Raw genomic sequence first — 57,671 nt, 5'->3', positions numbered from 1 at the left:
GCTCGATGACCTGCACGACCCGTTTGACCTCGGCCTCCAACGTCGTGCCATTGAGCGCAGCCGCCTCAAAGCCCAGCACGCAAGCGCCCATGCGGTCGATCAGCTGGCGCGCCGGGTGTTCGGTGTCGTTGAAGAACGCCGGCTCGGCCAGCGCCACGCGCAGCACCGGCACCTGCAGGCGCGCAAACCAGATGCGGATACCGGCCGGAATGCGGTCCTCGTTCAGAATGCTCTGGAACATCAAGGCGATGATCTCGATGATCGCCTTTTCCTCGTCGGACGAGGCCACGCTCTTGAGCGCCGAGGACTGCTGGCGCACCGCCAACGCCACCGGTGCCACCACCTGGACGGCGTCCATATCGTCATCGGCCGGCGCGGTATGGAACCAGGCCGACTGGATCGCCGTGGGCGGCGACACCAGTGCGTGCTGCAGCGCCGGCGAGATCACATAGCCACCCGCTGCCCCCAGCGATGCGCGCACCGAGGTGGGACCACCATTGGAGCGGCTACCGGCAACGCCCTGCAAGAACCCGCGCAGCTGCGCGAGCACGCCCTGGCTCTTTTGGCGCGCTGCGCCGATCGCGGCCCAACCGGCACCGCCTGCCGGCATCAAGCCCGAGGGCATGCTGGCGACACCGGAGACCGCACCCGCTTGTGCTGCCGCCATACCCGCCAACTGCTGGGCAGCAGCGGCAGCCATGGCGGCGGCAGCGGCTGCGGGGCGTTCGGTTTCCGTGCGTTTGATGCGGTAGCTGCGCAGCTCGTCTTCGGTGGCAGCGCCTTGCTCGTCGTAGAAGCGCCGGACCGCCGTGTAGACGCTGATGCCCAGCGGTGCCAGGATTTCCAGCATCGGCGCCCACAGCAGGTCCAGTGTCTTGCGGCTGAGGCCTGCCGCCTCCCAGGCCTCGATCAGGCGCAGGCACCAGGTCTCGGGCCGCAGGGCGTCGGCGGGGCCCAGCTCCTGGTCTTCCAGAAACTGGGTCACACGGCGCACGCTGTTGAGCTCGGCTGCGACCAGCTCCAGCAGCTGGGCTGCCAGGCGCGAGGCGATGATGCGCCCCTCGATGGCTTCGTTGCTGACCAGCTCCAAGCTGGTGATGGTCGGGGGCGCAGCCACCGGCTCGGGGGCCGGCTCGCCAGCCAGCAGGCTCTGGCGCAGCAGCTTGTTGGCGCTGTCCAGCCAGGCTTGCTGGCGGCTGTCAAACTCGGCAATCGCGGCAGACAGCGCCACATGCGAGCGGGAGGGATCGGTGCTGGGCCGCGCGATGATCTGGAGCAGCTCGGCGCGCAAGCGCGCCGCCACCCCGGGCAGACCCGCGCACAAACCACCGACAAATCTCAGCCGCGCTTCACGGGCGAGCTTTTTTTGCCAGCTGCGATGGTGCGAAGGTGCAACAGCCACAGAAATCCCATCCCTTTATCGATCTTTATACCGTGGCCCCGGCATTGGGGTCGTTCGGGTCCAGGTCCTTCTGGCTGACCTTGACCAGGTCTTCCCGCTTGACGCCCAGCCACATCGCGATGGCCGCGGCCACGAATACCGACGAGTAGATACCAAAAAGAATACCAATGGTCAGCGCCAATGCAAAGTAATGCAAGCTGGCGCCGCCAAAAAGAAACATCGACAGTACCATCGCCTCGGTCGAAGCGTGGGTGATGATGGTGCGGCTCATCGTCGAGGTGATGGCGTGGTCGATCACTTCGGGCGTGCTGAGCTTGCGGAACTTGCGGAACGCTTCGCGGATCCGGTCAAAAATCACCACCGATTCATTGACCGAGTACCCCAGCACCGCCAGTACACCGGCAAGCACGGCCAGCGAGAACTCCCACTGGAAGAAGGCGAAGAAGCCCAGGATGATCACCACGTCATGCAAGTTGGCAATGGCCGCGGCGACACCGAACTTCCACTCGAAGCGCATCGCCAGGTAGATCACGATGCCCAGCACCACCGCAGCCAGCGCCATCAGGCCGCCGTGCACCAGCTCCTCACCCACAGAGGGGCCGACGAACTCGCTGCGAAGCAAGGTCACGCCGGGGTCGGCCGCCTTCAGCGCGCCCATGACCTTCTCGCCCTGCTGGGCCGTGGTCACGCCTTTTTCAATCGGCAGGCGAATCATCACGCGGTCGGCGCTGCCCACGTTCTGCACCAGGATGTCCTGGTAGCCGAGCGAGGCGACCTGTTCGCGGATCTTGCCCACATCGGCAGGCTGCTCGTAGGCCACCTGCATGACGGTACCGCCGGTGAACTCCACCGACAGGTGCAGGCCACGGGTGGTCAGGAAGAACACCGCCAGCACGAAGGTGATGACCGAAATCGCGTTGAGCACCAACGCATATTTCATGAAAGGGATGTCTTTTTTGATACGGAAGAATTCCATGGTCTTCCTCCTTAACGTTTAGCAGATGCCACGGAGCGGTGGTCTTCGCCCTCGGGCTTCCACACCTGGCCGATCGACACGCTCTTGAGCTTCTTGCGGCGGCCATACCAGAGGTTGACCAGGCCACGCGAGAAGAACACGGCCGAGAACATGCTGGTCAAAATGCCGATGCAGTGCACCACGGCAAAGCCGCGCACCGGGCCGGAGCCAAAGGCCAGCAGCGCCAGGCCCACGATCAGGGTGGTGACATTGGAGTCGAGAATCGTGTGCCAGGCATGTTCATAACCGGCATGGATGGCCGCCTGGGGTGACGCACCGGCGCGCAGTTCTTCGCGCACCCGTTCATTGATCAGCACGTTCGAGTCAATGGCCACACCGATGGCCAGCGCCATGGCGGCAATGCCCGGCAGGGTCAACGTAGCCTGCAGCATCGACAGGATGGCCAGCAGCAGCAACACGTTCACGCCCAGCGCAATGGTCGAGACCACGCCAAAGACCATGTAGTAGATGCACATGAAGACGGCAATCGCGATGAAGCCCCCCACGATGCTCTTGATACCGGCTTCCACGTTCTCTTTACCCATGCTCGGGCCGATCGTGTATTCCTCGATGATTTCCATCGGCGCGGCCAGCGAGCCGGCGCGCAGCAGCAGCGAGGTATCGCTGGCTTCCTTGGTCGACATGCTGCCCGAGATCTGCACGCGGCCGCCACCGATTTCGGAGCGGATCACCGGGGCGGTCACCACTTGGCCCTTGCCCTTTTCAAACAGCAGGATGGCCATGCGCTTGCCAATGTTCTCGCGCGTGACGTCCTTGAAGATGTTCGCGCCCTTGCCATCCAGGGTCAGGTTGACGGTCGCTTCATGGGTCTGGCTGTCAAAGCCGGGCTGCGCGTCGTTCAGGTTCTCGCCGGTCAGGATGACCTGCTTTTTCACGACGATGGACTGGCCATGCGGGTCGCTGTATTTTTCAGAGCCAAATGGCACGGGGCCGGTGCCCATTTCGGCGGCGCGCGCGTCCGAGCTGTCGTCGACCATGCGCACTTCCAAGGTAGCGGTACGGCCCAGGATGTCCTTGGCCTGTGCCGGATCCTGCACACCGGGCAGCTGCACCACGATGCGGTCGGAGCCTTGCTGCTGGATCACCGGCTCGGCCACGCCCAGCTCATTGATACGGTTGTGCAAGGTCGTGATGTTCTGCTTGAGCGCTTGCTCTTGCACGCTGCGCAGCGATTCAGGCTTGATGTTGGCCCGCACCACATAGGCGCCGCCGGTGCTGACCACATTGGCCTGCAGGTCCGGCATGGTGTCCACAATCAGGTTGCGCACCGTCGTGGCCGTGGCCTCGTCTTGCAGGCGCACCTCCAGCGACTGGCCTTCGCGGTTCACACCGCCGTGGCGAATCTTCTTGTCGCGCAGCGCCAGACGCACATCGCTGGTCAGCGCTTCGGTGCGCTTGGTCAGCGCCGCCTGCATGTCCACCTGCAAGGTGAAGTGCACGCCACCGCGCAAGTCCAGACCCAGGTACATGGGCTTGGCATGCAGGGCGGTAAGCCAGGCGGGCGAGCGGGAGATCAGGTTCAGCGCCACCACATAGGAGGGGTCGCTGCTGTCCGGGATCAGCACGCGCTCGAGCACGCCCTTGGCCTTGAGCTGCTCGTCTTCCTTGTCGAAGCGGGCGCGGATCGAACCGTTTTCCAGCGCGATACTCAGCGGCTTGACGTCGGCATCGGCCAGCGCCGATTCCACGCGCTGCTGCAATGCAGAATCCACGGTGACAGTGGCCTTGACCGAGGCCACCTGGACAGCAGGCGCCTCACCAAAAAAGTTGGGCAGGGTGTAAACAACCCCTACCAGAAGCGCGATCACAATGATCGCGTACTTCCAGACCGGATAACGGTTCATGATCGCGCTCTTACCTTACGCAAAATAGAAGGCGCAGCCATGCTGCGCCAATTGCTGTTTCAACGATGGATTACTTCAGCGTACCCTTGGGCAGCACCTGCACCACAGCACCACGCTGCAGTTGCACGACGACGCCCTGGGCCAACTCTACTTGCAGGAACTGTTCGTCCAGGCCCACCACGCGGCCCACGAGGCCCCCAGTGGTGGCCACTTCGTCGCCCTTGACCAGCGCATCGATCATGGCACGGGCTTCCTTTTGGCGCTTCATCTGAGGACGGATCATCAGGAAATACAGCACCACAAACATCAGCACCAAGGGCAGCATGCTGGTGAGGGTGGAGGTCATGCCGCCGGAGGCAGCAGCAGCCGGTGCGGTCTGGGCAAAAGCAGAAGAGATAAACAAATGAAGCTCCCAACGTGGATGCAGGCCTTGCCTGGATGACCAAAACCAAGACCCAAAGAGAAGCATTGTATGCGTGCCCCTCTGCGAACACCCAGGCAATACCTTGGATGCCTCTGGTTTTTCCGGTTGTTTTCATGGAATTAAGCAGCTTTCATGCCAGCGCATTGGTAGAAGCCACTATGGCAGATACTGCCGCTTAAGTGGTATTTGCACGCCAAAGTCGCCGCGAGCACCGCCCTGCCCCAGGCGCTGTGACAAATTTGTCACGCCCGTTGGCTGCAGCCGCTGACAAAAAAGCCGCCTGGCTTGGCGCGCAGGCGGCTCGATCCACTCGCTTTCACCCGTCAACCGGGCTTCAGACCTGTGCCGGTTCGGGCTTGGCAGCAGCCGCGGCTGCCGCTGCGTCATCGGCAGGCGCACGCCAGCGTGCCATCAGCTGCTGCCATTTGCTGCGGGCGGCGGCCAGGTGGCGTTCCTTGACATGGCCGTAACCACGGATGTCTTCGGGAATGCTGGCGATTTCCACGGCCAGCGCCAAGCGCTCGGCGCTCAGGCGCTGCAGCAGCTCCTCGATGCATGCGCGGTACTCCTGGATCAGCGCGCGCTCGGTGCGGCGCTCTTCGGTGCGGCCAAAGACATCGAGGGCGCCGCCGCGCAGGCCCTTGAGCCCCGCCAGCACACCAAAGGCCTTGCGCATCCAGCCGCCGTAGGCCTTCTTGACCAGCTCGCCCTTGTCATTGCGCTTCGCCGTGGTGGGCGGCGCCAGGTGGTGCACGATCTTGTAGTCGCCCTCGAACATGCTGGCAATCTTCTCGCTGAACTCGGCCGTGGTGTGCAGGCGCGCCACCTCGTACTCGTCCTTGTAGGCCATCAGCTTGAACAGGTAGCGCGCCACCGCTTGCGACAGGCGCGTGCTGCTGCCCAGCCTGGCTTCGGCCGCATGCACCTTGTTCACAAAGGCTTCGTAGTCGGCCGCGTAGGCGCTGTCCTGGTAATCGGTCAGGAAAGCCACGCGCTTGGCCACCAGCTCCTGCAACGAGGGCTTTTTGACCAGCTGGATCACCTGCTGGGCGGCAAACATGGCCTGCACCTGGGGCAGGTTGGCGGCGCACTGGCGGCCCCATTCAAACGCAGCCTTGTTGTTGTCCACCTGCACGCCGTTCAGCTCCATCGCCCGCATCAGCGCCGCATGGGACAGCGGCACCCGGCCCTTTTGCCAGGCATAGCCCAGGATCAGCGGGTTGGTGTAGATGCTGTCGCCCAGCGCCTGGGTCGCAATGTGCTCGGCATCGAACATGCCCACACCCTCTTGGCCCACGGCCGCCAGGATCGCCGATTCGCAACCCGCCTCGGGGAACTGCCAGTTCGGGTTGTGCACGAAGGCCGCCGTGGGCGCGCCATGGGTGTTGAGCGCGACAAAGGTACGGCCCTGCTGCATGGCAGCCAACGTGGTCTTGTTGGCCGCGACGATGGGGTCGCAGCCGATGACCAGGTCGGCCTTGGCGGTGTCCACCTTGGTGGTGTAGATCGCGTCGGGCGAGTTGGCGATCTGGATATGGCTCCAGGTCGAGCCGCCCTTTTGCGCCAGACCGGCCGCATCCTGCGTGACCACGCCCTTGCCTTCCAGGTGGGCGGCCATGCCCAGTAGCGAGCCAATGGTGATCACACCCGTGCCGCCCACACCCGCCACCACAATGCCCCAGGCCTGGGTGGCCACGGGCAGGACGGGATCGGGCAACGCAGGCAGCTTGGCCATATCACCCTTTTTCTCCTTCTTGGCCTTTTTGAGCTGGCCGCCTTCGATGGTGACAAAGCTCGGGCAGAAGCCCTTGACGCAGGAGAAATCCTTGTTGCAGGTGCTTTGGTTGATCTTGCGCTTGCGGCCAAAATCGGTCTCGACCGGCTCGACCGACAGGCAGTTGGACTGCACCGAGCAGTCGCCGCAGCCTTCGCAGACCGCCTCGTTGATGATGACGGTCTTGGCCGGGGTGGCCAGCGTGCCGCGTTTGCGGCGGCGGCGCTTTTCGGTCGCGCAGGTCTGGTCGTAGATGATGGCCGTCGTGCCCTTGAGCTCACGGAACTCGCGCTGGATGCGGTCGAGCTCGTCGCGGTGGTGCACGGTCACTCCGGCGCCCAGCTGCACGCCGTCATACTTTTCCGGCTCGTCGCTGACGATGACCAGCTTCTTGACCCCTTCGGACAACAGGCTGGTCATGATCTGCAGCACCGAGTGGCCCTCGGGGCGCTCGCCCACGCGCTGGCCACCGGTCATCGCCACCGCGTCGTTGTACAGCACCTTGTAGGTGATGTTCACGCCCGAGGCAATGCTCTGGCGGATGGCCAGCAAACCGCTGTGGAAGTAGGTGCCATCGCCCAGGTTCGAGAAAATATGCTGGTCGGTGGTGAACGGCGCCTGGCCGACCCAGGTCACGCCTTCGCCGCCCATCTGCGTGAAGGTGCTGGTGTGGCGGTCGGGCATCCAGTTGACCATGTAGTGGCAGCCGATGCCGGCTACCGCGCGGCTGCCTTCAGGCACGCGGGTGCTGGTGTTGTGCGGGCAGCCGCTGCAGAACCAGGGCAGGCGGTCCACCGACTCCTGCTTGCTGTCCTTCAGACCCTGTTCACGCGCGGCAATCACCTGCAGGCGCGCATCCATGCGGCGCACGATGTCGTCGGGCACGCCGAGCTTCTTCAGACGCTTGGCCAGCGCCTGCGCAATCAGCGCCGGGGTCAGGTCGGCCTTGGGGCGCAGCAACCAGTGGTTGCTGGGGTTGGGCACCGACCACTCGCCGCCCGAGTGGTCGCCCTCGATCTCGTCGAACTTGCCCAGCACATGGGGGCGCACATCGGAGCGCCAGTTGTACAGCTCTTCCTTGAGCTGGTACTCGATCATCTGGCGCTTTTCCTCGACCACCAGAATCTCCTGCAGACCCATCGCAAAGTCGCGGGTGATGGAGGCCTCCAGCGGCCAGACGACGTTGACCTTGTGCAGCCGGATGCCCAGCTGGCGGCAGGTGTCATCGTCCAGGCCCAGGTCGATCAACGCCTGGCGCGTGTCATTGAAGGCCTTGCCGCTGGCGATGATGCCAAAGCGGTCATTCGGCGTGGAGATCACGTTGTAGTTGAGCTTGTTGGCACGGATATACGCCAGTGCCGCATACCACTTGTAGTCCATCAGACGCGCTTCCTGCTCCAGCGGCGCATCGGGCCAGCGGATGTGCAGGCCGCCAGGCGGCATCACAAAGTCATCGGGGGTGATGATGTTGACCCGGTCCGGGTCCACCGAGATGCTGGCCGACGACTCCACGATCTCCTGGATCGTCTTCATGCCCGACCAGACGCCGGAGAAACGGCTCAGCGCAAAGGCATGCAGGCCCATGTCCAGGATGTCCTGCACGCTGGAGGGGAAGAACACCGGCGAGCCCACGGCCTTGAAGATGTGGTCACTCTGGTGCGCCGCCGTCGAGGACTTGCTGATGTGGTCATCGCCGGCCAGCGCAATCACGCCGCCGTGCTTGGCCGTGCCGGCCATGTTGGCATGCTTGAACACGTCCACGCTGCGGTCCACGCCCGGGCCCTTGCCGTACCAGATGCCGAAGACACCGTCGAACTTCTTGCTCTGCGGATACAGGTCGAGTTGCTGCGTGCCCCAGACGGCGGTGGCGCCCAGCTCTTCGTTGACGCCGGGCTGGAACTCGATGTTGTTGTCCTTGAGGTGCTTCTTGGCCGCCCACAGCGCCTGGTCGTAGCCGCCCAGAGGCGATCCACGGTAGCCGCTGATAAAGCCTGCGGTGTTGAGACCTTCCAATGCATCGCGCTGGCGCTGCAGCATCGGCAGGCGAACAAGGGCTTGCACCCCGCTCATGAAGGCACGGCCATGGGCCAGTGCGTATTTGTCGTCGAGCGTGACGGTTTCCAGCGCCTTGCGGATGTGGTCAGGCAGTGAAGCGTTCATCACACACCTCCTTGGCCAACAAGCTCGTCGCCAAATACGCCACGTGCGGCTGCGCCGCCCGCTGCATACTTGTATTGCAACCTGCGTTGCAGGTTGTCTTCAAGCGTTACCGTCTCCAGCGCTTTGCGGACGGACTCGGGGAGTGAGGCATTCATCGTCTTGTCTCCTGGGGAGAGCCCCCGGTGGCCGCTTGTGGCAGGTCCGGGATTGTGGGGCGTTATAAGAAGCTGGAACCAAGTCCAGCAGGCGGGGCAAAACACCCCAGCCTTCATCGCTGCAGTGTATGACGGGCAGCGAGAATAAAGTATTCTTTTCCTTGCCGGGGTTTACCTAGTATTTGAAAGAATCTTGCTCAATAATGGCAATGGATGAACCAAATTGACAAATTCGACTGGGCCATCCTCTACGAGCTGCAAAAAAACGCCCGTTTGACGAATGCCGAACTGGCCCAGCGTGTGGGCCTGTCGGCCGCGCCCTGCTGGCGCCGGGTGCGTGCGCTCGAAGAGGCCGGCTACATCACCGGCTACCACGCAACCCTGGACCGCCACAAGCTCGGCCTCGGTGTACTGGCCTTTGTGCGCGTCGATGCCGCGCAGAACACCGCCGACATCACCTTGCGCATGGAGGAATCGATCCGTCTGCTGCCCGAGGTCACGTCCTGCCACTACATCAGCGGCGCGGGCACTTTTGAGCTGCAGGTGGTCGCCAAGGACCTGGAGAGCTTCTCCAGCTTTATCCGCAACGTGCTGCTGCACCTGCCCAACGTGAAAGACGTGCACACCACCTTCTCGCTGGGCGAGGTCAAATCCAGCAGCGCCCTGCCGCTGCCGATGACGGCCAACCCCAAGGGCACGCCTTCGCGCTGATCCCCTTTCCTATCCGAGCCGCCACCATGCAAAAGGCCAGCCTGGGGCTGGCCTGGGTGGCACCATCTGCGGAGATCAGCGCTTGGCCACGCCCCTGGGCCACAGCACCCACAGCCGCAGCGGCTGCTTGACCCGGCCGGCAAAATCGCCCGCCTCGTGGCCCCAGCCGGCAAAGTAGTCGGCGCGCACGGCACCCAGGATGGCGCTGCCCGTGTCCTGCGCCATCACCAGGCGGTTGAGCTGCACGGTGGGCCCGGTGGACGACAGCCAGACAGGCGTGCCGTAGGGAATGCTGCCCCGGTCCACCGCAATCGACCGGCCCGGGGTCAGCGGCACACCCTGGGCGCCATTGGGGCCAAACTCGGCATCCAGTGGCGACAGCGGCTCTTCCCTGAAGAACACATAGCGCGGGTTGCTCCAGAGCAGCTCATTGACACGGGTCGGGTTGGCGGCAATCCAGGCCTTGATGCCCGGCCAGGTGGCATCGCGCACCAGGCCCTGGTCCAGCAGCCACTTGCCGATGCTCTTGTAGGGGTGGTCATTGGTGGCAGCATAGGCCACGCGGATCACGCGCACCGAGCCATCGGCTTCCTGGATGCGCACCCGCCCCGAGCCCTGGATGTGCAGCACCATCGCGTCGACCGGGTCGTTGACCCAGGCGATGACCTTGTCCTGCAGCTCGGCCTGCACCTGCGGCAGGGTCTCGATCTGCTGGCGGCTGAACCAGGGCTTGCGCGAGCCCAGCGTGGCCGGCGACCGGTACAACGGGATCGAATAGCCGTTGCCCGGCTGGCGCGTGCCATCGAGCATGGGCTCGAAATAGCTGGTCAGCATCCCGTCGGGGTTGCCGTCGAGCGATTCGACGCGGTAGGGCTGAAAGCGCGACACCATCCAGGCGCGCTGCTCCTCGGTCGAAGCCAGGCTCATGCGGCGCACCTCGGAGCAGAACTGCGCAAACGGCGCGGGCGGGCGGCTGCAGCTCTTGATCCAGGCATTCCAGGCATCGGCCAGGTTGTCCTGCTCCAGACCGGGCACCGACGACCAGTGCACCGGCACCCAGCGGCTCTTGGCTTGCTGGATCGCCGGGGGCAGCGCCTCATTCGCATCGGGTGGCAGCACCTCGATGCTGCCCGATACCGGCGGGCGGGTGGTCGGCGAAGACGGCTGGTCCAAAGGGACTTGGCTGGAGCAGGCGGCCAGAATTCCTACAATCGCAGCCATCGACAGCGTACGTAAGGAGCGGGTACCGATGGGACTGATATTGCTGGAAGCGCTATTGGCGTTGGTCATACTGGTGGCGATCGTCTGGTGGACGATGTTTGCCGGTCGCAAAAAAGGGGAAATCGTAAGCAAAGATGAGCAGCCTCCTCGCGACTAGCTTGCGCAAATCGTAGGACATGGCCGCTCATTGCCGTCATTTTTACCATTTTTGAACTTTGTCTCTGGCATTTGGCAGTTCTACTGCCCACAATTTGCATCCACGGCCGTCCCCATTTCCGGGGATGCCCTTGCATCAGAGGAGTTCAAGCATGCGTAAACAAATTCTAGTCTCTGCCGTTGCCAGCCTGGCCATTCTGAGCGGCTGCGCCAACATGTCCGACACGCAACGCCAGACGGCCACCGGCGCCGGCGTGGGCGCCCTGGGCGGCGCTGCCGTCGGTGCGATTGCTGGCGGCCATGCAGGCTCGGGCGCCGTCATCGGCGCGGGCATCGGCGCGCTGGGCACCTACATCTGGTCGCAGCACATGCAAAAGCAAAAGCAGGAGATGGAGCAGGCCACCCAGGGTACCGGTGTGGTGGTGACCCAGACGCCGGACAACCAGCTCAAGCTCGACATCCCCAGCGACATCTCGTTCCAGACCAACCGCTCGGACATCCAGGGCAACTTCGCCCCCATCCTGGACCGCTTTGCCGAAGGCCTGCGCAACAACCCCAACGCCCAGGTGCGCATCATCGGCCACACCGACAGCACCGGCAACGACGGCATCAACGACCCGCTGTCGCTGGCCCGTGCCGAGAGCGCACGCAACTACCTGACGCAGCGCGGCGTGAACGGCGCGCGTATCCAGGTACAGGGCATGGGCTCGCGCCAGCCCGTGGCCAGCAATGACACGCCGGCCGGCCGCGCGCATAACCGCCGCGTCGAGATCTATGTGGGTGAGGTGCAGCAAGGCCGCTAACACCAGGCTGTGCGGAATGCACAAAGGGCGCCAGTGGGACTGGCGCCCTTTTTTGCGGGCCTTGCGCTGGCGGCCGTCTCAGGCCAAGTCGCGCAGCAGGTTGGCCAGCTCCACCGCTGATTTGACCTGCATCTTGTCAAACACCCGGGCGCGGTGCACTTCGACCGTGCGCACGCTGATGGTCAATTCATCGGCGATCAGCTTGTTGGGCAGGCCATCGATCACCAGGCGCATGACCGCCTGCTCGCGGTCCGTCAGCTCGGCCACGCGCTCGCGCACGCCTTGCTGCGAGCGCAAGGTTTCCAGATAGGCGCTCGATGCCTGCAGCGCATGCTCGATGCGGTCGACCAGCACATTGTCGGAGAACGGCTTTTCGCAAAAATCAAAGGCTCCGCGCTTGACGGTGGCCACGGCTGTCGGCACATCCGCATGGCCGGTCAGGAAGATCACCGGCAACGCGGCAATCACATCCATCTCGACCAGGCGATCAAACAGCGCCAGCCCGCTCATGCCGGGCATGCGCACATCCAACAGAGCGCAGGCCGGGTCCACCTGCGGCGGGCGGCTGCGCAGCATGGCTTCAAAGGCCTCGGCCGACGCAAAGCTCTCGCTCAGCAAGCGGCGCGAGCGCAGCATCCAGGCCAGCGCATCGCGCACCTCGGCATCATCATCGACGATATACACGGTCGCATTCACTAGCGGCTGCATCTCTGAACTTTCAATCGTTGCGCCAGGTTGGCAGGGTAAAACTGAAGATGGTCCCACGGGGCTGGTTGGGCAGGTAGCGCAAATGGCTGCCGTGCTGCTCCACGACGGTGCGGCACAGGCTCAGGCCCAGCCCCATGCCCTCGTCCTTGGTAGTGAAGAACGGCGTATACAGACGCGCGGCCACCTCCTCGGTGATGCCCTCGCCCACATCGGCCACGACAAACTCCACCCAGGCCCGGCCATCGCCGCTGGGCGCCAGCCGTACCAGCATCTGCAGCACCCGCGGGTGCGTGCCGCCATAGTCCATGGCCTGCATGCCGTTGCGGCTGAGGTTGAGCAGCACCTGCTCGACCATGGTCCGGTCACAGAAGACGGCCGACAAGCCGGGCGCCAGCTCGGTGGCCACATCGACATAGAGTTTACGCGCCTGCAGCCGCACCAAGGGCAATACCGCATCCATCAGCTCGGAGGCCTGCACAAACTCGCGCGACTGGTCGCGCCGGCGCACGAAGCCGTGCACGCTCTTGATGACCTTGCCCGCGCGCTCGGCCTGGAAGGCCATGCGCTGCACGGCCATGCGTACATCGGGCAGGTGCTCCTGCACCTCATCGGGCGAAGCGCCCTCGGGCAGCAGGTTCATGATGCCCGTCGCATAGCTGGAGATGGCGGCCAGCGGCTGGTTGAGCTCGTGGCTCAGCAGCGAGGCCATCTCGCCCACCGTCGCCAGCCGCGCGGTGGCCTGCAGGCGCTCTTGCGAGGCACGCGAGAGTTCCTCGACCCGGCGCTGCTCGCTCATGTCGACAAAGGCGCTCATCCAGCCGGTATGCAGACCGGCGGCATTGATCAGCGGTGCCTCGAAAATCAGCACCGGAAAGCGCCGGCCATCCTTGTGCATGAAGGTGGACTCATAGCCCTCGCGCGGCGGTGGCAGATGGCCCGACAGGCGGATCTGCTGGCGGCGTGCGTATTCAGGCGCCATCTCGGGCGGCCAATAAGGCGTGGCCTTGCTCGGATCCAGAATCTCCTCGGCCGAGAACCCCACCATCTCGCAAAACGCCGGGTTCACATAGGTGACCTTGCCATGCAGATCGCGCGCGCGCAGCCCCGTTACCAGCGAGTCCTCCATCGCCTTGCGAAAAGCCAGCGCGTCGCCCAGGTCGCGCTCAGCCTTCAAGCGGCGGCGGTTGTCCCGCACCAGCACCACCAGCACGGTGATCAGCGCGATCGACATGCCGGTGACCAGCGCGGTGAGCACGTTCGGGAAGACGTTCGGCGCCGCATGCCAGCTGTCCACCCGCAGCATCAGCGCCACGCCGGGCAGATCGAGCAGCTGGTTGGAGGTGAACACCCGCGTGCCGCGCCGCGGGGTGCTGACGATCGCCAGGCGCGTGCCATCGGTCTCGGTGAAGGACAGCTCATGGTTGCGGCGCAGGCTCTCGTTGACCAGGTCCGACAGCACGTTCTGCAGGATGTAGGTGGCCACGGCAAAGCCGTGCAACTGGTCGCCGGTGATCACCGGCACGCACAGCTCGAGCAGCTCCAGCCCGGTGCCATTGCCCTGCGACAGGAAATAGCTGCCCGCATACGAGGCGGCGCCCGTATTGCGGGCGCGCAGGCAGGCGGTATGGCTCTCGGTGTTCATGCCGGTGCGGTCAATCGCCGACCATTGCAGGCTCAGATAAGGCGACTCCTCGCTGGCCTCGATCTGCAACTGCGGGTTGCGCCACTCGATATGGGCAAGATCGCGCTGGTTGCGCAGGATGGTCGCGGCCGCCGACTGCCAGGCCATCACATCGCTGTCATAGCGTGGCATGCTGCGCAGGCGGTTGACGTTGTCGTTGAACAGGCTGCGGATGTCGCTGACGGCATCCTGGGCCTCCCGGTCCAGGCGCTGCTGCACTTCGGAGATCTCATAGCGCCCCGCCAGCCAGACCTGGGTGACCAGGGTGCCTGCCACCAGCAGCACCAGTGCCGACCACAATGACCAGCGACGCCAGCTCTGGTGCCAGCGCTGCGCCAGTGCCTGCGCCCAATGCGCCATCAGCATACGCGGTGCTGCAAGGCCGGCAGTTGCTGGCGCCAGCGCTGCAGCTGCGCCCAATCCAGTTCGGCCAGCACCACGCCAGGCTCGCTGGCCTGCAGCGCCATCACCTCACCCCAAGGGTTGATGGCCATGCTGTGGCCCCAGGTGCGGCGGCCGTTCTCATGCTGGCCGCCTTGGGCTGCTGCCAGCACATAGGCCAGGTTTTCCACGGCCCGCGCACGCAGCAGCAGCTCCCAGTGGGCCTGGCCGGTGGTGTAGGTAAAGGCGCTGGGCACCAGCATCAGCTGGGCACCGGCCTGCGCATGCAGGCGGTACAGCTCGGGAAAGCGCAGGTCGTAGCAGATGCTCAAACCAATGCGCCAGCGCTGGCCATCGCGGCTGGGCAGGTCAAACTGCACCGGCGTGCTGCCCGGCGCGATGACCCGGTGCTCGTCATAGGACTCGCGCTCGTTGGCATAGCAAAACAAGTGCATCTTGTCGTAGCGCAGCACACAGTCGCCCTGCGGGTTGTAGACGCAGCTGCTGTTGTAGACATGGTCGGCATCGGGCCCCTGCAAAGGCAGGGTGCCGCCGACGATCCACAGGCCCAGGCTGCGGGCGCTGTCGGCCAGAAACTGCTGCATCGGGCCTTCGCCAAATGCCTCGGCCAGCGCCAGCTTGTCGGTATCGCGCTGGCCCATCAGACAGAAGTACTCGGGCAGCACCGCCAGCTCCGCGCCAGCGGCGGCGGCCTGCTGCAGCAACTGCCAGGCCTGTGCGCGGTTGTGCTCCCAGCGCGTGCTGGTCACCATTTGGAGTGCGGCTACTTTCATCGATGCGTCCTGCAAGAGAAACTGGCAGCTATTATCCGTAAGCTCCGACCTGGGGCGGCACTTGCGGATATCGAAGGTGACTCAGCGCAGCAGGGGCCGGGCGCTCAATGCGGCGTGCCGATGGCGTTGGGGTCGGCTTCCTGGCGGCGGTTGAGGCGCTTGACCTCGGGCTCCGACCAGGAGCCACTGACCTCGAACTCCTGAGTCACTGCCTGCGTCAGCGGCCCCTTGAACAGCGCCTGTGCCAAAAAGGTGCCGATGCCGATGACCGGATTGATGGCCGTCGTCACCAGCGCCATCGTCGTGGTGTTCAACTCGGGAATGAGGACCACATGCAGGTCCTGCGTCTCGTTGCGCAGATTGGCACGGCCTTCGAGCAGCACGGCGGCGGTGACGCCCTTCATCTGCAAGTTGGTGGTCGAGGCCACGCCGTCGCTCACCAGCACATCGCCGCGCACAAAGTCAAAGCCGAAACCGGCACTGAACACATCCTTGAAATCCAAGGTCAGGCGGCGCGGCAAGGCCTGCAGATTGAGCACGCCCAGCAGCTTGGCGGCACCAGGCTCCACCTTGAGGAACTGGCCCTGGCCCACATCGACATGCAGCTTGCCATCCATGCTGTTGTAGTCGGGGCTCACCGGGCTGCCTGTCCAGCCGATGCGGCCCTGTACCGCGCCCTTGCCCTGGCGCACCACGCCAGCCATGCCCAGGCGGGCCAGCAACGCGCCGGTGTCCTTCAGGTCCAGCCGCATTTCCAGCTCGGTGCGGCGCCCGCCGGCGCTGCTGCGCTTGGCGCCCCAATCACCGCTGGCCTGCAGGCTGGCGGCATCATTCGAGAGAACCATGTTTTTCAGCTGCCACCAGGAGCTGTCGGACTGGCGCTGGTTGACCGCCTGCACCTCCAGCCGCCCCACCGAATGCTGGCGCCAGCGCAAGTCCTCGACCACGACATCCAGCGCCGGCAACTGCCCCGGCTCCTGCTCGGGCGCGTCATCGTGGCTGGCACCGGGCTTGCTGTCGGCGCCGTCCTGGCCCACGCGCAACTGGCTCAGGCGCGCACGGATGGTACCCGGGCCTTTGGCCTCTTGCTCGTATTCCAGCTGGCCATCGAGCAGGCTGGAGCTGACCTGGCTGCGCCAGCGCTGCCCCGTGCGCGAGCCGCTCAGGTGCAGGTTATGGATGTCGATCCCGCGCACCTGCACGGTGCCCAGGCGAATATCCCAATGGTCTGGCAGGAAAGCCTGGTACGCGTCGCTGGCGGGCGGCGAGGCCGCAGCGCCCTCGGCAGCGGGGGCCCGCGCAGGCGGCGCCATGGCCTTGATGCGCTGAGCCAGCGCCTGCCATTCCCGCACATCGACCTGGGGCAGTTGCACTTCCGCAATCACCCCCTTGGCGGGCAAGGTCAGCGCACCGGCGCCCAGGCGCAGCACACCGCTGACGACCTTGTCAGGGATGTTGTCATCGGCACTGATATCCCGCACATAGCGCAGCTGCAGGCGGCCACCCACATCCAGCTGCATGTTCTGGCGCACCAGCGCGGCGCGCGGGGCATCGGGCACGGTGCTGGCAAACTGGGTCGGCCAGACCTCGTCGGCGGCTTTTTTCAGCGGTGGCGGCAGCGCCAGCGCCATGCCGGCCAGATCGCTGCGCACCTCCACCAGCGGCACTCCCTGGGCCATGCCGATGTCCAGCTGATAGGCGGCCTGGCCCTGGGCCCACTGCGCCAGCTGCACCACCGGCCCCAGCTCCTTGGCGCGCAGCAGGCCGTCCGCCGTAGCGACGCCCTGGGCCCGCACCTTGAGCCGGGGGCCATGGTCCGCACCTGCGGGCATGCCACTGACATCCATGCCGCCGGAAAACTTCACCGGCCCCCCAAAGGCCTGGCCCTGCAGATCCTGCAGCGCAAAGCCGTGCTCGGAAAACTGTACCGCGCCGGTGACCTTCTCCACTACCGGTGAGTCATCGTGGAACTGGATGCGGTTGCCCGGCAGCAGTACCTTGCCTTCGACCTTGGACTGCGCCATCTCATGCACCGGCAGGTCCAGCTTGAGCTGCAACTGGGAATCGCCATCGGCCTGGGTCTGCGCCAGCGCATGCTGGGTCAGCGCATCAATGGCACTGCCGCGCACGGTCGAGAGCATGTCCGCCAGCGGCCCACGGGCCTGCGCATTGACCAGCACGCGGGTCTCGTGGAAATTGGGAATCTGCGCGCTGGTCTGGTCGACGACGATGCGCGCGTTGCCGTCCAGAATGCCCTTGGCCTTGTTGACCTGCATGCCGTTGCCTTCAAACACCAGCTCGCCCGAAAGGCGATGGAGTTCGGGCCAGGGCTTGTCGCCCGGGTGCAGGTGCGAGTTGGGCACATAGGCATAGCGCACATCGCGCACCGGCGCGACGATACGGAACAGGCCATGGCGCGAATCGGGAAAAGGCACTTCCCAGAGGTCGCCCTGGATCTCGAACTGCACATTGCTGGCCTGGCCGGCCAGCACGGCATCGCGCACATAGTGGCGCGCATCGGGCGGAATATGCAGTGGCAGATATCGGTGCACCTGCGTGCCATCGGCCCGGTCAAGCACGCCCTTGAGTTCCAGAATGCCGGGAAAGCGCGATTGCGAGCCGGACTTCTGCGGGTCTGCCGTGTGCCAGCTCCAGCGCGCATGGCCCGCCGCATGCGGATTGGCAAATTCCAGCCGTTCGGACTGCATCTGGATGCGATCGCCCTGCACCGTCCACTGCAGCTCGGTGTTGGCCGAGGTGATTGGCAGCAACGGCTCTTCAAAGACCGAAGGCAGGTAGAGCGCGCCATCGGCAAAGCGCAGTTTGGCCTGCCCACCGCCAGCGCGCGCCTCGATGGCCAGATCCAGCCCGCGCAGGCCGACGTGCGGCTGCCCGGCGGCCAGCACCAGGCCGCCATGGCTGTCACGCGCTGCATTGGCCTTGGGTGCCGCAGCCGGCATGCCAAAGGCCAGCTGGCCCACATCGGCCTTGACCTGCCAGTCCTGCCAGCGGTCGATATCACCGCGCCAGTGGGCCGATGCACTGCGGATCAGACCGGCCGGCCGGTTGCTTTGCAGCCACTGGCGTGCGTTGTCGGGGATGGGCAGCAGCCGCGCCAGCTGGGCCAGGGAGGCGATATCGAGCGACTGGGCACTGGCCTCGGTCTCGCTGGGCTGCTTGCCCTGCGCATAGACGTGGTTGATGCGGGCGCTGCCGCCGGGCCATTGCTCGCCGTTGGCCGATTCGACCGCCAGGTTCTCCGTCAGCAAGCGAAAGCCGCTGTCATCGGCAGCGCCGCCGATGCGGCCCTGCACCGAGCGCAGCAGCAGCACCGAGCCCTGCGCCGCTTTGTCATCACCGGCAGCGGTGGCTGGGCGGCGCACGCCCACATCGCGCAAGGCGACATCGGCGGTGCCGTTCGCAAGCTTGCCACGCGTCACATCCAGCCACAGCCTTGCCGAGCCCTGGCCCTGCTGCAGACCCACTGCAGGCGGCAGATAGGGCGCCATCGCCGCAGCGTTGAGCTGGAGCGCTTCGAGGTAGACCTGACCGCTCCAGTGCTTCCAGTTGCCATCGTGCAGCGCCCACAGCGGCTGGTGCATGCGGCCGCGCAGCTCCAGCGTATCCCCCCAGTCTTCGGGAGGGCGCACGCGCAGTTGCCATTCGTGGCGCAGGCCCGGGTTGCGCAGCAGCAGATGCACATCGCTGAAAGTGACGGGGGGCAGGCCGCGCAGCTGGTCATCCCAGACAATGCTGCCGCCTTGCAGCAGCACCTCGCGCTGGCGGAACAACCAGTCGCCAGCACTGCCGCTGTTGCTGTCCTGTGAGTTATCGACGAGCACGCCGGCCACGCGCACACTGCCATCGGCAGCGCGTTGCACCGTCAGCTGCGGCGCGTCGATGACGATCTGCTCGGTCCGCAGCCGCAGCAGCGACGGCACCGACAACGCCACCTTGATCGTATCCAGGGTAAACCCTGTGGATCCATCGGGCTGCTCGATGCGCAGCCCTTTGACCGCGATCGCCGGCACCAGACTGTTATGGCCTTCGGCCTGCAAATGGTCAATGCGCACCGGCACGCCGAGCGCCTGCGACAGCCGAGATTCCACTTGCGGGCGAAAGTCATTGATACGGGGCACAATCCACCAATGCAGCGCCGCCACGGCCAGAGCCAGCAGCAGCGCCAAGCCCAGCAATAAGCCCACAGACCATTGCACCAGCTTGGCAGCGAGCTTGAGCAATCGGGGCGCGCGCACAGTCAATCGAGTCCAATCAGTTAGGGGAAAGCGAAATTATGACCCGCGGCAAGTCCCTCGCTCGCGTCGCATATGTGAGCATTTGAACAGTTCTGCCGCAGGACATTGTCGATAAAGCGCTATGGCACACACGGATATCACGCCCCCGCAGGCCAGCCTGCCTCTGTCTGAGCATTCGCGCTTCATCCAGCGCCTGCACCGCCGCTACGAGGGTTTGCTGGATCTGCTGCCCAGTGGTGCTCCCACCCATGCAACGATGGCCGCCACCTTGGCGGCGCTGCAGGCCCAGGGGTATGCGCTGGGGGCTGCGCTGCGCATTCTTCGGCAGCTGGTCATGGAGCGGCTGGTGCATCTTGACTGCGACGCGCAGGCTGATCTGCACACCATCACGCAAGGGGTGACCGAGCTGGCCGAGCTGGCACTGGACGCCGCCTGCACCGCAGCACGCGCAGAGCTTGACGGCCGCCATGGCGCACCGCGCGACGCCGAGGGCAACCCGGTGCAACTGTGGGTGATCGGCATGGGCAAACTGGGCGCGCGCGAGCTCAATGTGTCCAGCGACATCGACCTGATCTATATCTATGAGCAAGAAGGCGAGACCCAGGGCCAGCCCGATGGCCGGGGCAAGATCAGCAACCATGAGTACTTCATCCGTGCGGTCAAGCTGATCTACCAGCTGATTGGAGAGACCACCGAGCACGGCTTTGTGTTCCGCGTCGATCTGATGCTGCGGCCCAATGGCAACTCGGGCCCAGCCGCCATCTCGGTGGCAGCGCTGGAGGACTACCTGCAGACCCATGGCCGCGAATGGGAACGCTTTGCCTGGCTCAAGAGCCGCATTGTGGCACCGCTGGCCGATATCCGCACCCCCAATGTGCAGGCGCTGCGCGGCGCGGTGCTGCCCTTTGTGTTTCGGCGCTACCTGGATTACGCCGTGTTCGACTCGCTGCGCAGCCTGCACCGCCAGATCCGCGAGCATGCGGCCAAGCGCAGCGCGGGCCATCCCGAGCGCGCCAACGACGTCAAGCTCTCGCGTGGCGGCATCCGCGAGATCGAATTCATCGTGCAACTGCTGCAGGTGGTGCGGGGCGGCCAGTTCCCCGAGCTGCGCTGCCGTGCCACCCTGGAGGCATTGCAGCGGCTCGAGCGCGCCAGCCTGATGGCACCCGAGACAGCGCAGGCGCTGGCCGATGCCTATGTTTTCCTGCGCAAGGTGGAGCACCGCATCCAGTACCTGGACGACCAGCAGACCCACGTGCTGCCGACCCGCGATGACGACCTGCGGTGGATGGCGCAGACCCTGGGCTATGACGACGAGTGCCGCTTTCTGCACCAGCTCGATGCCCACCGCGAGCTGGTCGCCCAGGAGTTTGACAAGCTGCTGGGCGGCAACGAGGCCTGCAAGAGCGGCCAGTGCGGCGGCGCCAAGGGCGCAGCGGCCAGCGCCCCGGAGCTGGAAACGGTGCTGCCCAGGCTGCCCGAGGCGGTGCGCGATCGCGTGCTGCAGTGGCAGCGCAACCCCCGCTACAGCTACCTGAGCGATGCCGGCCGGGGCCGCCTGGTCTTGCTGCTGCAGCGCACCGCCCAGTGGTTGGGCCAGGGCCAGGTGAGCGAGATCGCCGCAGTGCGGCTGGCCGACTGGATGGAATCACTGCTGCGCCGCGAAAGCTATCTGGCGATGCTGCAGGAACGCCCGGCCGTGCACGAGAAGCTGATGCACATGCTGGGCGCCGCCAAATGGCCTGCCCGCTACATGCTGCAGCATCCCGGCGTGATCGACGAGCTGGCCAGCGATGCGCTGATGCATGAGCGCTTCAATCCGCAGGAGTTCGAAGCGGATCTGGAGCGGCGCCGCGCCGCGCTGCAATCCACCGCCGAAGACGATGACGAGAACCTGCTGAACCTGCTGCGCCGCGCCCACCATGCAGAGACCTTCCGCACCCTGGCGCGCGACATCGAGCAGCAGATCACCGTCGAGCAGGTGGCCGATGACCTCTCGGCACTGGCTGACGCCGTGCTGCGCGTGACGACCCGCTGGTGCTGGGGCCGGCTCAAGAGCGCCCACCGCGAAGAGCCGCAGTTCGGCATCATCGGCTACGGCAAGCTTGGCGGCAAAGAGCTGGGCTACGGCAGCGATCTGGACATCGTGTTTGTGTTCGATGACGACGACGAACGCGCGCCCGAGGTCTACTCGGCTTTCGTGCGCAAGCTAATCAGCTGGCTCACCGTCAAGACCGGCGAGGGCGATCTGTTCGAGATCGACACCGCGCTGCGCCCCAACGGCAACTCCGGCTTGCTGGTCACCAGCTTTGAGTCCTACGCCAACTACCAGCAGCAGCGCGGCAGCAACACCGCCTGGACCTGGGAGCACCAGGCGATGACCCGCGCCCGCTTTGTGATGGGCAGTGCAGCGCTGGCAGCGCGCTTTGACGCGGTGCGCGAGGCGGTGATCACGGCGCCCCGGGATGCGGTGGCGCTGGGCAGTGAAATCGCGACGATGCGTGAGCGCGTGCGCAGCGCCCACAAGGTGCCGGCGGGCCTGTTCGATGTCAAGCACAGTGTCGGCGGCATGATGGATGTGGAATTTGTCGTGCAGTACCTGGTTTTGCTGCATTCCGCTTGCAATCCCCAATTGCGGCCCAACTTGGGGAACATCAGTCTGCTGCGCCGCGCCGAAAACGCAGGTCTGCTGCCTGCCGGTATGGGTGAGGCGGCGGCCAATGCCTACCGCGCATTGCGGCGTGTGCAGCATCTGGCCCGCTTGAACGAGGCGCCCACCCAGGTGCCGGAGACTGCGTTGCTGGAGGAACAACAGACGGTAAGAACGCTGTGGAAGGCGGTGTTGCAGAGCACATAAACCCTGTAGAAAGGCTGATGGAACTCGGGTTTTCATAAGGGTTTATACTGTGACGCTGCCATTCGCTAGCATTCACTTACGTGCAAGCGCCACCAAAACAATGTACTATCAGACATCAGGTAGCGATTAATTCGACAAATGATAACAGAAAGAAACAAATTATTTATTTGTTTACAATACATTTAGCATCAGCGCTGGAAACTTAAACCGGCGATCCATCTCTGTACTGAGGGAAAGCGATAGGCATAGTTTTTCATACCGGTTTTAATGTTGCGAAGTCTTTCAGGCCCTAACGGCATGACTGCAAACCTGAAGTGCTTCTCCTCCCTCCCTCTCTATCATTCACTTCGGGACGCTTCGCAACTTTTTTTATACCCAGGCCCAGCCCTCAACGGCTGGGCCTTTTTTTGGCTGCGCGCTGCCAGCCACCGTCCGCAGGCCCGGAGAATATTCAGCAATGGGTTGCCGGACCGCCGCCAAACGGGCGGGCGCGGTCCGGGCGAGCCGGCATGCAGAGCCCGGCAGCGTTGCGCAGAGAAGCGCTGTGGATCAGCCCTGTGGCTGGGTCGCCGCAAAGCTGGGCCGGGCCTCCAGGCGATCGAGCAGTTGGGCCAACTGGGGGTAGCGGCCTGCCCAGTCCAGCTCCGGGAAGCGGAACCGCAACCATGCCAGGCAGCAACCGACGGCGATGTCGGCCAGGCTGATATGTACGCCGTTGCCGGCAAAATAGGTCTTCTCGCCCAAGCCCAGGCTCATCGCGTCCAGCCCGGCCCAGACTTTGCCCAGTTGGCGCTCCACCCAGGCAGGGCTGCGCTGCAGCTCAGTGCGGCCTGCAAAGGCATATTCCATACGGGCCAGCACGGCGGCATCGAGCACGCCATCGGCCATCGCCTCCCAGCTGCGCACTTCAGCGCGCTCGCGGCCCAGGCTGGGAATCAGACGGCCTACGGGGGACAGGGTATCGAGGTACTCGACGATCACGCGCGAATCCACCAGCGCCGAGCCATCGTCGAGCACCAGGCAAGGCACCTTGCCCAGTGGGTTGACCAGGGCAATCGTCGCCCTGTCGCCCCAGACATCCACCGTCTCCAGACGGTAATCGAGTTTTTTCTCGGCCAGTACCACGCGCACCTTGCGCACAAATGGGCTGGTCAGACTTCCTAGCAATTTCATAGCAGTAAAACCCATGCTGGTGGTGTCCGTTCGGTCACCAGGTGACCTCCAGCCGGCAGACGGCGTGGAGGGCCTTGCGGGTATCCGCACCCGCAGATTGTAAATAGGCAAATCCAGACTGTAGATGCGGCAAACGCCCCGCTCCTACAATAGCGGCCCATGAGCCTGTCTTCCCTTACCGCCCTTTCTCCGCTGGATGGCCGCTACGCCTCCAAACTCTCCACCCTGCGCCCGATCATGAGCGAATTCGGCTACATGCATCGCCGCGTACAGGTGGAAATCACCTGGTTCATCGCGCTGTCCGATGCCGGTTTTGCCGAGTTCTCGCCGCTGTCCGAAGGTGCACGCAGCTACCTGCACGGCCTGGTGAACAACTTCAGCGAAGCCGACGCGCAGGCGATCAAGGACATCGAAAAGACCACCAACCACGATGTCAAGGCGGTGGAATACTGGATCAAGAGCAAGTTCGAGGCGCGCCCAGAGCTGCTCAAGGCGGCCGAGTTCGTGCACTTTGCCTGCACCAGTGAAGACATCAACAACACCAGCCATGCGCTGCAGATCCGCGCCGGCCGCGACCAGGTGATCCTGCCTGGACTGGACCGCGTGGTGCTCAAGCTGCGCGAGATGGCGCACCAGTACGCTGCGGTGCCCATGCTCAGCCGCACCCACGGCCAGACCGCCAGCCCCACGACCGTGGGCAAGGAACTGGCCAATGTGGTGGTGCGCCTGCAAGGCGCGATGGACCGCATTGCCAACGTCAAGCTGCTGGCCAAGATGAACGGCGCGGTGGGCAACTACAACGCCCACCTGTCGGCCTGGCCCGACTTCGACTGGGAAAGCTTCAGCAAGAACGTCGTGGAAAAGCACGAACCCCAGGGCCTGGGCCTGACCTTCCAGCCCTACTCGATCCAGATCGAGCCGCATGACTACATGGCCGAACTGTTTGACGGCATTGCCCGCGCCAACACCATCCTGATCGACCTGTCGCGCGACATCTGGGGCTATGTCTCGGTGGGCTACTTCAAGCAGCGCCTGAAGGCCGGAGAGATTGGCTCGTCCACGATGCCGCACAAGGTCAACCCCATCGACTTCGAAAACGCCGAAGGCAACCTGGGCCTGGCCAATGCACTGCTGCGCCACCTGTCGGAGAAGCTGCCAATCAGCCGCTGGCAGCGTGACCTGACCGACTCCACCGTGCTGCGCAACATCGGCGTGGCCACCGGTTATGCCGCGCTGGCCTACACCTCGCTGATGACCGGCCTGAACAAGCTGGAGCTGAACGAAGAGCGCCTGGCCGAAGACCTGGACAATGCCTGGGAAGTGCTGGCCGAGCCGATCCAGACCGTCATGCGCCGCTATGGCGTGCAAGGCGCGTACGAAAAGCTCAAGGAAGTCACCCGTGGCAAGACGGTGCGCGCCGAAGACCTGCACCAGCTGATCAACAGCCTGGAGATCCCGCAGGCCGACAAGGAACGCCTGCTGGCGATGACCCCGGCCAGCTACATCGGCAAGGCCACCGAGCTGGCCCAGCGCGTTTAAGCCCCTTAGACCCTAGAGGCCAGGCGTTCCCTGGCCTCTTGTCTTTTTCCTCTCAGCGTCCGGCAGACCGCACAGCGACTGCCGGGCGCGCCGGATTCACCCCCCGAAGCCCAGGCTTCGTCACCAGACCCTGCCCCATGGCTATCAAATCCACGATCTACAAGGCCAATCTGTCGATTGCCGATATCGACCACAACTACTACGCCGACCACAACCTGACCCTGGCGCGCCACCCCAGCGAAACCGACGAGCGCATGATGGTGCGCCTGGTGGCGCTGGCCCTGAACGCACACCAGCTGCAGGACCTGTGCAACGGCGATGGCACGCTGGGCTTTGGCGCCGGCCTGTCCGACCCGGACAACCCCGATGTGCACCTGACCGATTTCACCGGCGCCAAGCGCATCTGGATCGAAGTGGGCCAGCCCGAAGAAAAGCCGATCACCAAGGCCTGCAACAAGTCGGACCAAATGCTGGTCTACTGCTTCAACCATGCGGCCGAGATCTGGTGGAAGGGCCTGGAAGGCAAGCTCGCGCGCCAGGAAAAGCTCGAAGTGTTCCGCCTGCCGACGGAGGTGTCGCAATCGCTGGCCGACCTGGCCGAGCGCAGCATGCAGCTGCAGGCCACCATCCAGGAAGGCCAGCTGACCTTGTCCAGCGACAAGGGCACCTTCTTTGTAGAACCTATTCGCTGGAAGTGATGCCGCCTGCGGAACGCGCCCGTTCCGCATAGCGGTTGAAGCGCCAGGCCGTTCCCTGCGCGGTGATGCGCCGCCACACCGCCCGCTTTTGCACAGGCGTGTAGGCCAGCCAGTGCTGCACCTCGTCGAAGCTGCGGCCGCAGCCCTTGCAGACTTCATCGCCCTGGCTGGTGGAGCAGATGGCGATGCAGGGCGTGTCCGGTGTGGTCTCCCACCAATCCAGCCAGGCCCGCATCGCGGCATCCCCCAGCTCGCGGGCCTCCACTGCATCCTGGCGCTGGTAGACCATCTGCGCATACACCTCGGCCAGCGCAGCAACCTGGGGGGACAGCGACGCACCCGGGCCACAGGGCGCGCGCTGGCGCCAGTGGTTGATGGCCGCTTCCAGATCAGTCAGGTGGATGGATTCCATAGCTGCGGGGATGATAGCTCTGCGGCAAACAACCCACCAAACGCCAGCCCGCATCCACTTGTTCACAGCTTGTTATCCACAGGTGTGGGCAAACACAAACATGCGGGAATACTCTGTGCGCTGGCCCGGTCTTTGTCATCCCAAAGCGCCGTGTTTGTGTTCCAATACGCGCTGACGAAGGGGAGTAGCTCCCGTCGATGCCTTGCCCGCGGCAAGCGCAGCGACATGTAATGCGTCGTCAGTACGAAGCCTCACGGCTTCCGGCGCGTTAGGTTCATGGCCCACATGATCTGAGCAAGACCTTTGAAAACCATGGTGCCGCACCACAGGTCTTTCGAAGCTACTGCCCCGGCTGTTGGCCATTTCTAGCGTCAACGCCGAACCACGTCGCCTCCCTGACTTGTAACGACACCCTACTGGCTGGTCTGTGCATGGTGCATGGGCCGCTTTTTCAAAAATTAGGTGCTTACATGGACTTGGATTTTCTGACGCACGCGCCCTTCTGGATTGCACTGGGCCAAATCATCATCATCGACATCCTGCTCGGCGGGGACAACGCGGTGGTGATTGCACTGGCTTGCCGCAAGCTGCCCCCTGACCTGCGCCGCAAAGGCATCATCTTCGGTACCGCTGGCGCGATCATCTTGCGCGTCATCCTGATCGCGTTCGCGATGTTCCTGCTGGCCCTGCCGTTCCTGAAGTTTGTCGGCGCCATCCTGCTGTTCTGGATCGGCATCAAGCTGCTGGTGCCTGAAGACGAAGACCACGGCAACATCCAGGGCAGCGACCGCCTGTTTGCCGCCATCAAGACCATCATCGTTGCCGACCTGGTGATGAGCGTGGACAACGTGATCGCCATTGCCGGCGCCGCACAGAACGCCGGTGACGAGCACCACATGCTGCTCATCATCCTGGGCCTGCTGATCTCGATCCCGATCATCGTCTGGGGCAGCCAGCTGGTCATCAAGCTGATGGAGCGCTTCCCGATGGTCATCACCGCCGGCGGCATGCTGCTGGGCTGGATTGCAGGTGGCATGCTGGTCTCTGACCCCGTGTTTGCCAACCCTGACAAGTGGACCTGGATGTTCAAGATCGACCAGAGCAAGACGCTGCACTATGCAGCCGCTGCCGCTGGCGCACTGATCGTGCTGGTGCTGGGCAAATGGCTGGCCGGCAAAAAAGCCAAGGAACTCCCGGCGGCCAACGTACACTAAGCCTATACCCGCCCTCTATCACCACCGCTGGCAGCCCCGCGCTGCCAGCCCCACTTAGGCCACTTGGATGAACGTAAAAATAGTCTTTGTAGATGATGCCGCCTTTGCCCTGCAGCGCTTGAACGAGCGCGCAACCATCAACGACGAGCACTGGGTGCTGGTGGCTTGCGCCCCCAAGATCACCCGCAGGGCCAGCCGCTGGGGCAATCGCAGCACCCTCGAAAAGTGGCGCAACAAGTGGGCCAAGAACCTGTTTGAGGGCCTGATCCCGCAAAGCGCTCAGTTGCAGCGCGCCCGCGTCTCGACCCATATCTCGGAAGTGAGCGTTCAGCAAATGACCGCCCAACTGCATGCAGAGTACCCCGAGGCCGAAGTGCTGGACTGGCGCCGCCCCAAGGCCATCTCCGAGCCGCCATCGGCCGACTTTGTGCCGCGCCCTGCCAAGCTGGCAGGTTCGCTGCTGGGCATTCTGGGTATCTGTTTTAGCCTGGTGCTCGACGGCGCGTAAGCCATCAGCCGCACCACCCCATAAAAGCGCCTTCGGGCGCTTTATGCTTTTCAGTTCTCGAACGAGTCGATGTCGAGGTAATACGGCTTGTCCAACTGGTTCTTGTCCAATACCACCGTCCAGAATGCATCCTTGACAATGAGCGGCACATAGACCGCGTCTTCTAATGCCAACTGGTGGTCGGCCAGCAGCTTCTGGATCTTGTCAGCCTGGTTCGGGAAGCGGTCTATCAGACGCTGCACCGGATGCGCCTGTGCCAACACCTTGGGTTCCACCTTCTCATAGGGCACCCATAGATTTGCCTGGGCAGCTTCGGAAATGCCGCCCAATGCCAGCATGGTGGAACTGGTTTGTTCCTGATTGTTTGCGGGCTTGCGCAGCCCCAGCATCTTCGGGCCCCACAGCGGCAAACCATGGGGAATCACCGCAATGGCTTTGCGCATTTCCTGCGGATCGGGCTCATTGGCATGCACCACGCGAAAGCGGTAGTACTCAAACCCCAGAAAGACCGGCCGCGCCTGCAGCACGGTGTAGACGCCATAGCCCAGCGCTGCCAGCTGCACACAGGCAATGGCGGCAACATCCAAGAGGTTGGTGCGCAACGGCTTTTTTTTGTTGAAGACCACCCAGGTCAGCAGCGGTCCCAGAATCAGGTCTACGCCAAAAATCAGCTCCATCAGATCCTGGCCACCTGAGAGCTGGTAGAAAGGCGCCGGGTACCAGACAAAGTAGATCAGGCAGAACACGGCACTGAGAAGCACCAGGCCCACCAAAAAATGAATTCCGGCCGCTTTGAATTTTTCCCTCATTCCTTCACCCTTTTATGTGCCATGCGCGTCTGTCTTCTGCACATGACCTGCGCGAAATTATGCAGTAAGCTATGTCCGCATGAAGATCCTGCTCAAATGGCTGCTCTCCGCAGTCGCCCTGCTCTGTGTCGCCTACCTTTACAGTGGCGTGGAAGTCCGCAGCTTTGGCGCGGCGCTGATTGCAGCGCTGCTGATAGGGCTGTGCAATGCGATAGTGCGGCCCGTGCTGATCGTGCTGACCCTGCCCGTCACCATCCTGACCTTGGGCCTGTTCATCTTTGTCATCAACGCGCTGATGTTCTGGGCCGCGTCCGGCATCGCAGGCAGCGGCTTTGTGGTGCATGGTTTTTGGGCTGCGCTGATCGGCTCGGTGCTCTACTCCATCATCAGCCTCGTCATCGAATCACTTACGGGCCGCCTGCTCCTTGGCAAGTGATTGCATCTCGCGCAAGCGGGTGTCGATGATCGAGGCCTCGTAGTAGTCGTTGCGGTTGGGGCTGTTGCGCGCCATGTCCTGCCCGGCGCGCAGGCGGTCTACCGCTGCTGGATAGTCATACTGTGCAGCCCGGCTCTCGGCCTCCGCACGGATGGAGCGCAGCGGCTGGTTCTGCTGGCGCAGCACCCATGACAGCGCAAGCCAGGCCCCCGCATCCTTGGGCCACTGCACCACCAGGGTCTGCAGGCGGCTGCTGGTCTGGCGCAACACTCCGTCATAGGCCGCCAAACCTGTGGCAGGCAGCTGCGCCAGTGCCTGTGCAGCCAGCACCAGCTCGGGCCGTTCACTGCTTTGGCCTGCATCGCCGCCTACCACGGCCTTGACCTCCGGCAGCAAGACATCGCGGCTGCTGTCCTGGATGCTCAGCGACTTGTCCGAACCCTGCGTGATCACCGCCTCATTGACCAGGCCGGTCATCGCATTGCTGACCGTCACCGAGGTGCTGCCGGCCTTACTTGCAGGGGGCTTGAGGGGTTGGATCTTGGCCAGCGCAGCCAACGCATCCTGCGGCTGGCGGTTGCGCAATGCCAGATCAGCGCGCAGCAGTTGCGCCTGGCGCATCGCATCGGGGTGGGCCTGCACGGTGGCATCCAGCTGGTCCAATGCGGCCAGCGCTTCAGCATGGCGCCCCAGTTGGTTGTGGGACATGGCGGCCAGATACCAGACACCTGCCCGCTGCTCCAATGAGCGGTTGGCAAAATCGGCCGCCGTGGTCAATTGCACCCATTGGTGCAATACCTGGGGCTCAGGCTTTGACAGTATGCGGGCCCGGGCCGACATTATCTGCGCCACCATGCCCGTGTCCTGCGGTTTGCGTGCAGCACCGGCCGGCAAGCGTGACTGCATGTCGGCAATGCGCTCGGTCGTCAGCGGGTGGGTGCGCAAGTAGGGCCAGCTGCCGTTGTCGTTCATGCGGTTGGCTTGCTGCAGCTTTTCAAACATGCTGACAAAACCCGCTTGCGAGTAGCCGGCAGGCGGCATCAGGCTCATGCCGGTGCGGTCCGCCTCGCGCTCCATATCGCGTGAGAAGTTCAGCTGCGACTGGATGGCGGCGGCCGAGCTGCCCACCATCAGCGCCTGGGCTGCTGCCGGGTTCTTGCTCGCGGCCAAGGCGCCCAGGATCATGCCGGCAATCATCACCGGCGTCATGCGCGACTGGCGGGCCAGCATGCGCGCAATATGGCGCTGGGTGATATGGCTCATCTCGTGGGCCAGCACCGAGGCCAGCTCGTCGCGGCTCCCGACCACGCCCACCAGACCAGTCTGCACCCCCATAAAACCGCCAGGCAGCGCAAAGGCGTTCACGGTCGCATCCTGGATCAGCATCACCTGCCAGGCAAAGCGTTCCTGCAGTTCAGACGTCAAGGTGCCGCGCTGGCGCGCCGCCAGCATCAGCTCCTGCCAGATGCCGTTGACGTACTCATACAGAATCGCATCATCCAGAAACTGCGGATCGCGGTAGATCTCGCGCGCAATGTCATCCCCCAGGCGCCGCTCCTCGCTGGTGGTCATCTCGGCGCCCTCGCCCATCGCCGGCAAGCTGGTATCGGCCCGCGCCTGCAGGGGGGCCAGGGCGGTCATTGCCGCCATATGGGCCGCGAGCAATGCACAAGCTGTGCGTTTAAAAAACCATGTAGTCATCAATAATCCGTGCTGCAACAGAGGCTGAATCTACATCAAGGCGAGAACCAGCCCGGGGCGCGCCCCGCCATCATGCATGAACGCCAACACGTATGATGAAGCACCACTGCACAAGTTGCACCCTGTATTGCAGCTTGTGACGCATTGAACACGGAAGCACTATGACTGAACTCACCCATTTCGACGCCCAGGGCCAGGCCCATATGGTCGACGTAGGCGCTAAGCCTAACACCCACCGCATTGCGATTGCAGAGGGCTTCATCACCATGCAGCCGGCCACCTTGGACATCATTGCTGCGGGTACCGCCAAAAAAGGGGACGTGCTGGGCATTGCCCGCATCGCCGGAATCATGGCGGCGAAAAAGACCAGTGAACTGATACCGCTGTGCCACCCGATTGCGCTGACCAAGGTGGCGGTGGAGTTTGAGCTGTTACCTGCAAAAAATTCCGTGCGCTGTGAGGTCAGAACGGAAACTGTTGGGCCCACTGGGGTGGAGATGGAAGCCTTGACCGCTGTGCAGGTGGCCTTGCTGACGATTTATGACATGTGTAAGGCAGTGGATAAGGGGATGATAATAAATGGGGTAAATTTGAAGGCAAAGCACGGGGGGAAATCAAAAGACTATCAAAAATCGGCCTAATTATCATTATATTTATCACTTCGGCTTCATATACTATATTGATTTCTTAATTTTCCACCTCGGTTAATTGCATAGGGAAAATGACCATCTACTATCAACGACGATTGAGGTGTCGGGCAGTATGATGTAGTCATTGCAATTCACAATAATTATCCAATATCATCAAAAATGCTCTCATTATCTATGCAAAGTAGACTCAAATAGTTTCCAACAACGGGCCGGCCAAGACACTAGCTCCGTGTTGCACCAATAACTCAAATACGCTTTTGCGAGCGGAATAAATGCAGTACATTTGATACAACTATCAGTTCATCTCCCGCAACCCAGCATACACGCGCGTATGAAATGCTGACGGCATCGCCTCGATGGCCGAGCACCCGCCAGACTGAAAACTATATAAGATCGACTAACGTGGTCAATTCAGTAAAATTGATGATTTTCGTTATTCGCCTGTTTTGCAGATCCCATACTTACGGAGGGTCATTAGAAAATTTCAAATTAAGCATAATTATCGAAATATGAGATAATCTCAAAACATGGGATAGCTATGCCTAAGCGATGCTTAACTAGTCCAAATACAATTTCTCGGGATATTTAGGACAGATTACATCTGATGTCAAAGCACGTGACTGTCGATCAAAATTTGCAACAACACTTCTAACCATCTGCTGAGGAAATCTCACCAAAATAGAACCATCTTCACTATATAAATATGCACTCGTATTATAGTAATATCTACTTACTTCAGGACCATATTTTATAGAGCTTGTAGAATTAGGTTGAAAAAGCGCTGAGCATTTATCCTCTATTTGAGAGAAAATATTATCAAATTTTTCCAAATTAACTCTATGCCGATTATAATCATCAGAGGATATTTTCTTCAGCGGGCAAGCGTGTAAAAATAGAGAATCGTCTCCTTTTGTCTGAACAGGATTCCACAGATTTAATTTCTCCTGCACGAACTCAATTGGCTCGCAAGCCCCCTCGGACAGACCCAGACCATAAGCACCATAGACATCATTGAATATGGTCTTTTCTATATCTTGAATTCCTGAATAATTCCCTAAATTAGAGAAATATGCCGGCATTATTCCTACGACTTTTTTTCCATCTATCTTTTCTTGTAGACGCTTTGGCATTCTCACCCCTCCGGCGATTGAATATTGCCCAGCAACATTAATCCAGCTTGATTCTTTATTTATAAACATTGCCACGGCTGAATTGGATATAAGCGAAGCCGATAGAAAAGTGTATTCGCCTCGCTGGTAATTCTCTGGAACTTTTATATTTAAATAATCCGACCCTGTCCATTTCACGGGGGTCCAACGAGTAATTTGCGCCGAATAAATAGAAAAAATTTGAACACAAAGCAAAACTGAAAGAAATATTTTCACATACTGCTGCTTAAACATATATAACATCACAGCAGCAATTAAAACTCCAGACGTAACCCATAAAGTTAACGCATATCTACCTATTTTTGAAGATACAACCCAAACGAAATAAGATATAAGAAAAAATCCGATAAGAGAAACTAAATTCCTATGCTCAACATCATTAGTAACGAAATTACTATCAGTGAATTTCAATAAACCAACTAACTTTGCAAATACTACCAAAGACAACAATACAAAAAACACAGAAATTTTCATTTCTGGAGCCGGCGCCTCGCTATACACCCAAGATGAAATTTTCATCATTTCAAATGGCAGCGTAATCGCACCTATTAGACCTGAACCCATGAACCTACGATCCTGTAGATTATACGCAGGAAAATCAGAAGATTTAAATAATCCATTAAAAAATGGAAAAAATGGGTTTGAAAATTCGCTCCATAGTTTATAGCTCCAAAAACCATGAACTAGCACAAATCCAATTAATACAGCAGTGCAAAATATTACTATAGCAATACATCTAAATCTGATATTCTTTACTGAGACACAGAAATTCACTAAAACCATGAATAAAAGTGCGAATGCGTACATACCATTTGTCAACTTCAGGCCTATAGCAGTACCAAGCAGAAGCCCGGATAAAAAGTATTTACGCCTAGAGCAATCTCCGCCATAAAGCAAAAAATTTATTGCACCCAATATTAAAATCAATGAAAGTGAGTCAACGAAAGTGCTCCCAATCACAACCAGCCACAATGACGTAGTAACACACAATAAAACTGCCAGAAATATTACTTCGAATTTTTCTTGATAATTTATAAATATTTTTTCCGAAAAACTCCAAAGCAATGGAATAGCAACGATAGCAGGAATTGACAAATAAAGCCCAACCAAGTAGTCAGGAATATGGAATTTCACTGCGTAATAAATAGGGATGTACGCAACTGGATTCAAATAAGTTTGAATGCCTCCAGCGAAATAGTCTTTATTCCACCTATTTTCAATTAAAAGCTGCGCCGAGTATAGGTGATAATTAATAAGGTCCCAGCTAATATCTTTTCCAGAGACGTATATCCAGGATACTGTTATAGCAACAAGTAATAAAATTGCTATGCTTTTCTTTTTCAAATACAATTGCATATAAAAAAAGCCCCTATAAGGGGCTCTTTCAGAGAAGAGATAATTAATTGCCGCGGCAAGAACCAGGCAGGTATTTCTGCGCAACGGTTGTACCATCACCGGCCAACCCGCAAATCCAACGAGACACGGTTCCCCCTGCTGCTGGCGCAGCACCTGCACCGTCAACAGGCTTCAAGGTAACGATCCCCCCCACAGTGCCATCTGCCTTATTTTTAATTCCTTGAGTGGTCACGGAAATCATACCAGTAGCATTGGTTGCGATTGACGCAACATATTGAGATGGCGACGTGGTAGTTTCGCAACCCCAGGTATTTGCAGCAGGCAGGGTGGTTGCAGATTGAACAACTTCAGTGACCGTTGTTCGGCAAGAAGATGCAGCCAAGATGGGTTCGGACATCTTGGCACGTACCGTGTAATCTTGATAAGCAGGCAGTGCCACCGCAGCCAAAATACCGATAATCGCCACAACGATCATCAGTTCGATCAGGGTGAAACCCTTTTGCATCGTACGCAACATGTTGAATCCTCTCTATGTAACCAGTGATTAGGTAGCCTTGTCGAACTGACTTGGCGTGTGTTGTAGACAGCAAGTGCTATGCCAACTTCTGAGCACCTGCTAGGCGCGGCTTACGCTGACAAAAATGCGGCGTTTTGTTAACTTATTGTTGAAGACGTTCATAAATGTCAGCCGCAGCCCTATTGTGCCAATTTTGTCACGCTAGCGGTAGCGCCGTGCAGCGGATCCGAGAAGAACCAACAAAAAATGGCACCCGCAGGTGCCATTGTCTAAGGTGAGCCAACCTAAACCGCTAGGCCCGTCTAAGCCCAAAACTCATAAGCCATCCCCGCCAGCTCAATCCTGTCACCCTTGTGCATCGACAACGCCACGCCATTCAGCGCCTGGCCGTTGAGCACCACATCAGCCGAACCATCGACCTTGGTAGCAACGTATCCCTTGCCGCGCTTGGTCAGTGCAGCGACGGCGATGCCGGGGCGGCCGACCGTGGTGACGACCTTGGACAAAATGATGTCTTCGCTCGCGCCGCTGACGGCGCGCAGGTAGGGGCTGGGGGTGTAGGGCTGCCCTTCGGCGGGGGGGAAGTCTGCGGGGACGGTGGGGCTGTCTTCGCCGTCATCGGCATGCGCGGGCTTGGCCGTCAGGCTGCCGGCTTCGCTGGCATGCAGGTAATGGCTCTCGGGCACCAAAGAGTTCATCAAAAAGCGGATGCGGCATTTGCCGACGTCCAGCAGGTCGCCGCTTTGCAGTACCTGGCGGCGCACTTTCAAGCCGTTGACCTTGGTGCCGTTGGTGCTGCCCAGGTCTTCGACGACGACGATGCCGATCTTCTTCTCATAGGTGAACGCCACATGCTCGCCGCTGACCGCCATGTCGGTCAGCACGATGTCATTGGTGGAACGGCGCCCCAGGGTGACCCTGGACTCGGTCAGCACGTAGTCCTGTATCACCACACCATCTAGCGAAACTATGAGTCTTGGCATATTGATAAACCTCAGCGCGATTATATGCAAATAAGCTATACAAATGACGTTGGCGATACGCTGTTGACAAAGGATCACGATGTGTTGCGGACTCCCGTGATTTAGCTAATGGTTAACCCTATAAATACCCTTGATCGATGCGCCCCCTGAAGCACATCGCCAAGCGCAGCAGCGGTTTATCTGATGCCTGCAATGGGTTCGCGGGCGTTGCGCTGCTCACGCCGTAGCTGCCGCAGGGGCGCACCGGGTGCGGTACACGTGGCCCGTGCAAAACCCAAGCCCTGAAAAGCAAAAAGCGCCCTAAGGCGCTTTAGCGAGAGAGGGACGCAGACCCGGTCAGTGTGCAGGCGCTGTATTGCGCTTTTGCAGCCACAGGCCCAAGCCCACCACCAGCGCGGCGCCAGCAGCGGCAGCCAGGTAGTGCAGTGCAGGATTCGCTTCGACAAAGCCGTGCAGCAGCTTGTCGTTCATGATGGTCTCGCCACCCACCCAGCCGATGAGGCCGGCACCCAGAATCACGATGACCGGGAAACGCTCCATCAGCTTGATCATCAACGTGGAGCCAAAGATCACCAGCGGGATCGAGATCGCCAGGCCCAGGATCAGCAGCAGCATATTGCCGCCAGCAGCAGCCGCCACGGCAATCACATTGTCCAGGCTCATCACCAGGTCGGCGATCAGGATGGTGCGAATGGCGGCCATCATCGTGCCGGTGCCCTTGCCCGCGCCCTCTTCTTCGTCGTGGCTGGTCAGCAGTTGCAGGCCAATCCACAGCAGCAGGCAGCCGCCAACGATCTGCAGGAAGGACAGCTCCAGCAGCTTGGCCGCCACCACGGTCAGCACGATGCGCAGCACCACGGCGGCACCGGAGCCGAACATGATGGCTTTTCTTTGTTGTTCAGGGGGCAGGGAGCGCGCTGCGAGCGCGATGACGACGGCGTTGTCGCCCGAGAGAATGATGTTGATCCAGATGATCTTGACCAGCCCGATCCAGAAGTCGGGATGATTGACGTAATCCATGTTGCGCTCCGTAGTTATGAATAAAGACGCCAGACCTGAACGATCTGGCGTCTTCTTTTTATGGAGTACGCAGTTTAGCGGGGCACGCAGCCCCTGGCATGCGTAATTTTGCTTACTTCAGCAGGCCTTGCAGCAGGCGGCCCATTTCGGATGGGTTGCGGGTGATGGTGAAACCGCACTCTTCCATGATGGCCAGCTTGGCGTCTGCCGTGTCGGCGCCGCCGGAGATCAGCGCGCCGGCGTGGCCCATGCGCTTGCCGGGAGGGGCAGTCACACCAGCGATGAAGCCCACCACAGGCTTCTTCATGTTGGCCTTGCACCAGAGAGCGGCTTCCGCTTCGTCTGGACCGCCGATTTCGCCGATCATGATCACCGCGTCGGTGTTCGGGTCGTCGTTGAACGCCTTCATCACGTCGATGTGCTTCAGACCGTTGATGGGGTCACCACCGATACCGACTGCCGACGACTGGCCAATGCCCAGCTCGGTCAGCTGCGCCACGGCTTCATAGGTCAAGGTGCCCGAACGGCTCACCACGCCGATGCGGCCTGGCTTGTGGATGTGACCGGGCATGATGCCGATCTTGATTTCACCGGGGGTGATCAGACCAGGGCAGTTAGGGCCCAGCAGCAAGGTCTTCTTGCCGCCAGCCGCTTCCTTGGCCTTCATCTTGTTGCGCACTTCCAGCATGTCGCGCACTGGGATGCCTTCGGTGATGCAGATGGCCAGGTCCAGATCAGCTTCCACCGCTTCCCAGATGGCAGCAGCAGCGCCTGCAGGTGGCACATAGATCACGGACACGGTAGCACCGGTGTCCTTGGCAGCATCCTTGACCGAACCGTAGATGGGGATGTCGAAAATCTTTTCGCCAGCCTTCTTGGGGTTCACGCCAGCGACGAAGCAGTTCTTGCCGTTCGCGTATTCCTGGCACTTTTCAGTGTGGAACTGGCCGGTCTTGCCGGTGATGCCTTGGGTAATGACTTTGGTGTCTTTATTGATATAGATAGACATGTGTGTTCTCCAGGGCTTACTTCACTGCGGCAACGATCTTGGTGGCGGCTTCGGCCATGGTGTCGGCCGAGATGATGGGCAGGCCCGATTCGGCCAGCATCTTCTTGCCCAGCTCTTCGTTGGTACCCTTCATGCGCACGACCAGTGGCACGCTCAGGTTCACCGCCTTGCAAGCGGTGATCACGCCGGTAGCGATGGTGTCGCACTTCATGATGCCGCCGAAGATGTTGACCAGAATGCCTTCGACCTTGGGGTTCTTGAGCATGATCTTGAAGGCTTCGGTGACCTTCTCGGGGGTGGCGCCGCCGCCCACGTCCAGGAAGTTGGCCGGCTCGCCGCCGAACAGCTTGATGGTGTCCATGGTGGCCATGGCCAGACCTGCACCGTTGACCAGGCAGCCGATGTTGCCGTCCAGCGAGATGTAGGCCAGATCGAACTTGGAGGCTTCGACTTCAGCGGGATCTTCTTCGTCCAGGTCGCGCAGGGCCACGATTTCGGGCAGCCGGAACAGGGCGTTGGCGTCGAAGTTGAACTTCGCGTCCAGGGCGACCACGTTGCCCTTGCTGTCACGGTTCAGCGGGTTGATCTCGACCAGCGAGGCATCCGTGTCCATGTAGCACTTGTAGAGCTTCTGGCAGATGTCGATGAACTGGGCGGTGGAGTCGGCAGGCATGCCGATGCCCTTGGCCAGTTCTTCGCCTTGCGCCTGGGTCAGGCCGACCAGGGGATCAACGAAGATGGTGATGATCTTCTCGGGAGTGGAGTGGGCCACTTCCTCGATGTCCATGCCGCCTTCGCTGGAAGCGATGAAGGCCACCTTCTGCGTGCCGCGATCGGTCACGCACGACAGGTAGTATTCCTTCTGGATGTCGGCGCCGTCTTCGATGTACAGGCGGCGGACCTTCTGGCCTTCGGGGCCGGTCTGGTGCGTGACCAGCTGCATGCCCAGGATCTGGCCAGCCAGTGCCTTGACGTCGTCAATGCTCTTGGCAACCTTCACGCCGCCGCCCTTGCCGCGACCACCAGCGTGGATCTGGGCCTTCACGACCCACACGGGGCCGCCGAGCTTCTGGGCGGCCTCGACGGCCTCTTGCACTGTGAACGCAGGGATACCGCGAGGTACAGGCACACCAAACTGACGCAAGATGTCCTTGCCTTGGTATTCATGAATCTTCATGATGTCTCTCTCAAACAAATAGGGGGGGATTGACCCGGTAGCCCTGGGGTGCTGCCTCAAGGCGGAGTGACCTGGCAATCGCCGAATGTACCATGCTGCACTGCGCCATCCGACACGCCCCCATGCGCAGAATCCACAATTTCCTGCGGGCCAAGCAGCATGTCAGGAACTGTGCAATGCATTGATATGTCAGGGAAAAGACGGTTTCCCGACATTTCTTTCAGGCGGCACAGCTCTTTTGTCTTATAGAGGATCTGCAGATGGCGTTGCCCGCTGTTTGTAACAGGCGCATGTCAGCGCGCCCTTGATCGCCACTGCCAACCGTTTTGCGACAACGGGCGCAGGGGGACCCGGTTTCGGTGAGAATCCGCAGCTGGAACGCGGCAATGGTGCCGCAGCGGCTCCAGGAGGGCCGCGCAGCAGGAGAAATACAGCGATGGCAAAAGTCTTTATCGATGGCGAAGCAGGCACGACAGGGCTGCAGATCCGTGAGCGTCTGGTCGATCTGTCCGGCGTGGAGCTGGTCAGCATTGCCCCCGAGCTGCGAAAGGATCCTGCCGCCAAGCGTGCGCTGATCGCCGGCGTGGACTTGGTCATCCTGTGCCTGCATGACGATGCCGCGCGCGAGACCGTGGCCATGGTCGATTCCATCGAGGCCGAGACCGGCCGCACCATCAAGATCATCGATGCATCCACGGCCCACCGTGTGGCGCCCGACTGGGTGTATGGCTTTCCGGAGCTGCGTGCCGGCCAGCTTGAGGCGGTCAAGACTGCCAAGCGCGTGTCCAACCCCGGCTGCTATGCGACGGGAGCCATCGCGCTGCTGCACCCGCTGGTTGCCGCGGGCCTCATCCCCGCCGACCACGGCCTGAGCCTGCCCTCGGTGTCCGGCTATTCGGGCGGCGGCCGCAGCATGATCGAAGCCTATGAGGCCGGCACGGCCGCGCCTTACGAGGCCTACGCGCTGGGCCTGACGCACAAGCACATTCCCGAGATCCTGCAATACACCGGCCTGACGCGCCGCCCGGTGTTCATTCCCGCCGTGGGCAATTTCCGCCAGGGCATGCTGGTGCAGTTGCCGCTGCATCTGGACCTGCTGCCGGGCGCGCCCAAGGCGGCCGACCTGCACGATGCGCTGGCCTCCCACTACGCGGCCACCAACACGCCGGAGCAATGGGTGTCGGTGCTGCCGCCGACCGAGGACATGAAGCTGGCCGCCGACACGCTGACGGACACCAACAAGCTGGAGCTGCGCGTGTTCGCCAATGAGCAGTACCGCCAGGCCGTGCTGATCGCCCGCCTGGACAACCTGGGCAAGGGCGCCAGCGGCGCCGCCGTGCAGAACCTGCAGATCATGCTGGGCCTGTGAGCCCGGCCACGCCACCGTCCGCGTCCCTGCCGGGCCGGCGCAGTCCGGTCTGGGGCCATGTCCTGGCCCTGGCCGTGCTGTGCCTGCTGGTCATTGTGTTTGCCTGGAAGATGCGGCCGGCATTGCCGTCTTCATCGCGCCTGCTGCTCAGTCCGCTGCTGGGCAATATGGAGGCCTGTCTGGTGCAGGACGGGCTGCGCGAGGATTTTCCCAAGGAATTTCAGCAGATACCCGCCAGTTGCCTGGGTCCGCAGGGCTCGGCCGCAGAAATGGTGAAAGCCACGCTGCAGCGCCTGGGCCGGCCCCAGGGTGAACTGGACCTGGGCTATACGCTCAGCGTGCCGCTGCTGCGCTATGTGCAGTGGAATGGCCAGGCCTGGGAAGTCCGGGGAGAGGCGCTGGACCGCGTGGTGCGCACGGTGGCGCAGGCGCACCGGCCCGTGGTGCTGTATTTGTTCGCCACGCATTTCGAGGTGCACTCCAAGGCCGAGGAGCGCCTGGCCGCCGATCCCGCCAATCTTGCGTGGACACCCAAGGGGCCGCTGCCGCTGGACAGCTATCTGGGCGCGCGCATCTTCCCGTGGTCGGTCGCGCGGCAGGACAACGAAGTCACGCGCGTGCGCAAACTGGTCGTCGATGCCCTGGCCGAGCGCATGTGCGCCGCAGGCGATGCCGCCATGCACCAGCTGCGCGCCCTCACCGTGCTTGGCGAGACGCACCAGCTGTTCCCGGGATTCGAGGCCGGCATGGGATTCGCGGCCGAGGGCTATGCGGTCACCGACTACAGCCCGGCCTCCGTGGCGGGCTTCCATGCATTCCTGCGCCAGCGCTATGGCGACATCGCACGGCTCAATGCCCATCTGAAGTCCGGCTTTGACAGCTTCGACGCGGTCGAGCCGCCGTCGCGCAATATCCGCAGCGAGCCGCTGCAGAACTTCTTCCAGCACATCGACAGCTATGCGGCCGGCACTATGCCGGTGTCCGGCTGGGTCCACTCGCCCGATGCGAAGCTGCAAAAGCAGCTGGCCGTAGCTGTCTTCGTGGACGGGCGCCCTTACTCGCACGCCCCCGTGCACATGCACCGCCAGGACGTGGCACAGGCCAAGCCCGGGTTCCTCACGCCCGATGTGGGCTGGCGTGCCGACATCCGCTATCCGGCGCTGGGCGAGGGCCTGCACCGCATCGACGTGGTGCTGCAGGCCGGTGGACGCAGCCTGGGCCTGCTGGCTACGCGCCAGATCGCCGTGATGGACCGCAACCAGGGCGAGCCCAGGCCCCATGCCGCCGAGGCCTTGCCCGACTTCGGCAAGCTGCCGGACGGCGTGGAATTCTGGGTGGACAGCCCGCAGGACCGGCTAGCGCTGTTCTACAACCCGCTGGTCACGGACTGGAACGATTTCCGCGAGCAGCAGGTGGCCGACTACATCCAGGGCTTTTCCGAGCACATCGGCCACGGCTGCCTGGGCCGGCTTCCTCGCTTTGCCCACCAGCTCAACCCCCATGCGAATCCGAGCTGGGATGCCAACCGCTACGCCGTGGAGCGCAGCCTGCAGCGCATGCCGGGGCTGTCCCTGGGTGTGAGCCTGTACGGCGAAGATACCTACGGCCCGCTGGTCGGCCAGATGCTGCGCCGCTATGGCCACACGGCCTATGGCGTGACGGAGTTCCATCCGCTGGTGGCCCTGTCGCCACAGCGGCTGGAGAAAGTGCTGACCATGCACCGCCGCCAGGGCGCGCGCTTCCTGTCCTTCTTCATGGAAGCCCGGCCCGAGGATGCGACGGGCACGCAGTCCAGCAACGAGTTCTCGTTCGATGCGGACAACACCGCGCATGGCTCGGATGCGCTGTACCACTCGCTGCGCCAGCTGCTGCAACCGCACTGATCTGCCGCGCGCAGCCATCGACGTGTCTTCCCTGCAGAACAACTCCCCCGTGGCCGCCGGCCGGGCCACTGCCATCGGACTGCTGGCCGTGGTGTGCTGGAGCTGCACCGTGGGCCTGATGCGCTCGGTGGCCGAGCCGCTGGGCGCTGTGGGCGGCGCAGCCATGCTCTACACGGTCAGCGCCCTGTGCGTGGCCGCCGTGCGCGGCTTGCCCAGGCCCTCGCAGTGGCGGGCCATGCATCCGGCCTACTTCTGGGGCTGCGGCCTGCTGTTTGCGGTCTACGAGATCTGCCTGTCGCTGGCGATTGGCCTGGCGCAGGACCGCGCCCAGGCACTGGAGCTGGGGCTGATCAATTACCTGTGGCCCAGCCTGACCATCGTTTTGGCCGTGCTGCTGCGCCAGCAGCATGCGCGCTGGTGGCTGTGGCCCGGCGTGCTGCTGTGCCTGTGGGGGCTGACGCGCGTGCTGGGCGGCGACTCGCTGCAACTGCGGGGCATGGTGGACCACATGCTGTCCAACCCGCTGGCGTATGGACTGGCTTTTGGCGCGGCCCTGCTGTGGCCCTGCTATTCGCTGGCTGCGCGGCGCTGGGGCGGTGGCCACAATGCCGTGGGCCTTTTCCTGATATGGACCGCGCTGGCGCTGTGGATCAAATGGCTGTGGCTGGGCGGTGAAGGCGGCATGCAATGGTCAGGCACCGTGGTGCTGCAATTGCTGGCCGTGGGCGGGCTCACCGCCCTGGGCTACAGCTGCTGGGAGCACGGCATACAGCACGGGCATCTGGCCGTGATGGCTGCAGCGTCGTACTTCACGCCCGTATTCTCTGCCTTGCTGGCCAGTGCCTGGCTGCAGGTGCAGCCGGGCTGGGGCTTCTGGCAGGGCGTGGTGCTGGTGACCGTGGGGTCGCTGGTGTGCTGGGGTGCGACCCGGCGCGCAGACTAGCCTTCGTCCTCTGCTCCTGCATCCCAGTCTTCGCTGCGGCCCCGCAGCACCTTGCTCGCAATTTCTCCACCAAAACCGCGGGCGGCCAGAAAGCGCATCTGCTTGAGTCGTTCCTGCGGTGTGGCCGGTGGTGCGCCGAAGCGCTGGCGCCATACGGCAAGGGCGCGCTGCAGTTCGGTGGCGCGCAGTTGCTCTGCGGCGGCGCGCACCAGTCCGTCGTCCAGCCCCTTGTTGCGCAACTCCTGCACCACGCGTGCCGTGCCAAAGCGCGCGGCCTTGCGGTGCAGCACGGACTCGGCCACGCGCTGGGCACTGATGAAGCCGCGCTGCTCCAGCGCGTCGAGCATGGCGCCCAGGTCTTCGCCTTCCTCCACATGGGGGGCGAGCTTGCGTTCCAGCTCCAGCCGTGAATGTTCGCGCTGGCCCAGCAGCTTGAGCGCCCGGCCCTTGAGCGACAGCTTGGCGAATCCCATGCGGCAATGTCTCCTGAATCGTCCCGAATAAAAAAGGCCCCCACGCTCCCCTTGCTGCGCAAGGTCCGCTGCCCCCCAAGGGGGCCGCTTTTTTGCCTTGGGGCGTCCCGGCGATAAAAAAGGCGCAGACGTGAGCCTGCGCCAAGATGGCAAACACAGTGTGTGCAGGCGCGGCAGCGCCTGCAGTGAGGGGTCAGGCCGCTCAGGCTTCGATCACGCCGTCCTTGTCGGCCTTGGCCTTGCCCGCCTTGGCGGCCTTGGCTTCGGGGGCATCGCCACCGGCCGTGGGCAGCAGGGCGATGCCCAGGCTGTCGCGCACCTTGTTCTCGATCTCCACGGCCAGGCCGCTGTTCTCGCGCAGGAATTCGCGGGCGTTGTCGCGGCCCTGGCCGATCTTCTCGCCGTTGTAGGCATACCAGGCGCCCGACTTGTCGAGGATCTTGGCGTTGACGCCCATGTCCAGGATTTCGCCTTCGCGCGAGATGCCTTCGCCGAAGAGGATGTCGAACTCGGCGGTCTTGAACGGAGGCGAGACCTTGTTCTTGACGACCTTGACCTTGGTCTCGTTGCCGATGGCCTCGTCGCCCTTCTTGATGGTGCCGGTGCGGCGGATGTCCAGGCGGACCGAGGCGTAGAACTTCAGCGCATTGCCGCCCGTGGTGGTTTCGGGGCTGCCGAACATCACGCCGATCTTCATGCGGATCTGGTTGATGAAGATGACCATGCAGTTGGTCTTCTTGATGGTGGCTGTCAGCTTGCGCAGCGCCTGGCTCATCAGGCGGGCCTGCAGGCCGGGCAGCTGGTCGCCCATCTCGCCTTCGATTTCGGCCCGGGGTGTGAGGGCGGCCACCGAGTCCACGACGATCATGTCCACGGCGCCCGAGCGCACCAGGCTGTCCACGATTTCCAGGGCCTGCTCGCCGGTATCGGGCTGGCTGATCAGCACTTCGTTGAGGTTCACGCCCAGCTTCTGGGCGTAGCTGGTGTCCAGTGCGTGTTCCGCGTCGATGAAGGCGCAGGTGCCGCCCTGCTTTTGCATTTCGGCGATGACCTGCAGCGTCAGCGTGGTCTTGCCCGAGGATTCAGGGCCGTAGATCTCGATCACGCGGCCACGGGGCAGGCCGCCCACGCCCAGGGCGATGTCCAGGCCCAGCGAGCCGGTGGAGACGACCTGGATGTCCTGGATGGCTTCGCCTTCACCCAGGCGCATGATCGTGCCCTTGCCGAACTGCTTTTCGATCTGGGCGAGTGCGGCCTGCAGGGCCTTGGCTTTTTCACTGTTGGCGGTGGTGACGGCGGTGTTCATGCGGACTCCTGGGTTGGCTGGGGTTTCAGCTCTGTATTTGCATTCAGGCTGGATGCTTGAACAGTAGTTTATGGGCTTGTTGGTTTGTTTTGTTGGTGTTTTTAGTCAGTTTTCCTGACTTGTTGGATTTGCCTCCACAATGCATCCATGAATGAGTTTTCCCCCGTCACGCCGCCCGCCGACGCCTGGCGCCAGACCCACCTGGGCCGCCTGCTCGGCCATGCCATGCGCCGGTTCGACGCGCGTGTGCTGCAGCTCATGGCGCGCGATGTGGAGGTGCCGCTGGCGCTGTCCAATCTTGCGGCGCGCGACAAGGTGGGTGCGGCCCACATCCACATCACGCGGCATCTGTCGCTGGCTGGCGACAGGCTCACCGACCTGGCCGAGCGCGCTGGCATGACCAAGCAGTCCATGGGCGACCTGGTGGCCCAGTGCGAGGCCTGGGGCCTGGTCACGCGCGAAAGCGACGAGCGCGATGCGCGCGCACGCCGCATCCGCTTCACGCCTGCGGGCCTGGCATGGCTGCAGGCCTTCCATGACGCCGTGTCCCAGGCCGAGGCCGAGTTCCGCGAGGAAGTCGGCGACGACATCGCCACCGTGGTGGCGCTGGGGCTGGAGGCCTATGCGGGCGGCGGCTCACTCGGGTAAGGTCCCTGCCCGTGGGGCGGGGCGCATCCTAGAATCCTAGGAATCAAAGGCGCGCATTTCCAACATCCAGAGCGCGTCTGTATTTCAGGAGACAACCCCATGCGCATTCTGATTGCCGAAGACGACCAGGTCCTGGCCGATGGTCTGCTGCGCAGCCTGCGCGGCTCGGGCGCCGTGGTCAGTCATGTGGCCAACGGCAGCGAGGCCGATACCGCGCTGATGACCAGCAGCGAGTTCGACCTGCTCATCCTGGACCTGGGCCTGCCCAAGATGCACGGGCTCGAAGTGCTCAAGAAGCTGCGCGGCCGGGGCGATGCGCTGCCGGTGCTGATCCTCACGGCGGCCGACAGCGTGGAAGAGCGCGTGCAGGGGCTGGACTACGGCGCCGACGACTACATGGCCAAGCCGTTTGCGCTGTCCGAGCTGGAGGCGCGTGTGCGCGCGCTCACGCGGCGCGGCATGGGTGGCGCCAGCAGCACCATCAAGCACGGCCCCCTGGTCTACGACCAGGCCGGCCGCGTGGCCACCATCGACGGCAAGATGGTCGAGCTGTCGGCGCGCGAACTGGGCCTGCTGGAAGTGCTGCTGCAGCGTGCGGGCCGGCTGGTCAGCAAGGACCAGTTGGTCGAGCGCCTGTGCGAATGGGGCGACGAGGTCAGCAACAACGCCATCGAGGTCTATATCCACCGCCTGCGCAAGAAGATAGAGCGCGGCCCCATCCGCATTGCCACCGTGCGCGGCCTGGGCTACTGCCTTGAGAAGATCGCTTCCTGAGGCCGCTGCCTTGGCTGTCAGGCCCGGGTTGGCTTGCCTGCGCATAGTGGCGGATGCCACGGGGCCGTGAACCCGTCGTGAGGGCTGCCCGCCGATGAAAATCTTCCAGCGTGAACAGCGCTCACTGTTCGGCGAGATCCTTGACTGGATGCTCACGCCGCTGCTGCTGCTGTGGCCCGTGAGCCTGGCGCTGACCTGGCTGGTGGCCCAGGGCCTGGCCAACAAGCCGTTCGATCGTGCGCTGGAGTACAACGCCCAGGCGCTGGCGCAGCTGGTGATGGTGCAGCAGGGCAAGGTGCTGTTCAACCTGCCGCAATCGGCCAGCGAGATCCTGCGCGCCGACGAGTCGGACACCGTGTATTTCCAGGTGCTGGGCGTCAAGGGCGAGTACCTGGCCGGCGAGCGCGATCTGCCGCTGCCGCCCGAGTCCGACGATCCGCCATCCGGCGATCTATCGCCCGGCGGTGCACCGACCGGCGGGGCCGTGCAGCTGCGCGATGCGGAGTTTCGCGGCATTGACCTGCGCGTGGCCCATGTCTGGGTGCGCATGCCCCTGCCCGACGAGCCCCAGGCCCTGGTCCAGGTGGCCGAGACGCGCGAAAAGCGCAGCGTGCTGGCCACGGAAATCATCAAGGGCGTGATGCTGCCCCAGTTCGTCATCCTGCCGCTGGCCGCCTTGCTGGTGTGGCTGGCGCTGGCGCGCGGCATCAAGCCGCTGCACCGGCTGGAGGAGCGCATCCGCGCGCGCCGGCCCGAGGACCTCTCGCCCATCAACCACAAGGACGTGCCGCTGGAAGTCGTGCCGCTGGTGGACTCGGTCAACGACCTGCTCGGTCGGCTCGGTGATTCGCTGGCCACGCAAAAGCGCTTTCTGGCCGACGCGGCCCACCAGCTCAAGACACCGCTGGCCGGGCTGCGCATGCAGGCCGAACTGGCCCAGCGCGAGGGCGTGAGCACGGAGGAGTTGCGGCAGTCCCTGGCACAGATCGCGCGCTCCAGCATCCGTGCCACGCACACGGTGAATCAGTTGCTGGCGCTGGCGCGCGCCGAGAGCGCCGGCGTGGGCCGCGGCCTGGCCATGCAGCCCTGCAACCTGGTGCGCATCGTCACCGACGTGGTGCGCGACTGCCTGCCGCGCGCCATGGACAAGCATGTGGACCTGGGATACGACGGCGCCGAGTCATCGGCCACGGGCGTCTGGCTGCAGGGCAACGCCACGCTGCTGACGGAGCTGGTGCGCAACCTCGTGGACAACGCCATCAACTACACGCCTTCCAGCAGCAGCCGGCCCGGCATGGTCACGGTGCGCGTGCTGGCCGATCCCTTCGGTCAGGTCCTGTTGCTGCAGGTGGAGGATTCTGGACCCGGCGTGCCCGAGGCCGAGCGTGAACTGGTATTCCAGCCGTTCTACCGCGTGCTGGGCTCGGAGGCCGATGGCTCGGGCCTGGGCCTGCCCATCGTGCTGGAGATCGCGCGCCAGCATGGCGCCCAGGTGGTGCTGGAAGATGCGCATCCTGGCCAGCAGCCGCCGGGTGCGCGTTTCAGCGTGCGCTTCACGGCGCTGCGCTCGCCGCCGTCGCCCAAGCCTGCGGCATAGGTGGCGGGGCATCCCCGGCTGCCGCAGATTCCCCGGGAGCCACAGGCGCCACCGCGATCCGTCCCGGCGTCTGCGCGGCATGGTCCACCAGCCAGTTGCGGAAGATGCCCAGGGTGCCGTGGTTGGCACGGTCGGCCGGGTAGCACAGCCAGTAGCCCAGGGCGCTCTGGTAGCCGTGCTGGGGCAGGGGCTCGTTCACCAGGCCGGCCGCGATCTCGTCGTGCACCAGGCAGCGCGGCACCAGGGCGATGCCCATGCCGGCCATCACGGCGCGGATGATGGTCTGGAACTGGTCGAACTGCGGGCCCGCAAGGGGGCTGATGCCGTTGACGCCATGGGCCTCGCTCCAGCGCGCCCAGGCATCGGGAATGGTCACATGGCGCAGCCGGGTGCAGCGCGCCACGTCCTGGGGGGTGGTGATGCGTGCCTCGGGGCCCGCGCCGCGCGGCGGTGCGATCAACGCCACCTGGCGGCCCACCAGATAGTGGGCATGCGCGCCATTCCAGTGCCCGTCGCCAAACAAAATTGCGCAGTCCAGCCCCGGACTGTCAAATTGGTAGCTGTGTACGTAGGGTACAAAGTGCAGCGTGATCTGTGGATAGCGCTGCTGAAACTGGGGCAGCCTGGGGATCAGCCACTTGGCCGCAAAAGTCGGCAGCGATGACAGGTGCAGCGCGCCTCGGCTGTCATCGCTGGTGATGAGTTCGAGGGTGGCTGCCTCCAGCTGGCCCAGCAGGGCGCGCACTGCGCGCTCATAGCGCTCGCCCGCGGGTGTCAGCCTCAAGCGCTTGCGCTCGCGTTCGAACAGCGGCACGCCCACCCATTTCTCCAGCTCCTGGATCTGCTTGCTGACTGCGCTTTGCGTCAGGTGCAAGGCTTCGGCCGCGCGCGAGACGCCCCCGAAGCGCACCACGGTGGAGAAAGCGCGCAGCAGATGCGTGGGCGGGTTGAGGCGGCGCAAACTCATGACAGGGATATGATGAAAGTATTCCTGTTTGGAATATTAACAGGCACAGTATTTGCTTTTTTTGTGAGCAGATTTCTTTTAATCTGAACTTGTTTGTAAGAAAGATCCTATGCAACGACGTCATTTCCTTGCTTCCATCGCCGCTTCTTCTGTCGTTCCTGGAATGTCCTTCGCCCAGGACACCTCCCGTCCCCTGCGCATCGTCGTTCCGTTCCCTGCTGGTGGCTCCACCGACATGGTCCCGCGCAACATGCAGGACGTGCTGCCCAAGCTGCTGGGCGGCCAGGCCGTGGTGATCGAGAACAAGGCCGGCGCTGGCGGCTCCATCGGCATGGCCGAAGTGGCGCGTGCCACCGACGGCGTGACCTTCGGCATCGCCACGCTGTCCACGCACGGCGTGAACCCCGCCGTGTTCAAGAAGCTGCCCTACGACGCCATCAACGACTTCGTCGGCGTGACCGAGATCGTCAAGGCCCCCGGCGTGATCGTGATCAACCCCAAGCTGGTGCCCGCCAACAACTTCGCCGAGTTCGTGAAGTACCTGAAGGCCAACCCCGGCAAGGTCAGCTTCGCAACCCCCGGCAACGGCACCATCGGCCACATGTGGGGCGCCCAGTTCATGAAGAGCACTGGCACCGAGATGCAGCACATTCCCTACCGCGGTGCAGGCCCGGCCATCAACGACGTGCTCGGTGGTCAGGTGCCCGTGTACTTCGACCAGGTGGCTTCCTCGCTGCCCCACATCAAGGGCGGCAAGGTCAAGGCCCTGGCCGTGTCCTGGCATGAGCGCCTGGACGTGCTGCCCGACGTGCAGACCTACGCCGAAGCCGGCCATGCCGACCTGAACGATCCCTCCTGGTTCGGCCTGGTGGCCCCCAAGAGCACGCCGCCCGAGCAGATCGCCCGCGTGCAAAAGGCCATCGCGGCCGCGCTCAAGGACCCGGCCGTGCAAAAGCGCATGGCGGCCCAGGGTCTGTACATCTCCGGCACCAGCAGCGACGCTTTCACCAAGCAGATCGCCAGCGAAGTCGCCAAGATGAAGAAGATTGCCGCCACGGCCCAGATCCAGCTGGATTAAAGCCTCCCCCTGAGGCGCTTCGCGCCTTCCCCCTCTCTCGCTTCGCGGGAGGGGGACGACGCCCTCGCTGCGGGGCGGCCCTTGCTCGGCGTCCCTGGCCTGGGACGCGCCAGTTTCATGGCGGGCTGGCCGCAGCGCAGCGGTGCAATGCGTAACCGAGATAGACCACTTCCTCATGCATCCCGTCCTGCGACTGATCAGTCAGAACTTCCTGCAATCCCTGCCCGGCGTGGCAGGCTCCGGCGCGGCCGATGCCGCGCCGCCCATGGTCACCAGCGTTGCCGGCGCCAGTGCCGTGGTGCTGGACTCGCCGCACAGCGGCACGGTCTACCCGGCGGACTTCGGCTCCTGCCTGCCGCTGGCCACGCTGCGCCAGGCCGAGGACACGCATGTGGAGAAGATCTACGCCTTTGCACCGGGCCTGGGCGTGAGCTGGGTGGAGGCGCATTTCCCGCGCATCTACCTGGATGCCAACCGCGACACCACCGAGATTGACACCACCATGATCGAGGGCGAGTGGCCGCTGCCCGTCACCACCGACCAGGTCGTGCTGCAGAAGGTGCGCCTGGGCAAGGGCCTGATCTGGAAGTTCACCGATGAGGGCGTGCCCATCTATGACCGCCAGCTGCCCGCCGCTGAACTGCTGCAGCGCATCGAGCGCTGCTGGAAGCCCTACCACGCCGCCGTGGAGCGCGCCATCGACGGCGCCCATGCGCGCCATGGCTACAGCATCCATATCAACTGCCACTCCATGCCTTCCGTCGCAGCCAGCCACGCCACGCTGCACCCGGGCCTGGTCCATGCCGACTTCGTCATCGGCGACCGCGACGGCAGCACGGCCAGCCCGGCGCTGTCCGAGCGCATCTGCGCCTTCCTGCGCGAGCGCGGCTACAGCGTGGACTACAACCATCCCTACAAGGGAGTGGAGCTGGTGCGCCGCTACGGCAAGCCCGCCGAGCACCGCCACAGCATCCAGATCGAGATCAACCGCAAGCTCTACATGAACGAGCAGACCCTGGATCTCGACCAGGCCGGCTACCTGCGCCTGACCACCGACCTGAAGGTGCTGGTGGAGCAGCTGATGGCCACCGATCCGCGTACGCTCTGAAGCCCCTGCGAGTGAAATGCAAAAGGCCCGCGATCACAGGATCGCGGGCCTTTTTTCATCGTGCCCTCGCGGGGCTCAGCAGGGCCTGAACGGCTTGCCCTCGAAGGCCTTGCCGCCCATGGACTCGACCTGGCTGCGCAGCGCGGGCGTGGCCTGGGGCAGGCGCAGCGTGTAGAGGGTGATGTCGGGGCGCTCCTGCACCACGCGGGCCGTGCGCACGCCCTGGCGCGCAACGTTGGTCAGCTCGCGCGTGGCCGCTTCCTCGGAGGAGAAGCGACCCAGCGACAGGCCGGGCTCCAGTGCGCCGCCTGCGCGGTCGAAGTCGATCTTGCGTGCACGCAGTTCCGCGCGCTTGCGCTCCAGGAACTCGGTATCGGGGAATTTGCCCATGTAGACCATCCAGCGGCCCGGCTGGTGCGTGCTGCTCAGGTCCCACTGGTCGCTGGCGACCTGGGCGATGAGGCCGCGGCGCAGCGCCTCGGCATGGCGGTCTTCGATGCCCGTGGCCACCAGGCAGCTGGTGGGCTGGCCCGCGGCTTTCTCGGGGCGAGCCGGTGCGGCGGGTTCCTCGCCACCTGCAGGAGCCGCAGGTGCTGCGGGTACCGCAGGGGATGCAGGCGCCGTGCCCGGGGTGGCCGAGGAGGGGGCCGGCGCGTTGTCCACACTCAGCAGGCTCAGCGCCTCCGGGCGCACCTGCTGGCCCAGGCGCTCGGGCTCGGTCTGGGATGGCGGTGCCAGGCCCAGGGCCTGGAGCTGGCCGTGGTTCCAGAGGTAGTAGCCGGCATTGGCCAGCACCAGCAGCAGGAAGGCGATTCGCAGCATGTCGTTTCTTGGGCCCTAGTGATGAGTCACCCGCCCTAGCCTACAGCAGCCGGGCGCACGCTGATTTCCGAGCTGGTGATGGCCTGCAGGCCGCGCGCCGTGCGCACCAGCAGCGCGCCATCGGGGCCCACGCCCTCGGCCGTGCCGCTTTCGCCATCGCTGAGATTGACGGCGCGGCCACGCAGCAGGTCGCGCTGGGCAAAGCGCTCCACCAGCGGCGCAAAGCCCTGGGCGGCAAAGGTCTGTATGTCGGAGACCAGGCCCGGCAGCACGCAGGCCAGGGCGGTGGGCGCGTCCAGGCGTTCGTCCAGTTCCAGCAGGCTGGCCGGGGGCGTGCGCATGCCGTCGCCGGGGCGCGGGCGCACGTTCAGGCCGATGCCCACGACCACGTAGCGCGGCGTGCCGGGCTCATGTGCGGCGCTGCCGACAAAGCTGGCCGTCTCGATCAGGATGCCGCCGAGCTTGCGGTCGCCGTCGATCCACAGGTCGTTGGGCCATTTGAGGCCGATGCGCGGGCGCTGCGAGCCCGGGGCGGGCAATTGCGGCTGCAGGCTTTGCGCCACGCTCAGGCCCACGGCCAGCGACAGGCCGGACCAGTCGGCAGGCGCCAGCGGCATGCCCAGCGAGAAGGTCAGCGAATCGCCCACGCCGCTGGTCCACTGGCGGCCCAGCCGGCCCCGGCCGGCGGTCTGCACTTCGGTCACCAGCAGCACGGGTTCGTTGCGGCCATCGCGGGCGCGCGCCATCAGCTCGGTATTGGTCGAGCCGATGCTGGGCACGATTTCCACGGAAAAGCCCGGCAGTTGCGGCTCGATGGCCTGCCACAGCGATTCCGCAGGCCAGTGAATGGGGGACGATGCCATCATGCGCCGGCCTTTGTGGAGGATTTGCGGGATTTTTTCCTTGGTTTTTGGGGGGCCTTTTCCAAGGGCTTTTCCAAAGGCTTTTCCGCTTTGACCTGCTGCTTTTTGGCCCGCTTTGTCTTTTCAGATTGTTCCGATGCCGGCTTTGCGCTGGCCGGCAATGCATCGCCGGGCATGGGCGGGCGCCAGCCGCGCTTGGGCGCCAGCAGCGTGCCGCGGCAGGTGGCCGCGCCGCACCAGCATGGATACTCGGCCTTCAGCTTCTTGGTGTAGGGTTCGTCGATGATCAGGCCGTAGTCGTAGCTCAGCTCCTCGCCGGCGGCGATGTTGCGCAGCGCGACGATGAAAATCCGGCCATCGCGCTCATCGGTGTAGCAATTGGGAGCGCAGCTGTGGTTGATCCAGCGCGAGGAGTTGCCGCCATAGTTGGCGTCGATCACGCGGTCTTCGTCCACGTGGAAGTAGAAGGTATGGTTGGGCTGGCTGGGGTCGTGCGGATGCCGGTCCTGGGCTTCCTGCCAGCTGACGATTTCCCCTACGTACTCGACAAGGACCTCGCCTTCGGCAAGATCCTGCGCGGCGAAGACGCCCTTGCCATGGACACCCGAGCGGCGGGTCTGGATACGGCGGCCGCCGGAAGGGGCCAAAGCTGTGCGGGGCATGTTTTCTCTGATAACTTGAATAGGCACACATGCGCGTGCGCGTACACGTACGTACACGCGTGAGCCATGGATTGTAGAAGCGCAGGCTGCGACATGCAGGTCCTGCGGGGAATGACGAGTACACACAATGACAAAGACCCTGGTGATTGCTGAGAAGCCTTCGGTCGCGCAGGACATCGTCCGCGCGTTGACTCCGGTGGCGGGCAAATTCGACAAGCACGATGAATATTTCGAGAGCGAGCACTACGTCGTGACCAGCGCCGTGGGCCACCTGGTGGAAATCCAGGCGCCCGAGGAATTCGACGTCAAGCGCGGCAAATGGAGTTTTGCCAACCTGCCGGTGATTCCGCCGTATTTCGACCTCAAGCCCGTGGACAAGACCAAGAGCCGGCTCAATGCCGTGGTCAAGCTGGCCAAGCGCAAGGATGTCACCGAACTCATCAACGCCTGCGACGCGGGCCGCGAGGGTGAGCTGATCTTCCGCCTGATCGAGCAGTACGCCGCAGGCGCCAAGCCCGACGGCAAGGGCCTGGGCAAGCCGGTCAAGCGGCTGTGGCTGCAATCCATGACGCCGCAGGCCATCCGCGACGGCTTCCAGAACCTGCGCAGTGACGCGCAGATGCTGGGCCTGGCCAGCGCCGCGCGCAGCCGCTCCGAGGCCGACTGGCTGGTGGGCATCAACGGCACGCGCGCCATGACGGCTTTCAATTCGCGCGATGGCGGCTTCTTCCTGACCACCGTGGGCCGCGTGCAGACGCCCACGCTGTCCCTGGTGGTGGAGCGCGAGGAAAAGATCCGCAAGTTCGTGAGCCGCGACTACTGGGAAGTGCATGCCGCCTTCGATGCGCAGGCCGGCCAGTACCTGGGCAAGTGGTTCGATCCCCAATGGAAGAAGAGCGAGGATGCGGAAGCCCGCGCCGACCGCATCTGGAATCAGCGCGACGCCCAGGCCATTGCCGACGCCGTGCGCGGCAAGCCGGCCCAGGTCACCGAGGAGTCCAAGCCCACGTCCCAGGCCAGCCCGCTGCTGTTCGACCTGACCAGCCTGCAGCGCGAGGCCAACGGCAAGTTCGGCTTCTCGGCCAAGACCACGCTGTCGCTGGCGCAAAGCCTGTACGAGCGCCACAAGGCCCTGACCTACCCGCGTACCGACTCGCGTGCCCTGCCCGAGGACTACGTGCCCGTGGCGCACCAGACCTTCGCCATGCTGGCCGGCAGCGGCATGCGCCACCTGGCGCCCTTTGCCCAGCAGGCGCTGGACGAGAACTACGTGCGCCCGACCAAGCGCATCTTCGACAACAGCAAGGTGTCGGATCACTTTGCCATCATCCCGACCACGCAGGCGCCCAGCGGCCTGTCCGAGGCCGAGCAAAAGCTCTATGACCTCGTCGTGCGCCGCTTCATGGCCGTGTTCTTCCCCAGTGCTGAGCACCAGGTGACCACGCGCATCAGCAAGGTCGAGCAGCACAGCTTCAAGACCGAAGGCAAGATCCTGGTCAAGCCCGGTTGGCTGGCCATCTACGGCAAGGAGGCCGCCAACGAGGTCGAAGGCGGCAAGGACGGCGACAAGGGCCAGCCCCTGGTCGCGGTGCAGCCCGGCGAGCAGCCGCGCGCCGGCCAGGTCGATCCCAAGGGCCTCAAGACCAAGCCGCCCGCGCGCTACTCCGAAGCCACGCTGCTGGGCGCCATGGAAAGCGCCGGCAAGCAGGTCGAGGACGACGAGCTGCGCGAGGCCATGCAGGAAAAGGGCCTGGGCACGCCTGCCACGCGTGCGGCCATCATCGAAGGCCTGCTGACCGAAAAGTACATGCTGCGCGAAGGCCGCGAGCTGATTCCCACGGCCAAGGCCTTCCAGCTCATGACCCTGCTGCGCGGCCTGGGTGTGGAAGAACTCTCGCGCGCCGACCTCACCGGCGAATGGGAGTACAAGCTGGCGCAGATGGAAAAGGGCCAGCTCTCGCGCGATGCCTTCATGCAGCAGATCCAGTCCATGACGGAAAAGCTGGTCAAGAAGGCCAAGGAATACGACCGGGACACCGTGCCCGGCGACTACGCCACCCTGTCCACGCCTTGCCCCAACTGCGGCGGCGTGGTCAAGGAGAACTATCGCCGCTACGGCTGCACGGGCAGCGACGGACAGGGCGCGGGCTGCGGCTTCTCGTTCACCAAGTCGCCTGCAGGCCGCACCTTCGAGACGGCCGAGGCCGAGCAACTGCTGCGCGACCGCCGCCTGGGTCCGCTGGACGGCTTTCGCTCCAAGGCAGGCTGGCCCTTCGTGGCCGAGGTCACCATCGTGCACGATGAGGAAGGCGGCAACTACAAGCTCGAGTTCGACTTTGGCGACGACGCCGCCTCCGAAGACACGGGCGAGCTGGTGGACTTTGCCAGCCAGCAATCGCTGGGCCCCTGCCCCAAGTGCGGTGCGCCGGTCTTCGAACACGGCAGCAACTACGTCTGCGCCAAGGCCGTGCCCACGCTGGCCCAGGCCACGCCCAGCTGCGACTTCAAGAGCGGCCAGATCATCCTGCAGCAGCCCATAGAGCGCGAGCAGATGCAAAAGCTGCTGCAGACCGGCAAGACCGACCTGCTGGACAAGTTCGTCTCCAACCGCACGCGCCGCAGCTTCAAGGCCTTCCTGGTCTGGGATGGCGCGGCCGGCAAGGTCAACTTCGAGTTCGAGCAGCGCGACAGCAAATACCCGCCGCGCAAGACGGCGGCCGCCAAGAGCGCGCCGGCCAAGAAGGCGCCTGCCAAGAAAGCCGCGGCCAAGACCACGGCAAAGACGGCCTCCAAGACCGCCACCAAGACCGCGCGCAAGCCGGCCGCCGGCACGCTGCAGCCCAGCGCGGCCCTGGCCGCCGTCATCGGCGAAGGCACGGTGGCGCGTACCGAAGTGGTCAAGAAGCTGTGGGAATACGTCAAGGCCCAGAACCTGCAGGACCCCAAGGACAAGCGCGTCATCCGCGCCGACGACAAGCTGCGCCCCGTCTTCGGCAAGGACAGCGTGAACATGTTCGAGCTGGCCGGCATCGTGGGCAAGCATCTGGCGTAAGGCGCCTGCCTGACGATCCTGCGACCCGCTTCTGCACCTTGCCGGAGCGGGTCGCCGGCCTGACACGGGGACAACACATGCTTGGGCTAATCTAGCGGGCATGGATACCGAAATGCTCACCCCGGCAGCGGCTGCCGCCGCTGCTTCCTCCCCGGCGCCCTCGCGCTCCATCCGCCTGGACGGCGCCTCCAACTTCCGAGACCTCGGTGGCTACGCGGGCCTGGATGGCCGGCGCGTGCGCTGGCGCACGCTGTTCCGTGCCGACCACCTGGCCGGCCTCAGCGCAGCGGACCTGGACGTGCTGCATGGCCTGAAGCTCGCGCGCAGCGCGGACTTCCGGGGCAAGATGGAAAGCGCCCACCTGGCCTACGAATGGCCGGGCATTGCCCGCCATGCGCTCATCGTCGAGCCCACCGTGGTTCAGCGCGCCAGCGCCCTGATCGCCGCAGGCAACGACCTCACGGCCGCCCATGCCGAGGAGCTGATGCAGGACACCTACCGCAGCTTCGTGCACGACTACGCGCCACGCTTTGCACAGCTGTTCCAACTGCTGCTGGACAGCCAGGACCCGCTGGTCTTCCACTGCACGGCCGGCAAGGACCGCACGGGCTGGGCCGCCGCCCTGCTGCTCACCGCGCTGGGCGTGGACGAGGACACCGTGATGCAGGACTACCTGCTGACCAACCAGCTCTACCAGCGCCCCGCCGCCACCTTCGCTCCCATGCCGGCCGAGGTGATGGATGTGCTGTGGCGCGTGCAGGCGTCCTACCTGGCGGCGGCCACCGACATGGTGCGGGCCGACTTCGGAGGGATGGAGGGGTATCTGCGGGATGCGCTGGGCATCGACAGCGCTGCACGCGAGCGGCTGGCTGCGCTTTACCTGGAAGGGTGATTACCTTCGCTCACGGGGCGGCGGGTTGGCGCGGCTAACATGGGCTGTGCCGGTCGGTTGCGCCGGAGATGAAGGAGATTGCGATGAAGTACGGCATGCGTGGGCTGGCCGCGATGGTGCTGGTGGCCTTGAGTGTGGGGCTGGCTGGCTGTGCGGGCGGGGTGGCTGGGGATGTTTCGGGGAGCCAGGCGTCCAGTGGCAGTGGGGTGACGGTGTTTGGGACTGTGGATGCCAATGTGAGTCATACGCGGACTTCGCGGTGACTTGTTTTCTTGCCTGATCTGGGCTGATCTTCTGGACTGATTTTTGCTGCTTGCCTTTGCGGCGGGCAGGAGCCGGGTTTCGGCCCGGCGGCCGACCTCCTTTCTTGCCGCGCAGCAAGAAACGAGGCAAAGAAGTGCGCCCCGCTGCCCACGACCCTTCGCTTCGCTACGGGCGACCTGCGTTGGGCGGGAAGCGGGGTGCGCCGTGAAACTCGTTGCGCGCTGCGCGCTTCACTC

The 57,671-nt window shown here is 63.3% G+C and carries 47 protein-coding genes (1 of these 47 running past the window's edge); 20 read left to right on the top strand and 27 right to left on the bottom strand.

From position 1 onward, the window contains the following. The 6 genes from ACHWUQ_RS03755 to ACHWUQ_RS03730 form a co-directional block, all read right to left on the bottom strand. On the bottom strand, positions 1-1,402 hold the 5' portion of the coding sequence (locus ACHWUQ_RS03755) for a DUF1631 family protein (protein ID WP_239809812.1). Its footprint begins 956 nt before the window's first position; the window shows 1,402 of its 2,358 coding nt (coding positions 1-1,402); it begins with the start codon at positions 1,400-1,402; the stop codon falls past the left edge of the window. 25 nt (positions 1,403-1,427) lie between these two features. Further along, complete coding sequence (gene secF / locus ACHWUQ_RS03750; protein WP_239809813.1) at positions 1,428-2,378, bottom strand: protein translocase subunit SecF; 951 nt, start codon at positions 2,376-2,378, stop codon at positions 1,428-1,430. 11 nt (positions 2,379-2,389) lie between these two features. Further along, positions 2,390-4,282, bottom strand: coding sequence for a protein translocase subunit SecD (secD, locus tag ACHWUQ_RS03745; protein ID WP_313329623.1), 1,893 nt, complete (start codon positions 4,280-4,282; stop codon positions 2,390-2,392). A 70-nt stretch (positions 4,283-4,352) separates the two neighbouring features. Then, positions 4,353-4,685, bottom strand: a complete 333-nt coding sequence (gene yajC / locus ACHWUQ_RS03740; RefSeq protein ID WP_394680383.1) for a preprotein translocase subunit YajC — start codon at positions 4,683-4,685, stop codon at positions 4,353-4,355. Positions 4,686-5,040: 355 nt separating this feature from the next. Next, a complete protein-coding gene (locus ACHWUQ_RS03735) occupies positions 5,041-8,640 on the bottom strand; it encodes an indolepyruvate ferredoxin oxidoreductase family protein (protein WP_394680382.1) in 3,600 nt (1,199 codons plus the stop codon). Beyond that, positions 8,640-8,795: a hypothetical protein gene (locus ACHWUQ_RS03730; RefSeq protein ID WP_394680381.1), complete on the bottom strand. Its 156-nt coding sequence runs from the start codon at positions 8,793-8,795 to the stop codon at positions 8,640-8,642. The genes ACHWUQ_RS03735 and ACHWUQ_RS03730 overlap by 1 nt, the downstream gene beginning before the upstream one ends. A gap of 213 nt (positions 8,796-9,008) precedes the next feature. On the opposite strand from ACHWUQ_RS03730, the gene ACHWUQ_RS03725 reads away from it, so the two are divergent. After that, entirely contained in the window at positions 9,009-9,506 is a 498-nt protein-coding gene (locus tag ACHWUQ_RS03725; RefSeq protein WP_021026471.1) for an Lrp/AsnC family transcriptional regulator, read from the top strand. A 75-nt stretch (positions 9,507-9,581) separates the two neighbouring features. On the opposite strand, the gene ACHWUQ_RS03720 is transcribed toward ACHWUQ_RS03725, so the two are convergent. Then, positions 9,582-10,796: a murein transglycosylase A gene (locus tag ACHWUQ_RS03720; protein WP_394680380.1), complete on the bottom strand. Its 1,215-nt coding sequence runs from the start codon at positions 10,794-10,796 to the stop codon at positions 9,582-9,584. Between ACHWUQ_RS03720 and ACHWUQ_RS03715 the strand changes: the two genes are divergently transcribed. Together ACHWUQ_RS03715 and ACHWUQ_RS03710 are read left to right on the top strand one after the other, a co-directional pair. After that, entirely contained in the window at positions 10,756-10,884 is a 129-nt protein-coding gene (locus tag ACHWUQ_RS03715) for a hypothetical protein (RefSeq protein WP_021026473.1), read from the top strand. The two genes, ACHWUQ_RS03720 and ACHWUQ_RS03715, sit on opposite strands and share 41 nt — an antisense overlap. A 151-nt stretch (positions 10,885-11,035) precedes the next feature. Then, positions 11,036-11,686, top strand: coding sequence for an OmpA family protein (locus ACHWUQ_RS03710; protein WP_133856321.1), 651 nt, complete (start codon positions 11,036-11,038; stop codon positions 11,684-11,686). A gap of 78 nt (positions 11,687-11,764) precedes the next feature. Here ACHWUQ_RS03710 and ACHWUQ_RS03705 read toward each other — a convergent pair whose 3' ends face one another. The 4 genes from ACHWUQ_RS03705 to ACHWUQ_RS03690 form a co-directional block, all read right to left on the bottom strand. Further along, a complete protein-coding gene (locus ACHWUQ_RS03705) occupies positions 11,765-12,394 on the bottom strand; it encodes a response regulator transcription factor (RefSeq protein ID WP_239809817.1) in 630 nt (209 codons plus the stop codon). A gap of 10 nt (positions 12,395-12,404) precedes the next feature. Continuing rightward, positions 12,405-14,435: a nitrogen regulation protein NR(II) gene (locus ACHWUQ_RS03700; RefSeq protein WP_394680405.1), complete on the bottom strand. Its 2,031-nt coding sequence runs from the start codon at positions 14,433-14,435 to the stop codon at positions 12,405-12,407. Beyond that, positions 14,435-15,250 (bottom strand): carbon-nitrogen hydrolase family protein, encoded by an 816-nt coding sequence (locus ACHWUQ_RS03695; protein ID WP_312835174.1) that lies wholly within the window; start codon positions 15,248-15,250, stop codon positions 14,435-14,437. The genes ACHWUQ_RS03700 and ACHWUQ_RS03695 overlap by 1 nt, the downstream gene beginning before the upstream one ends. A gap of 104 nt (positions 15,251-15,354) precedes the next feature. Continuing rightward, the gene (locus ACHWUQ_RS03690) at positions 15,355-19,506 is read right to left on the bottom strand and encodes a YhdP family protein (RefSeq protein ID WP_394680379.1); all 4,152 of its coding nucleotides are present in this window, start codon (positions 19,504-19,506) and stop codon (positions 15,355-15,357) included. A gap of 121 nt (positions 19,507-19,627) precedes the next feature. Here ACHWUQ_RS03690 and glnE point away from each other — a divergent pair, with 121 nt between their 5' ends. Next, on the top strand, positions 19,628-22,363 hold the full coding sequence (gene glnE, locus ACHWUQ_RS03685; RefSeq protein ID WP_394680378.1) for a bifunctional [glutamate--ammonia ligase]-adenylyl-L-tyrosine phosphorylase/[glutamate--ammonia-ligase] adenylyltransferase: 2,736 nt from the start codon (positions 19,628-19,630) through the stop codon (positions 22,361-22,363). 549 nt (positions 22,364-22,912) lie between these two features. Here the strand turns inward: glnE and ACHWUQ_RS03680 are convergent. Next, positions 22,913-23,536 (bottom strand): glutathione S-transferase N-terminal domain-containing protein, encoded by a 624-nt coding sequence (locus ACHWUQ_RS03680; protein WP_312411887.1) that lies wholly within the window; start codon positions 23,534-23,536, stop codon positions 22,913-22,915. Positions 23,537-23,695: 159 nt separating this feature from the next. On the opposite strand from ACHWUQ_RS03680, the gene purB reads away from it, so the two are divergent. Both purB and ACHWUQ_RS03670 read left to right on the top strand, forming a co-directional pair. Beyond that, a complete protein-coding gene (gene purB / locus ACHWUQ_RS03675; RefSeq protein ID WP_239809822.1) occupies positions 23,696-25,075 on the top strand; it encodes an adenylosuccinate lyase in 1,380 nt (459 codons plus the stop codon). Between the two features lie 137 nt (positions 25,076-25,212). Further along, positions 25,213-25,773: a YaeQ family protein gene (locus ACHWUQ_RS03670; RefSeq protein WP_394680377.1), complete on the top strand. Its 561-nt coding sequence runs from the start codon at positions 25,213-25,215 to the stop codon at positions 25,771-25,773. On the opposite strand, the gene ACHWUQ_RS03665 is transcribed toward ACHWUQ_RS03670, so the two are convergent. After that, complete coding sequence (locus ACHWUQ_RS03665) at positions 25,757-26,185, bottom strand: DUF3717 domain-containing protein (RefSeq protein WP_394680376.1); 429 nt, start codon at positions 26,183-26,185, stop codon at positions 25,757-25,759. The two genes, ACHWUQ_RS03670 and ACHWUQ_RS03665, sit on opposite strands and share 17 nt — an antisense overlap. Positions 26,186-26,655: 470 nt before the next feature. Here ACHWUQ_RS03665 and ACHWUQ_RS03660 point away from each other — a divergent pair, with 470 nt between their 5' ends. After that, a complete protein-coding gene (locus tag ACHWUQ_RS03660; protein WP_230779765.1) occupies positions 26,656-27,399 on the top strand; it encodes a TerC family protein in 744 nt (247 codons plus the stop codon). Between the two features lie 67 nt (positions 27,400-27,466). Then, a complete protein-coding gene (locus ACHWUQ_RS03655; protein ID WP_312411903.1) occupies positions 27,467-27,907 on the top strand; it encodes a hypothetical protein in 441 nt (146 codons plus the stop codon). Positions 27,908-27,957: 50 nt separating this feature from the next. On the opposite strand, the gene tfpZ is transcribed toward ACHWUQ_RS03655, so the two are convergent. Further along, positions 27,958-28,716, bottom strand: a complete 759-nt coding sequence (gene tfpZ / locus ACHWUQ_RS03650; RefSeq protein ID WP_312527960.1) for a TfpX/TfpZ family type IV pilin accessory protein — start codon at positions 28,714-28,716, stop codon at positions 27,958-27,960. Positions 28,717-28,795: 79 nt separating this feature from the next. On the opposite strand from tfpZ, the gene ACHWUQ_RS03645 reads away from it, so the two are divergent. After that, on the top strand, positions 28,796-29,152 hold the full coding sequence (locus ACHWUQ_RS03645) for a phage holin family protein (RefSeq protein WP_312411909.1): 357 nt from the start codon (positions 28,796-28,798) through the stop codon (positions 29,150-29,152). Here ACHWUQ_RS03645 and ACHWUQ_RS03640 read toward each other — a convergent pair. After that, entirely contained in the window at positions 29,120-30,793 is a 1,674-nt protein-coding gene (locus tag ACHWUQ_RS03640) for a M48 family metalloprotease (RefSeq protein ID WP_394680375.1), read from the bottom strand. The genes ACHWUQ_RS03645 and ACHWUQ_RS03640 overlap by 33 nt on opposite strands. A gap of 221 nt (positions 30,794-31,014) precedes the next feature. On the opposite strand from ACHWUQ_RS03640, the gene moaC reads away from it, so the two are divergent. Further along, a complete protein-coding gene (gene moaC, locus ACHWUQ_RS03635) occupies positions 31,015-31,494 on the top strand; it encodes a cyclic pyranopterin monophosphate synthase MoaC (RefSeq protein WP_394680374.1) in 480 nt (159 codons plus the stop codon). A 566-nt stretch (positions 31,495-32,060) separates the two neighbouring features. Here moaC and ACHWUQ_RS03630 read toward each other — a convergent pair. The 6 genes from ACHWUQ_RS03630 to sucC form a co-directional block, all read right to left on the bottom strand. Beyond that, complete coding sequence (locus ACHWUQ_RS03630) at positions 32,061-34,016, bottom strand: hypothetical protein (RefSeq protein WP_394680373.1); 1,956 nt, start codon at positions 34,014-34,016, stop codon at positions 32,061-32,063. Positions 34,017-34,071: 55 nt separating this feature from the next. Next, positions 34,072-34,545, bottom strand: a complete 474-nt coding sequence (locus ACHWUQ_RS03625; protein ID WP_312835163.1) for a pilin — start codon at positions 34,543-34,545, stop codon at positions 34,072-34,074. A 302-nt stretch (positions 34,546-34,847) separates the two neighbouring features. Next, positions 34,848-35,495 carry an FHA domain-containing protein gene (locus ACHWUQ_RS03620; RefSeq protein WP_394680372.1) on the bottom strand — a complete coding sequence of 216 codons (648 nt, stop codon included), beginning with the start codon at positions 35,493-35,495 and terminating at the stop codon, positions 34,848-34,850. A gap of 369 nt (positions 35,496-35,864) precedes the next feature. Next, a complete protein-coding gene (locus ACHWUQ_RS03615; protein WP_239809830.1) occupies positions 35,865-36,548 on the bottom strand; it encodes a TerC family protein in 684 nt (227 codons plus the stop codon). A gap of 112 nt (positions 36,549-36,660) precedes the next feature. Next, a complete protein-coding gene (gene sucD / locus ACHWUQ_RS03610) occupies positions 36,661-37,557 on the bottom strand; it encodes a succinate--CoA ligase subunit alpha (RefSeq protein WP_021026616.1) in 897 nt (298 codons plus the stop codon). Positions 37,558-37,573: 16 nt separating this feature from the next. Further along, on the bottom strand, positions 37,574-38,734 hold the full coding sequence (gene sucC, locus ACHWUQ_RS03605; protein ID WP_394680371.1) for an ADP-forming succinate--CoA ligase subunit beta: 1,161 nt from the start codon (positions 38,732-38,734) through the stop codon (positions 37,574-37,576). A gap of 436 nt (positions 38,735-39,170) precedes the next feature. Between sucC and argC the strand changes: the two genes are divergently transcribed. Genes argC through yddG form a run of 3 tightly spaced genes read left to right on the top strand, consistent with a single transcriptional unit; the run spans position 39,171 to position 42,929 of the window. Then, positions 39,171-40,103 carry an N-acetyl-gamma-glutamyl-phosphate reductase gene (gene argC, locus ACHWUQ_RS03600; protein ID WP_034389794.1) on the top strand — a complete coding sequence of 311 codons (933 nt, stop codon included), beginning with the start codon at positions 39,171-39,173 and terminating at the stop codon, positions 40,101-40,103. Beyond that, positions 40,100-41,986 carry a hypothetical protein gene (locus tag ACHWUQ_RS03595; RefSeq protein ID WP_394680370.1) on the top strand — a complete coding sequence of 629 codons (1,887 nt, stop codon included), beginning with the start codon at positions 40,100-40,102 and terminating at the stop codon, positions 41,984-41,986. Before argC ends, ACHWUQ_RS03595 begins: the two co-directional genes overlap by 4 nt. 22 nt (positions 41,987-42,008) lie before the next feature. Next, positions 42,009-42,929 carry an aromatic amino acid DMT transporter YddG gene (gene yddG / locus ACHWUQ_RS03590; RefSeq protein ID WP_394680369.1) on the top strand — a complete coding sequence of 307 codons (921 nt, stop codon included), beginning with the start codon at positions 42,009-42,011 and terminating at the stop codon, positions 42,927-42,929. Here yddG and recX read toward each other — a convergent pair. Together recX and recA are read right to left on the bottom strand one after the other, a co-directional pair. Continuing rightward, entirely contained in the window at positions 42,926-43,402 is a 477-nt protein-coding gene (recX, locus tag ACHWUQ_RS03585; RefSeq protein ID WP_063327512.1) for a recombination regulator RecX, read from the bottom strand. The genes yddG and recX overlap by 4 nt on opposite strands. 202 nt (positions 43,403-43,604) lie before the next feature. Further along, positions 43,605-44,708, bottom strand: coding sequence for a recombinase RecA (gene recA, locus ACHWUQ_RS03580; protein ID WP_012202806.1), 1,104 nt, complete (start codon positions 44,706-44,708; stop codon positions 43,605-43,607). A 147-nt stretch (positions 44,709-44,855) separates the two neighbouring features. Between recA and ACHWUQ_RS03575 the strand changes: the two genes are divergently transcribed. From ACHWUQ_RS03575 to ACHWUQ_RS03565, 3 genes are all read left to right on the top strand, one after another. Beyond that, entirely contained in the window at positions 44,856-45,356 is a 501-nt protein-coding gene (locus ACHWUQ_RS03575; protein WP_394680368.1) for a MarR family winged helix-turn-helix transcriptional regulator, read from the top strand. A gap of 99 nt (positions 45,357-45,455) precedes the next feature. After that, positions 45,456-46,130, top strand: a complete 675-nt coding sequence (locus ACHWUQ_RS03570; protein ID WP_012202808.1) for a response regulator transcription factor — start codon at positions 45,456-45,458, stop codon at positions 46,128-46,130. Between the two features lie 94 nt (positions 46,131-46,224). Beyond that, a complete protein-coding gene (locus tag ACHWUQ_RS03565; RefSeq protein ID WP_065347270.1) occupies positions 46,225-47,727 on the top strand; it encodes a sensor histidine kinase in 1,503 nt (500 codons plus the stop codon). Here the strand turns inward: ACHWUQ_RS03565 and ACHWUQ_RS03560 are convergent. Next, on the bottom strand, positions 47,684-48,694 hold the full coding sequence (locus tag ACHWUQ_RS03560; RefSeq protein ID WP_199138212.1) for a LysR substrate-binding domain-containing protein: 1,011 nt from the start codon (positions 48,692-48,694) through the stop codon (positions 47,684-47,686). The genes ACHWUQ_RS03565 and ACHWUQ_RS03560 overlap by 44 nt on opposite strands. Positions 48,695-48,803: 109 nt before the next feature. On the opposite strand from ACHWUQ_RS03560, the gene ACHWUQ_RS03555 reads away from it, so the two are divergent. Both ACHWUQ_RS03555 and ACHWUQ_RS03550 read left to right on the top strand, forming a co-directional pair. Continuing rightward, complete coding sequence (locus ACHWUQ_RS03555; protein ID WP_012202811.1) at positions 48,804-49,772, top strand: tripartite tricarboxylate transporter substrate binding protein; 969 nt, start codon at positions 48,804-48,806, stop codon at positions 49,770-49,772. Between the two features lie 175 nt (positions 49,773-49,947). Next, positions 49,948-50,880 (top strand): N-formylglutamate amidohydrolase, encoded by a 933-nt coding sequence (locus tag ACHWUQ_RS03550; RefSeq protein WP_394680367.1) that lies wholly within the window; start codon positions 49,948-49,950, stop codon positions 50,878-50,880. Positions 50,881-50,955: 75 nt separating this feature from the next. Here the strand turns inward: ACHWUQ_RS03550 and ACHWUQ_RS03545 are convergent, their stop codons facing one another. Genes ACHWUQ_RS03545 through ACHWUQ_RS03535 form a run of 3 tightly spaced genes read right to left on the bottom strand, consistent with a single transcriptional unit; the run spans position 50,956 to position 53,227 of the window. Further along, positions 50,956-51,702, bottom strand: coding sequence for an SPOR domain-containing protein (locus ACHWUQ_RS03545; RefSeq protein WP_394680366.1), 747 nt, complete (start codon positions 51,700-51,702; stop codon positions 50,956-50,958). A 35-nt stretch (positions 51,703-51,737) separates the two neighbouring features. Next, positions 51,738-52,568 (bottom strand): biotin--[acetyl-CoA-carboxylase] ligase, encoded by an 831-nt coding sequence (locus tag ACHWUQ_RS03540; protein WP_012202814.1) that lies wholly within the window; start codon positions 52,566-52,568, stop codon positions 51,738-51,740. Next, on the bottom strand, positions 52,565-53,227 hold the full coding sequence (locus ACHWUQ_RS03535) for an SET domain-containing protein (protein WP_239974712.1): 663 nt from the start codon (positions 53,225-53,227) through the stop codon (positions 52,565-52,567). The genes ACHWUQ_RS03540 and ACHWUQ_RS03535 overlap by 4 nt, the downstream gene beginning before the upstream one ends. Before the next feature lie 127 nt (positions 53,228-53,354). On the opposite strand from ACHWUQ_RS03535, the gene ACHWUQ_RS03530 reads away from it, so the two are divergent. Continuing rightward, the gene (locus ACHWUQ_RS03530) at positions 53,355-56,279 is read left to right on the top strand and encodes a DNA topoisomerase III (protein WP_180318303.1); all 2,925 of its coding nucleotides are present in this window, start codon (positions 53,355-53,357) and stop codon (positions 56,277-56,279) included. Positions 56,280-56,391: 112 nt separating this feature from the next. After that, complete coding sequence (locus ACHWUQ_RS03525; protein ID WP_394680404.1) at positions 56,392-57,171, top strand: tyrosine-protein phosphatase; 780 nt, start codon at positions 56,392-56,394, stop codon at positions 57,169-57,171. Positions 57,172-57,671: the final 500 nt, after the last annotated feature.

The organism is uncultured Comamonas sp., assembly GCF_964277875.1.
In the GTDB taxonomy this organism is placed as follows: Bacteria; Pseudomonadota; Gammaproteobacteria; order Burkholderiales; family Burkholderiaceae_C; genus Comamonas; species Comamonas sediminis.
Note: the sequence above shows the minus strand (reverse complement) of the source record. Positions and strands in the feature narration are given on the sequence as shown.

Excerpts from the sequence above, each read along its gene's own strand:
- ACHWUQ_RS03725 (WP_021026471.1), top strand. The coding sequence starts at position 9,009 with ATGAACCAAATTGACAAATTCGACTGGGCCATCCTCTACGAGCTGCAA.
- tfpZ (WP_312527960.1), bottom strand. The coding sequence starts at position 28,716 with ATGAGGGAAAAATTCAAAGCGGCCGGAATTCATTTTTTGGTGGGCCTG.
- ACHWUQ_RS03660 (WP_230779765.1), top strand. The coding sequence starts at position 26,656 with ATGGACTTGGATTTTCTGACGCACGCGCCCTTCTGGATTGCACTGGGC.
- ACHWUQ_RS03715 (WP_021026473.1), top strand. The coding sequence starts at position 10,756 with ATGGGACTGATATTGCTGGAAGCGCTATTGGCGTTGGTCATACTGGTG.
- ACHWUQ_RS03645 (WP_312411909.1), top strand. The coding sequence starts at position 28,796 with ATGAAGATCCTGCTCAAATGGCTGCTCTCCGCAGTCGCCCTGCTCTGT.
- moaC (WP_394680374.1), top strand. The coding sequence starts at position 31,015 with ATGACTGAACTCACCCATTTCGACGCCCAGGGCCAGGCCCATATGGTC.
- ACHWUQ_RS03570 (WP_012202808.1), top strand. The coding sequence starts at position 45,456 with ATGCGCATTCTGATTGCCGAAGACGACCAGGTCCTGGCCGATGGTCTG.
- ACHWUQ_RS03530 (WP_180318303.1), top strand. The coding sequence starts at position 53,355 with ATGACAAAGACCCTGGTGATTGCTGAGAAGCCTTCGGTCGCGCAGGAC.
- sucD (WP_021026616.1), bottom strand. The coding sequence starts at position 37,557 with ATGTCTATCTATATCAATAAAGACACCAAAGTCATTACCCAAGGCATC.
- ACHWUQ_RS03735 (WP_394680382.1), bottom strand. The coding sequence starts at position 8,640 with ATGAACGCTTCACTGCCTGACCACATCCGCAAGGCGCTGGAAACCGTC.
- recA (WP_012202806.1), bottom strand. The coding sequence starts at position 44,708 with ATGAACACCGCCGTCACCACCGCCAACAGTGAAAAAGCCAAGGCCCTG.
- ACHWUQ_RS03550 (WP_394680367.1), top strand. The coding sequence starts at position 49,948 with ATGCATCCCGTCCTGCGACTGATCAGTCAGAACTTCCTGCAATCCCTG.
- ACHWUQ_RS03525 (WP_394680404.1), top strand. The coding sequence starts at position 56,392 with ATGCTCACCCCGGCAGCGGCTGCCGCCGCTGCTTCCTCCCCGGCGCCC.
- ACHWUQ_RS03565 (WP_065347270.1), top strand. The coding sequence starts at position 46,225 with ATGAAAATCTTCCAGCGTGAACAGCGCTCACTGTTCGGCGAGATCCTT.
- secF (WP_239809813.1), bottom strand. The coding sequence starts at position 2,378 with ATGGAATTCTTCCGTATCAAAAAAGACATCCCTTTCATGAAATATGCG.
- ACHWUQ_RS03535 (WP_239974712.1), bottom strand. The coding sequence starts at position 53,227 with ATGCCCCGCACAGCTTTGGCCCCTTCCGGCGGCCGCCGTATCCAGACC.
- ACHWUQ_RS03555 (WP_012202811.1), top strand. The coding sequence starts at position 48,804 with ATGCAACGACGTCATTTCCTTGCTTCCATCGCCGCTTCTTCTGTCGTT.
- ACHWUQ_RS03655 (WP_312411903.1), top strand. The coding sequence starts at position 27,467 with ATGAACGTAAAAATAGTCTTTGTAGATGATGCCGCCTTTGCCCTGCAG.
- recX (WP_063327512.1), bottom strand. The coding sequence starts at position 43,402 with ATGGGATTCGCCAAGCTGTCGCTCAAGGGCCGGGCGCTCAAGCTGCTG.
- ACHWUQ_RS03705 (WP_239809817.1), bottom strand. The coding sequence starts at position 12,394 with ATGCAGCCGCTAGTGAATGCGACCGTGTATATCGTCGATGATGATGCC.
- purB (WP_239809822.1), top strand. The coding sequence starts at position 23,696 with ATGAGCCTGTCTTCCCTTACCGCCCTTTCTCCGCTGGATGGCCGCTAC.
- ACHWUQ_RS03730 (WP_394680381.1), bottom strand. The coding sequence starts at position 8,795 with ATGAATGCCTCACTCCCCGAGTCCGTCCGCAAAGCGCTGGAGACGGTA.
- ACHWUQ_RS03720 (WP_394680380.1), bottom strand. The coding sequence starts at position 10,796 with ATGACCAACGCCAATAGCGCTTCCAGCAATATCAGTCCCATCGGTACC.
- argC (WP_034389794.1), top strand. The coding sequence starts at position 39,171 with ATGGCAAAAGTCTTTATCGATGGCGAAGCAGGCACGACAGGGCTGCAG.
- ACHWUQ_RS03680 (WP_312411887.1), bottom strand. The coding sequence starts at position 23,536 with ATGAAATTGCTAGGAAGTCTGACCAGCCCATTTGTGCGCAAGGTGCGC.
- ACHWUQ_RS03615 (WP_239809830.1), bottom strand. The coding sequence starts at position 36,548 with ATGGATTACGTCAATCATCCCGACTTCTGGATCGGGCTGGTCAAGATC.
- ACHWUQ_RS03670 (WP_394680377.1), top strand. The coding sequence starts at position 25,213 with ATGGCTATCAAATCCACGATCTACAAGGCCAATCTGTCGATTGCCGAT.
- ACHWUQ_RS03545 (WP_394680366.1), bottom strand. The coding sequence starts at position 51,702 with ATGCTGCGAATCGCCTTCCTGCTGCTGGTGCTGGCCAATGCCGGCTAC.
- secD (WP_313329623.1), bottom strand. The coding sequence starts at position 4,282 with ATGAACCGTTATCCGGTCTGGAAGTACGCGATCATTGTGATCGCGCTT.
- ACHWUQ_RS03640 (WP_394680375.1), bottom strand. The coding sequence starts at position 30,793 with ATGACCGCCCTGGCCCCCCTGCAGGCGCGGGCCGATACCAGCTTGCCG.
- ACHWUQ_RS03575 (WP_394680368.1), top strand. The coding sequence starts at position 44,856 with ATGAATGAGTTTTCCCCCGTCACGCCGCCCGCCGACGCCTGGCGCCAG.
- ACHWUQ_RS03560 (WP_199138212.1), bottom strand. The coding sequence starts at position 48,694 with ATGAGTTTGCGCCGCCTCAACCCGCCCACGCATCTGCTGCGCGCTTTC.
- ACHWUQ_RS03665 (WP_394680376.1), bottom strand. The coding sequence starts at position 26,185 with ATGGAATCCATCCACCTGACTGATCTGGAAGCGGCCATCAACCACTGG.
- sucC (WP_394680371.1), bottom strand. The coding sequence starts at position 38,734 with ATGAAGATTCATGAATACCAAGGCAAGGACATCTTGCGTCAGTTTGGT.
- glnE (WP_394680378.1), top strand. The coding sequence starts at position 19,628 with ATGGCACACACGGATATCACGCCCCCGCAGGCCAGCCTGCCTCTGTCT.
- ACHWUQ_RS03695 (WP_312835174.1), bottom strand. The coding sequence starts at position 15,250 with ATGAAAGTAGCCGCACTCCAAATGGTGACCAGCACGCGCTGGGAGCAC.
- ACHWUQ_RS03700 (WP_394680405.1), bottom strand. The coding sequence starts at position 14,435 with ATGGCGCATTGGGCGCAGGCACTGGCGCAGCGCTGGCACCAGAGCTGG.
- ACHWUQ_RS03710 (WP_133856321.1), top strand. The coding sequence starts at position 11,036 with ATGCGTAAACAAATTCTAGTCTCTGCCGTTGCCAGCCTGGCCATTCTG.
- ACHWUQ_RS03540 (WP_012202814.1), bottom strand. The coding sequence starts at position 52,568 with ATGATGGCATCGTCCCCCATTCACTGGCCTGCGGAATCGCTGTGGCAG.
- ACHWUQ_RS03625 (WP_312835163.1), bottom strand. The coding sequence starts at position 34,545 with ATGTTGCGTACGATGCAAAAGGGTTTCACCCTGATCGAACTGATGATC.